This window comes from uncultured Winogradskyella sp. (genome assembly GCF_947498345.1).
Lineage (GTDB): Bacteria > Bacteroidota > Bacteroidia > Flavobacteriales > Flavobacteriaceae > Winogradskyella.
The window spans coordinates 1-57,671 of record NZ_CANMJY010000015.1; the positions used below are offsets into that span (position 1 = coordinate 1).

The 57,671-nt window shown below is 33.2% G+C and carries 51 protein-coding genes (1 of these 51 running past the window's edge); 27 read left to right on the top strand and 24 right to left on the bottom strand.

What is annotated here, in order from left to right; translation table 11 throughout:
- Positions 1-85 precede the first annotated feature (85 nt).
- The 12 genes from Q0912_RS16515 to Q0912_RS16570 all read right to left on the bottom strand — a co-directional run bounded on the left by Q0912_RS16515 (position 86) and on the right by Q0912_RS16570 (position 14,042).
- Complete coding sequence (locus Q0912_RS16515) at positions 86-322, bottom strand: DUF6095 family protein (RefSeq protein ID WP_299117175.1); 237 nt, start codon at positions 320-322, stop codon at positions 86-88.
- Positions 309-1,121, bottom strand: coding sequence for an N-acetylmuramic acid 6-phosphate etherase (gene murQ, locus Q0912_RS16520; protein ID WP_299117177.1), 813 nt, complete (start codon positions 1,119-1,121; stop codon positions 309-311). The genes Q0912_RS16515 and murQ overlap by 14 nt, the downstream gene beginning before the upstream one ends.
- A 126-nt stretch (positions 1,122-1,247) precedes the next feature.
- Complete coding sequence (locus tag Q0912_RS16525) at positions 1,248-2,063, bottom strand: DUF4249 domain-containing protein (RefSeq protein ID WP_299117179.1); 816 nt, start codon at positions 2,061-2,063, stop codon at positions 1,248-1,250.
- 5 nt (positions 2,064-2,068) lie between these two features.
- Complete coding sequence (locus Q0912_RS16530) at positions 2,069-4,447, bottom strand: TonB-dependent receptor (RefSeq protein ID WP_299117181.1); 2,379 nt, start codon at positions 4,445-4,447, stop codon at positions 2,069-2,071.
- Between the two features lie 122 nt (positions 4,448-4,569).
- Complete coding sequence (locus tag Q0912_RS16535; protein WP_299117183.1) at positions 4,570-6,789, bottom strand: NADP-dependent isocitrate dehydrogenase; 2,220 nt, start codon at positions 6,787-6,789, stop codon at positions 4,570-4,572.
- A gap of 152 nt (positions 6,790-6,941) precedes the next feature.
- Positions 6,942-7,514 (bottom strand): pentapeptide repeat-containing protein, encoded by a 573-nt coding sequence (locus Q0912_RS16540; protein WP_299117185.1) that lies wholly within the window; start codon positions 7,512-7,514, stop codon positions 6,942-6,944.
- A 794-nt stretch (positions 7,515-8,308) separates the two neighbouring features.
- Complete coding sequence (gene rplS, locus Q0912_RS16545) at positions 8,309-8,659, bottom strand: 50S ribosomal protein L19 (RefSeq protein WP_299117187.1); 351 nt, start codon at positions 8,657-8,659, stop codon at positions 8,309-8,311.
- A 201-nt stretch (positions 8,660-8,860) separates the two neighbouring features.
- Positions 8,861-9,304 carry a hypothetical protein gene (locus Q0912_RS16550; protein ID WP_299117189.1) on the bottom strand — a complete coding sequence of 148 codons (444 nt, stop codon included), beginning with the start codon at positions 9,302-9,304 and terminating at the stop codon, positions 8,861-8,863.
- Positions 9,305-9,306: 2 nt separating this feature from the next.
- Positions 9,307-9,984, bottom strand: coding sequence for a tRNA (guanosine(37)-N1)-methyltransferase TrmD (trmD, locus tag Q0912_RS16555; RefSeq protein WP_299117190.1), 678 nt, complete (start codon positions 9,982-9,984; stop codon positions 9,307-9,309).
- Positions 9,985-10,204: 220 nt separating this feature from the next.
- Positions 10,205-10,831 carry a tRNA (guanine-N1)-methyltransferase gene (locus Q0912_RS16560; RefSeq protein ID WP_299117192.1) on the bottom strand — a complete coding sequence of 209 codons (627 nt, stop codon included), beginning with the start codon at positions 10,829-10,831 and terminating at the stop codon, positions 10,205-10,207.
- Positions 10,832-11,032: 201 nt separating this feature from the next.
- Positions 11,033-12,481, bottom strand: a complete 1,449-nt coding sequence (locus Q0912_RS16565) for a glyceraldehyde-3-phosphate dehydrogenase (RefSeq protein ID WP_299117194.1) — start codon at positions 12,479-12,481, stop codon at positions 11,033-11,035.
- Positions 12,482-12,620: 139 nt separating this feature from the next.
- Positions 12,621-14,042, bottom strand: a complete 1,422-nt coding sequence (locus Q0912_RS16570; protein WP_299117196.1) for a trypsin-like peptidase domain-containing protein — start codon at positions 14,040-14,042, stop codon at positions 12,621-12,623.
- Between the two features lie 152 nt (positions 14,043-14,194).
- On the opposite strand from Q0912_RS16570, the gene dapF reads away from it, so the two are divergent.
- The 5 genes from dapF to Q0912_RS16595 all read left to right on the top strand — a co-directional run bounded on the left by dapF (position 14,195) and on the right by Q0912_RS16595 (position 18,220).
- The gene (gene dapF, locus Q0912_RS16575) at positions 14,195-14,974 is read left to right on the top strand and encodes a diaminopimelate epimerase (protein ID WP_299117198.1); all 780 of its coding nucleotides are present in this window, start codon (positions 14,195-14,197) and stop codon (positions 14,972-14,974) included.
- The gene (locus tag Q0912_RS16580) at positions 14,968-15,492 is read left to right on the top strand and encodes a GNAT family N-acetyltransferase (protein WP_299117200.1); all 525 of its coding nucleotides are present in this window, start codon (positions 14,968-14,970) and stop codon (positions 15,490-15,492) included. The genes dapF and Q0912_RS16580 overlap by 7 nt, the downstream gene beginning before the upstream one ends.
- Positions 15,493-15,496: 4 nt before the next feature.
- A complete protein-coding gene (gene mltG / locus Q0912_RS16585) occupies positions 15,497-16,540 on the top strand; it encodes an endolytic transglycosylase MltG (RefSeq protein WP_299117202.1) in 1,044 nt (347 codons plus the stop codon).
- A 3-nt stretch (positions 16,541-16,543) separates the two neighbouring features.
- Positions 16,544-17,446: a DUF2279 domain-containing protein gene (locus Q0912_RS16590; RefSeq protein WP_299117203.1), complete on the top strand. Its 903-nt coding sequence runs from the start codon at positions 16,544-16,546 to the stop codon at positions 17,444-17,446.
- A 117-nt stretch (positions 17,447-17,563) separates the two neighbouring features.
- Positions 17,564-18,220 (top strand): peptidoglycan-binding protein LysM, encoded by a 657-nt coding sequence (locus tag Q0912_RS16595; protein WP_299117205.1) that lies wholly within the window; start codon positions 17,564-17,566, stop codon positions 18,218-18,220.
- Here the strand turns inward: Q0912_RS16595 and Q0912_RS16600 are convergent.
- The 4 genes from Q0912_RS16600 to dnaA all read right to left on the bottom strand — a co-directional run bounded on the left by Q0912_RS16600 (position 18,217) and on the right by dnaA (position 22,274).
- Positions 18,217-18,927: an SAM-dependent methyltransferase gene (locus tag Q0912_RS16600; protein WP_299117207.1), complete on the bottom strand. Its 711-nt coding sequence runs from the start codon at positions 18,925-18,927 to the stop codon at positions 18,217-18,219. The two genes, Q0912_RS16595 and Q0912_RS16600, sit on opposite strands and share 4 nt — an antisense overlap.
- Before the next feature lie 4 nt (positions 18,928-18,931).
- The gene (locus tag Q0912_RS16605; protein WP_299117209.1) at positions 18,932-20,305 is read right to left on the bottom strand and encodes a PQQ-dependent sugar dehydrogenase; all 1,374 of its coding nucleotides are present in this window, start codon (positions 20,303-20,305) and stop codon (positions 18,932-18,934) included.
- Between the two features lie 65 nt (positions 20,306-20,370).
- On the bottom strand, positions 20,371-20,835 hold the full coding sequence (locus Q0912_RS16610) for a low molecular weight protein-tyrosine-phosphatase (RefSeq protein WP_299117211.1): 465 nt from the start codon (positions 20,833-20,835) through the stop codon (positions 20,371-20,373).
- 11 nt (positions 20,836-20,846) lie between these two features.
- On the bottom strand, positions 20,847-22,274 hold the full coding sequence (gene dnaA, locus Q0912_RS16615; protein ID WP_299117213.1) for a chromosomal replication initiator protein DnaA: 1,428 nt from the start codon (positions 22,272-22,274) through the stop codon (positions 20,847-20,849).
- 197 nt (positions 22,275-22,471) lie between these two features.
- On the opposite strand from dnaA, the gene Q0912_RS16620 reads away from it, so the two are divergent.
- Positions 22,472-22,879: a thioesterase family protein gene (locus tag Q0912_RS16620; protein WP_299117215.1), complete on the top strand. Its 408-nt coding sequence runs from the start codon at positions 22,472-22,474 to the stop codon at positions 22,877-22,879.
- On the opposite strand, the gene Q0912_RS16625 is transcribed toward Q0912_RS16620, so the two are convergent.
- From Q0912_RS16625 to Q0912_RS16645, 5 genes are read right to left on the bottom strand one after another with little or no spacing between them, the layout of a single operon-like run.
- Positions 22,874-23,488, bottom strand: coding sequence for a YigZ family protein (locus tag Q0912_RS16625; protein ID WP_299117322.1), 615 nt, complete (start codon positions 23,486-23,488; stop codon positions 22,874-22,876). The genes Q0912_RS16620 and Q0912_RS16625 overlap by 6 nt on opposite strands.
- Positions 23,478-24,302 carry an EamA/RhaT family transporter gene (locus Q0912_RS16630; RefSeq protein ID WP_299117217.1) on the bottom strand — a complete coding sequence of 275 codons (825 nt, stop codon included), beginning with the start codon at positions 24,300-24,302 and terminating at the stop codon, positions 23,478-23,480. Before Q0912_RS16630 ends, Q0912_RS16625 begins: the two co-directional genes overlap by 11 nt.
- A gap of 29 nt (positions 24,303-24,331) precedes the next feature.
- A complete protein-coding gene (locus Q0912_RS16635) occupies positions 24,332-24,943 on the bottom strand; it encodes an HAD family phosphatase (RefSeq protein WP_299117219.1) in 612 nt (203 codons plus the stop codon).
- A 30-nt stretch (positions 24,944-24,973) separates the two neighbouring features.
- A complete protein-coding gene (gene ribD, locus Q0912_RS16640) occupies positions 24,974-25,978 on the bottom strand; it encodes a bifunctional diaminohydroxyphosphoribosylaminopyrimidine deaminase/5-amino-6-(5-phosphoribosylamino)uracil reductase RibD (protein ID WP_299117221.1) in 1,005 nt (334 codons plus the stop codon).
- Positions 25,979-26,437 carry an LEA type 2 family protein gene (locus Q0912_RS16645; RefSeq protein WP_299117223.1) on the bottom strand — a complete coding sequence of 153 codons (459 nt, stop codon included), beginning with the start codon at positions 26,435-26,437 and terminating at the stop codon, positions 25,979-25,981.
- Between the two features lie 51 nt (positions 26,438-26,488).
- Here Q0912_RS16645 and Q0912_RS16650 point away from each other — a divergent pair, with 51 nt between their 5' ends.
- The 6 genes from Q0912_RS16650 to Q0912_RS16675 all read left to right on the top strand — a co-directional run bounded on the left by Q0912_RS16650 (position 26,489) and on the right by Q0912_RS16675 (position 32,760).
- Positions 26,489-26,980: a GNAT family N-acetyltransferase gene (locus Q0912_RS16650; protein ID WP_299117225.1), complete on the top strand. Its 492-nt coding sequence runs from the start codon at positions 26,489-26,491 to the stop codon at positions 26,978-26,980.
- A 1-nt stretch (position 26,981) separates the two neighbouring features.
- Positions 26,982-27,854 carry a peptide chain release factor N(5)-glutamine methyltransferase gene (prmC, locus tag Q0912_RS16655; protein WP_299117227.1) on the top strand — a complete coding sequence of 291 codons (873 nt, stop codon included), beginning with the start codon at positions 26,982-26,984 and terminating at the stop codon, positions 27,852-27,854.
- A complete protein-coding gene (locus tag Q0912_RS16660; protein WP_299117229.1) occupies positions 27,855-28,436 on the top strand; it encodes a TIGR00730 family Rossman fold protein in 582 nt (193 codons plus the stop codon).
- A gap of 28 nt (positions 28,437-28,464) precedes the next feature.
- Positions 28,465-29,916 carry a hypothetical protein gene (locus Q0912_RS16665; protein WP_299117231.1) on the top strand — a complete coding sequence of 484 codons (1,452 nt, stop codon included), beginning with the start codon at positions 28,465-28,467 and terminating at the stop codon, positions 29,914-29,916.
- 11 nt (positions 29,917-29,927) lie between these two features.
- Positions 29,928-31,922, top strand: a complete 1,995-nt coding sequence (ligA, locus tag Q0912_RS16670; RefSeq protein ID WP_299117233.1) for an NAD-dependent DNA ligase LigA — start codon at positions 29,928-29,930, stop codon at positions 31,920-31,922.
- A gap of 100 nt (positions 31,923-32,022) precedes the next feature.
- A complete protein-coding gene (locus Q0912_RS16675; RefSeq protein WP_299117235.1) occupies positions 32,023-32,760 on the top strand; it encodes a hypothetical protein in 738 nt (245 codons plus the stop codon).
- Here Q0912_RS16675 and Q0912_RS16680 read toward each other — a convergent pair.
- Genes Q0912_RS16680 through Q0912_RS16690 form a run of 3 tightly spaced genes read right to left on the bottom strand, consistent with a single transcriptional unit; the run spans position 32,757 to position 34,807 of the window.
- Positions 32,757-33,140 carry a DoxX family protein gene (locus Q0912_RS16680; RefSeq protein WP_299117237.1) on the bottom strand — a complete coding sequence of 128 codons (384 nt, stop codon included), beginning with the start codon at positions 33,138-33,140 and terminating at the stop codon, positions 32,757-32,759. The genes Q0912_RS16675 and Q0912_RS16680 overlap by 4 nt on opposite strands.
- A gap of 57 nt (positions 33,141-33,197) precedes the next feature.
- Positions 33,198-34,112, bottom strand: coding sequence for a metallophosphatase (locus Q0912_RS16685; RefSeq protein ID WP_299117239.1), 915 nt, complete (start codon positions 34,110-34,112; stop codon positions 33,198-33,200).
- Between the two features lie 2 nt (positions 34,113-34,114).
- Positions 34,115-34,807: a 5'-nucleotidase C-terminal domain-containing protein gene (locus Q0912_RS16690; protein ID WP_366125140.1), complete on the bottom strand. Its 693-nt coding sequence runs from the start codon at positions 34,805-34,807 to the stop codon at positions 34,115-34,117.
- A 140-nt stretch (positions 34,808-34,947) separates the two neighbouring features.
- On the opposite strand from Q0912_RS16690, the gene Q0912_RS16695 reads away from it, so the two are divergent.
- The 15 genes from Q0912_RS16695 to Q0912_RS16765 form a co-directional block, all read left to right on the top strand.
- Entirely contained in the window at positions 34,948-35,466 is a 519-nt protein-coding gene (locus Q0912_RS16695) for a hypothetical protein (RefSeq protein ID WP_299117243.1), read from the top strand.
- Positions 35,466-36,350, top strand: coding sequence for a 4-hydroxy-tetrahydrodipicolinate synthase (gene dapA, locus Q0912_RS16700; protein ID WP_299117245.1), 885 nt, complete (start codon positions 35,466-35,468; stop codon positions 36,348-36,350). Before Q0912_RS16695 ends, dapA begins: the two co-directional genes overlap by 1 nt.
- Before the next feature lie 108 nt (positions 36,351-36,458).
- Positions 36,459-37,268, top strand: a complete 810-nt coding sequence (bamD, locus tag Q0912_RS16705; RefSeq protein ID WP_299117247.1) for an outer membrane protein assembly factor BamD — start codon at positions 36,459-36,461, stop codon at positions 37,266-37,268.
- A gap of 3 nt (positions 37,269-37,271) precedes the next feature.
- A complete protein-coding gene (locus Q0912_RS16710; protein ID WP_299117325.1) occupies positions 37,272-37,598 on the top strand; it encodes a DNA-directed RNA polymerase subunit omega in 327 nt (108 codons plus the stop codon).
- Positions 37,599-37,622: 24 nt separating this feature from the next.
- Positions 37,623-38,834, top strand: coding sequence for a bifunctional phosphopantothenoylcysteine decarboxylase/phosphopantothenate--cysteine ligase CoaBC (gene coaBC / locus Q0912_RS16715; protein WP_299117249.1), 1,212 nt, complete (start codon positions 37,623-37,625; stop codon positions 38,832-38,834).
- Positions 38,827-39,714: a DUF4835 family protein gene (locus Q0912_RS16720; RefSeq protein ID WP_299117251.1), complete on the top strand. Its 888-nt coding sequence runs from the start codon at positions 38,827-38,829 to the stop codon at positions 39,712-39,714. The genes coaBC and Q0912_RS16720 overlap by 8 nt, the downstream gene beginning before the upstream one ends.
- Before the next feature lie 127 nt (positions 39,715-39,841).
- Positions 39,842-41,494, top strand: a complete 1,653-nt coding sequence (recN, locus tag Q0912_RS16725; RefSeq protein ID WP_299117253.1) for a DNA repair protein RecN — start codon at positions 39,842-39,844, stop codon at positions 41,492-41,494.
- Positions 41,495-41,589: 95 nt separating this feature from the next.
- Positions 41,590-42,408, top strand: a complete 819-nt coding sequence (locus Q0912_RS16730; RefSeq protein ID WP_299117255.1) for an SDR family oxidoreductase — start codon at positions 41,590-41,592, stop codon at positions 42,406-42,408.
- Between the two features lie 111 nt (positions 42,409-42,519).
- Positions 42,520-46,566 carry an FG-GAP-like repeat-containing protein gene (locus Q0912_RS16735; RefSeq protein ID WP_299117258.1) on the top strand — a complete coding sequence of 1,349 codons (4,047 nt, stop codon included), beginning with the start codon at positions 42,520-42,522 and terminating at the stop codon, positions 46,564-46,566.
- 220 nt (positions 46,567-46,786) lie between these two features.
- Positions 46,787-49,627, top strand: a complete 2,841-nt coding sequence (locus Q0912_RS16740; RefSeq protein WP_299117260.1) for a T9SS type A sorting domain-containing protein — start codon at positions 46,787-46,789, stop codon at positions 49,625-49,627.
- A 196-nt stretch (positions 49,628-49,823) separates the two neighbouring features.
- Positions 49,824-53,816, top strand: a complete 3,993-nt coding sequence (locus tag Q0912_RS16745) for a GEVED domain-containing protein (RefSeq protein ID WP_299117262.1) — start codon at positions 49,824-49,826, stop codon at positions 53,814-53,816.
- A gap of 173 nt (positions 53,817-53,989) precedes the next feature.
- The gene (locus tag Q0912_RS16750; RefSeq protein ID WP_299117264.1) at positions 53,990-54,991 is read left to right on the top strand and encodes a glycosyltransferase; all 1,002 of its coding nucleotides are present in this window, start codon (positions 53,990-53,992) and stop codon (positions 54,989-54,991) included.
- Between the two features lie 94 nt (positions 54,992-55,085).
- Positions 55,086-55,955 carry a CdaR family protein gene (locus tag Q0912_RS16755; protein ID WP_299117265.1) on the top strand — a complete coding sequence of 290 codons (870 nt, stop codon included), beginning with the start codon at positions 55,086-55,088 and terminating at the stop codon, positions 55,953-55,955.
- Position 55,956: 1 nt separating this feature from the next.
- Positions 55,957-56,544: a dephospho-CoA kinase gene (coaE, locus tag Q0912_RS16760; RefSeq protein ID WP_299117266.1), complete on the top strand. Its 588-nt coding sequence runs from the start codon at positions 55,957-55,959 to the stop codon at positions 56,542-56,544.
- Between the two features lie 70 nt (positions 56,545-56,614).
- Positions 56,615-57,671 carry the 5' portion of a HAMP domain-containing sensor histidine kinase gene (locus Q0912_RS16765; RefSeq protein ID WP_299117268.1) on the top strand. It continues 518 nt past the right edge of the window, so the window shows 1,057 of its 1,575 coding nt (coding positions 1-1,057); it begins with the start codon at positions 56,615-56,617; its stop codon lies off the right edge, out of view.

Genomic DNA, 57,671 nt, shown 5'->3' on the forward strand with positions numbered 1-57,671 from the left:
TTTTTTGAACACCCTTACTATTTTTTAGTAAGGGTGTTTTGCTTTTTATAAACCTTACTTTAGTAAATTGTAGATTTAATAATCTCTATTTCTTTTTAAATATGCTATTCAGTATAGTATTAAGGCCTATAAATAGCATGGCTATAGCTGTTATGCAGAGTATAATAGATGCAATAAGTAAAGGTATATAAAGCGGTTTATCATCATTATCTAAAGCGAGGTGTAATAATGTTGGTCCAGCAAACATTAGAAAGAGGCAAATACCCATTTGTTTTAATCCTTTACCTAGCAGTTGTTTATCAGTTCTGTTATTTTCGTCCATGGATTATACTTTGTCTAACACTTTTATATTCTTGAAGTAATTTTGAAGCTTCTTCTTTCGAGATGTTTAATTCGTTCATAACCATTTTTACACCTCTATCTACTAGCTTATCATTGCTGAGTTGCATGTCTACCATTTTATTACCTTTTACTCTTCCTAATTTAATCATAGTAGTTGTAGTAATTATGTTAAGGACTAATTTTTGAGCTGTTCCTGCTTTCATTCTTGAACTCCCTGTTAAGAATTCTGGTCCAACAATAACTTCTATAGGAAATTGCGCTGTTTGACTCAAAGGGCTATTTTTATTACAGGTAATACATCCGGTGGTAATATTATTTTCATTGCATTGTTTTAAAGTATGTACAACATATGGTGTGGTACCAGATGCTGCAATGCCAATTACTATATCTTTTTCTGATATGTTATATTTCTGAAGATCTTTCCAACCTTGAGTAGTTGAATCTTCTGCATTTTCGACAGCTTTTCTAATGGCCTCATCTCCTCCTGCTATTAACCCAATTACTAAATCATGAGAGACACCAAATGTAGGCGGACATTCTGAAGCATCTAAAATACCTAAACGACCACTTGTGCCAGCGCCTATATAGAATAGTCGACCACCATTTTTTAATTTCTCGACAACATTATAGACTAATGTTTCTATTTGAGAAATGGACTTTTCTACTGCTAGAGGCACCGTTTTATCTTCGGAATTAATGCTGGTAATTATCTCATTAATTGACATCTTTTCTAGATGATTATAATGAGAATCTTCTTCAGTGGTCTTGGTAAAATTCATAGTTTAAAGGTAAGAAATAATTTGGCTGATTGGTGCGTTAGTGGTAGTAACGGCATCCTCTGCTTTTTGAGGCAGAGATATAGTGGATGACGCGACCCTTTTGGGTGACGCCAACAAAGAAAATTACTACTCTACTGTGTAAATAAGTTCATCGACTTCTGAAAGCCTAAAATAACCAAATGGAAAATTATCTGGGTTAGTTATATTAATACAGTTTCCTCTAACGGTTGCTGGCTGTGTCTCAAACGGACCGCCACCTTCTTCGCTACCTTGTTGTAGTAATATAAACATAAACTCATAAAAACGTTCACTTACTCCATAGTTTCTTATGGTTACTATATCCCCAGATTCGAGGTCTTCTTCGGTATAAAAGCCAAAGATTTGATTGCCATCGGTAAATCTATCATCATAAACTTCTAGCGTAGGAATTACAGGTATGTTACTTATAAATTCGAAGAAGTAATAATTTTCTATATCTGCAGGGTCGGTATAGAATGCTTTAAGTTCTATATCTTCGCCAGAAAAACCTCCTTCATTTTCTTGTTCTACAAAGTCAATAGGTACAACAGATTTGAGCGTTTCAGTACCAGTATATGTTTCTCCTTGATATTGAATGGTCAAGATGTATATTTCATCTATTACGGGTACAAATGCGTTGTTTCTATATATACCGCTTTGTCCATCTTCAATAAAACTAAATGTGTTATTATTTGAATCTGTAATTTGAACATTTGCGCCATTTGCTGGCGGTACGTCATCATCAAAGAAAGGTGCTGTAAGGCTTAGTTTTATGCTTTGTTCATTTCCTGATGTGTTTTTAAACCAATTAATAGAAGCGTCTATAACTAATCTTGGCTCGGTTTCGTTAAGATCTACGTCTATAACATCTTCGCAATTTGTGCAAAAACTAAAAAGCAATATTAAGATTAATAATTTTTTCATTAGTTCTAAAATTTAAAATTATAAGACACTGATGGCACTATACCAAATATAGCAAGGCGTACAGCTTCATTTGTGCCAGACATTCTGTTTTCTCTAAATGTAATATTAGCTGCATTTCTGCGGTTATAAACGTTATATATACCAAATACCCACTCTCCTTTAAATCGTTTTTCACTATCGGGTTTAGGGTTATAATTTACAGCCAAATCTAATCTGTGATAACTTGTTAATCTGCTAGAATTTCTGGCTTCGTAGCTAGGTACGGTTATACCATTATATTGGTATTGGCCATTAGGAAATGTTGCTGGTTGACCAGTTTGAAATATAAAATTAGAACTAAACGACCATTTCTTATTTAAGTCGTAGCTTCCGGTTAGAGAGATATCGTGGGTTTTATCAAAAGGTGTATTATACCACTTTCCATTATTTATACCAGTTTCTATTGTAGTTCTACCTTGTGTACGCTGCTCGGATTTTGATAATGTGTAAGCTAACCAACCTTTAAGTTTGCCCTCGTTTTTTCTAAATAAAATTTCCATTCCATACGCTCTCGCTTCTCCATTAAGTATAACTTGTTCTATAGCGTTATTTGCTATTAAATCTGCACCGTCTGTATAATCGATACGGTTTTGTATGGTTTTATAAAACCCCTCAATTTCTAATGAATATTCATTATCCTTGAATGTTCTAAAATATCCTAAAGCCACTTGGTCTAGCAACTGAGGTTTAACATATTTACCACTTGGTGTCCAAACATCTAAGGGAGTAGGTGAGCTTGTATTTGATAGAAGATGCAAGTATTGACTCATTCGATTATAACTTGCTTTGATAGATGACTTATCATTTAATTGATATGCAATTGCTAAACGCGGCTCGATATTTGCAAAAGATTCAATAATATCGCTACGATCAAATGTTTCGGTACCTATTGGGTCTGCTTTTTCATAAATACCAAGTTCTTCATTGAAGATAACAGGATTATTATTATCATAAATATTTAGCTCGTCTTGACCCAAACGATGAAAAGTACTAAATCTGGCACCATAACTTACAGATAGTTTATTACTCAACTTATGCTCTGCATCAATATAAATGGCATTTTCAAAAGCATACTTATCAATTAGTTTAAAGGGGTTTATACCAGAACTTTCGGTTGTAGGTTCGATTTCGCCTGGATTGAATTTATAGTAGATGCTATTGAGGCCATATTCTAGCTTAAAATTATTGCTTATATAATGCTTAAAATCGTATTTAAGATTAAAATTCCTAATACCAGATTCCCAATCGAACTCAACAAAATTCAACTTTAATCCATAATAGTAGTCTGAATAAATTAATGAAAGATTTGAAAATAGCTTGTCTGAAAATAGGTGATTCCAACGAAAATTTACTACAGTATTACCATAAGTATTTTCGAAACTATCTTGAATTTCAAATACATCTCTTCCAAAATAACCAGAAAGGTAGATGCTATTGTTAGCATTAAGCCTATAACTCAGTTTAGTGTTTAAATCATAGAAATAAGCGACATTATCTAAATCGAAAAGCGGTAAAAACAAATGCGCATAACTGCTTCTTCCACCTAATAAAAAAGAACCTTTGTCTTTTTTGATCGGTCCCTCTGCTAATAATCTACTAGAAATTAGTCCGATCCCTCCATTCATATGGAACTCGCTACTATTCCCTTCTTTTTGATAGATATCTAGTACAGAAGATACACGACCTCCATATTTTGCTGGAATTCCACCCTTGTATAATTTGATGTCCTTTATGGCATCGGGATTAAAAACTGAAAAGAAACCAAATAAGTGTGATGAGTTGAAAATGGTCGCTTCATCTAATAAAATAAGATTCTGATCTGCAGCTCCACCTCTAACGTTAAAGCCAGAAGAACCTTCACCTGCATTAGTCACACCTGGAAGTAAAGTAATTGATTTTATAACATCAACTTCTCCAAGAACTACAGGCATATTTTTAATGGTCTTAATCGTAAGACTATTAACACTCATTTGAGGTTTTTTGATATTTAGCTTTTCTACATCTTCTGTTATAACAACAGCTTCTAGGCTTTCAGCTGATTCAGTAAGCTTAAAACTTTTAATCATGTCGTTATTAAGAATAATAGTTTCAGAAATGGTTTTAAAGCCTAAATAGCTTATTTGTATGTTGTAAGTTCCTTCTGGTAATGTAATAGAGTAGAAACCATATTCATTTGTCATCGTTCCGGATTGAATTTCTGGAATGATAATGTTAACACCAATTAATGTTTCGTTGCTTTGACTATCGGTAATTGTTCCACTTAGAGTAAATTTTTCTTGAGCAAGAATTGTAGTAAGAGGACTTAAAAATAGAAAGAGTAATAGTACTCTAAAGCATGTAGTCATAATTTATTATATGAGTTTTGAATGATGATGTTATGTTTAAACGATTAACCTAAAGGATTGTTACACTAAATTATTGAATATTAAAAGAGCTTCAATTTTATTGAAGCTCTTTTAACATAAGTTTAGTTTAATATAGAATTAAGTGTTTTGCTAGGTCGCATTTCATTGCTTGTTAAGCTTTCATTAGGTAAATAATAACCATCAATATTAACCGATTTACCTTGGCAATCTATCAGCTCTTTTACGATTATGTCTTGCTGAGAAGATAACTGATTATAAATCTCAGTAAATTCAGATTTTAGTGATTCGTCTTTATTTTGGTTAGCAAGAGCTTCAGCCCAATACATAGCTAAATAAAAATGACTACCTCTATTATCTAACTCATTTACTTTTCTAGAAGGCCCTTTTTTATTTTCTAGCAATTTTTCTGTAGCGTCATCTAGTGTTTCGCCTAAGATTTTTGCTTTTTCATTATCATTTACTTCACCAAAATGGTCTAAAGACACTGCTAAGGCCAAAAATTCTCCAAGAGAATCCCAACGTAGATGATTTTCCTTTACAAATTGTTGTACATGTTTTGGGGCAGATCCACCAGCACCTGTTTCAAATAAGCCACCACCATTCATTAATGGTACTATAGATAGCATTTTAGCACTTGTGCCTAATTCTAAAATTGGGAATAAATCTGTTAAATAATCTCTAAGGACATTACCCGTAACTGAAATAGTATCTTTTCCGACTTTTACACGATCTAATGTGAATTCAGTTGCTTCAATAGGTGAGAGTATTCTAATATCTAAACCATTAGTATCATGGTTTGGTAAATATTGATTTACTTTTTTAATTAGTTCTGCATCATGAGATCTATTTTTGTCTAACCAAAAAACTGCAGGTGTTTGAGAGGCTCTAGCTCTTGTAACTGCTAGTTTTACCCAATCTTGGACAGGAGCATCTTTGACCTGACACATTCTCCATATATCACCAGTTTCAACATTATGTGATGTTAAAATGTTATCTGATGCATCTATAACTTCTACTTTTCCGTTTGAAGCAATTTCAAAAGTTTTATCATGTGACCCATATTCTTCAGCTTTTTGAGCCATTAACCCTACATTAGGAACAGTTCCCATGGTGGTTGGATCAAACGCTCCGTGTTTTTTGCAAAAATCTATTGTAGCAATATATACACCAGCATAACTACTATCTGGAATAATGGCTTTAGTATCTTGTTGCTTGCCATCTGCATTCCACATTTGCCCAGAGGTTCTAATCATTGCTGGCATAGAAGCATCTATTATGACATCGCTAGGCACATGAAGGTTTGTAATACCTTTATCACTATTTACCATGGCTAATTCTGGGCCATTGTTAAGGGCAGTCTTTATATCTGCTTCAATTTCATTACGTTTTGCTTCCGATAGCTCTTCTAAATTTTCTAATAGATTTCCAAAGCCATTATTAACGTCAACACCTATACCTTCTAAAGTTTCAGAATGTTTGTCAAACACAGATTTAAAATAAGTTCGCACAGCATGACCAAATATGATAGGGTCAGAAACCTTCATCATTGTTGCTTTCATGTGCAAAGACATTAAGACATCTTGGTCTTTAGCATTTTTAATCTCTTTATCTAAGAAATTTAATAATGCTTTTTTATTCATGTATGTGGTATCAATAATTTCTCCTTGTAATAAAGCTAAATTATCCTTTAAAGTTGTTTTATTGCCGTTATCATCTGTATGGATAATCTTAACTGTTGTAGCTTCAGCTAGTGTAACAGAAGTCTCATTATGTGCAAAATCGCCTTGCGACATTGTAGCTACATGTGTTTTAGAGTCTGATGTCCAAGACCCCATGCTATGAGGGTTTTTCTTAGCATAATTTTTAACAGCTTTTGGGGCACGTCTATCTGAGTTTCCTTCTCTTAAAACAGGGTTTACAGCACTGCCTTTTACTTTATTGTAGCGTGTTTTTATATCTTTTTCAGTATCATTTTTGGGATTTTCGGGATAATCAGGAAGTTTATAACCTTTAGCCTGCAACTCTTCAATAGCATCAGTTAATTGTGGAATTGAAGCACTAATATTTGGTAGTTTTATGATATTAGCTTCTGGCTTTTTTGCCAATTTACCCAATTCTGCTAATGTGTCATCTACTTTTTGTTCTTCTGTTAGGTAATCTGGAAACACAGCTAAAATCCTTGCTGCAAGAGAAATATCTTTAGTCTCAATAGTAATACCTGAAGATTTTGTAAAGGATTGAACAATAGGTAAAAAAGAGCGTGTTGCTAAAGCGGGTGCTTCGTCAGTTTTTGTATAAACAATCTTTGCTGTTTTGGTCATAGGTCGTTAAAAATAAAGTGATTGTGCTAAAGCTTAATTTTAAGCTGTGCAAATATACAAAAATGCTACAGTTTTGTTAGTGTGAGATTGATAAGAGCACGCTAAAAATTTTGATGAATTCGCAATTTATAGCTATTAAAGTTATACTAAAATCACTTCACTTTTATTTTGAATGTTTTTAGTAGTCCTGAAAGGTTTTCTTTTGAGAAAATGGCATTCTTTAAATTGTTTCTTGAAGGATCTATACTGAAGTTGAAAGCTGTAGATAAATCTGATTTTTCCAGATTGGTGTTTTCGAATATCACATCTTGTAAATCGCATTGTTGAAATAGACAGGATTTAATTTCAGAAAATGTAAAATCCACTTGATGTAATTTGCAATCGTAAAACTTAGTATTATTAATAGTTAACTCTGAGAACGTACTTAGACTTAAGTTACATCTATTAAAATGAAAAGCCATTAAAAAGCTGTTACAGTCTTTAAAGTTTACACCAACTAATTTGCAAGTTGTAAATATTGTATCATTAAATGTAGTATGCTTTACGTTAACATTACTAAAATTACAGTCAAAAAATTCGCACTCCAAAAACACAATGTTAGAAATATCAGAGTTTTCAAAATTACAATTTGTAAAAGCACAATAGCTGTATTCTGCTTTAGAAAGCATACTGGTTCTATAATCTTGATTGGTAAAATTTTGATTATCTATGTGCGGTAAGTTCATACCGTAAATATAAGGCTATGAGATAAATTTTGTATAAGAAAAGTGAGTTGTAAGGCTTTTTAGGTAATACTTAAATGAGCTCTATGATTATGTATAGTATAATCATTTTGTTTAAAGGGCAAATCTTTAAATTTTTGCAAAACAAAAAGCCATATCACTCAGAATAATCTGTGCTGACATGGCTTCTTTAGAAACAGTACTAACGTGACTTATTTAGTTTTCACTAACTCAGCTGTATGGTTTACACCATCATCCTTTTCAGTTCAAGTGTTTCTGTTTCGGTGAAACGTTTCATACCTTTCAAAATGTATTGACCTGATACTACTAAGTTTCTTAAGACTTGTTTTTCTTGATGTTTTCTTTTTTATCATTCACTTGCGTGTTTGATACGGCTAAAAACATTGCTCATCCTTTTCGCGTTCACTTTCGCTTCCGTTACTTCTTCAAAGCTTTCCACTTAGACTTTACAACCTGCAAAGCATACTATAATAAAACCTTAGCTTCATGATCAGTTTCCCAACACTTGCCTACACAAGCGGTTTGCTAACCTCAAAAAACAATCTCAATATATAAAGAACGTTACTTTATTACAATTTAACATAAATTCAAAATTTCTTTTAAAACCAAACTAGGTTTGTTGTTAATTGTTTAGCTAAAGTATATTTCTATTGCGAAAAAACAAATTTTTTAACCAATTAGATATAAACATCTTATAAACTATACTTATTAACAAAAGTTAATAACCAAAAAAGCTCTCGATATCGAGAGCTTTTTTATAAGGTATGTAAGTTAAATTATCTTCTAACTTCTTTAATTCTTGCTTTTTTACCAGTAAGACCTCTAAAGTAGAATATACGTGCTCTACGTACTTTACCACGTTTGTTAACTTCAACTTTTTGTAATGCAGGTAAGTTAACTGGGAAGATACGTTCTACACCAATTGTACCTGACATTTTACGGATGGTAAATGTTTCAGAAGTTCCTGTTCCTTTGCGTTGTAATACTACACCTTTAAAGAACTGCGTACGTGTTTTGTTTCCTTCTTTAATTTCGTAGTATACTGTAATTGTATCACCAGCACTAAATTCTGGAAGGTCTTTTTTGGTTACAAATTCGTCTTGTACAAATTTTACTAAAGAATCCATTGTTTTTTCTTTTATTATGGTTGCTTTATACTAACATTCACGATTTTCGCCAGAGGTTAATATAAAGTGGGTGCAAAGATAATTATTAATTAGTAATTGGCAATTAATAATACAAAATTTTAATGGACTTAATTTTGTAGATTGTTCAGGCGTTTATTTGTTGAGTTACTAGCTATTACTAGTTATTCTGTAAATTAAATACTACCAACAATCATTAAAGAAAGTTGAGTATAGAATTAAACCTTCTTTTAATTGTCCGTCTTCATCAAAAAAATAAAGAAATTCACCATTCTTTTTTATTGTCCATTGATTTGTAACTAAAGATGCATATATAGTATCTGTGCTTTGATTTCTCTTTAATAAAAATGCGTAATCAAAACTTTCAGATAAACCATTTTCAATCTTTTTAAAACTGGAGACTTCTTCATAGAAATGATTTGGATTATGGTTTAATTTAATTTTTGCAAACTCTAAATCACCAAATTCCCAAAATGTTTCTTCATTTGGAGGTACAGAATAAGTTTGCATATCCATAAATTTTATTACTTCAATATTTTCAACTAAGTCTATTTCTTTTAATTTATTTGAATCTTGACAGGAATTGAATATAATTGAAACTAATATTAGTGTAATAATTTTACCCATTGTTAATCTTCTAATAAGTCTGGTCGTCGTTCTTGAGTACGTTTATACGCTTGTTCTTCGCGCCATTTCTCTATTTCGCCAAAATTACCACTAAATAATATCTCTGGTACTTTCATGCCTTTATATTCTCTTGGTCTGGTGTAAATAGGTGGTGCTAATAAATTATCCTGAAACGAATCGGTGAGGGCAGAAGTCTCATTGCCTAAGACACCTGGTATTAATCTTATAACAGCATCGCATAATACTGCTGCTCCCAGTTCTCCACCAGACAATACATAATCACCAATAGAGATCTCTCTGGTTATTAAGGTGTCGCGTACACGCTGATCGACTCCTTTATAATGACCACAAAGAATAATAATATTTTCTTTTAGGGATATTTGGTTAGCAATACCTTGATTTAAACGTTCACCATCTGGAGTCATATAGATTATCTCATTATAACTACGCTCGGCATGTAAGCTTGAGATGCACTTGTCTATAGGTTCTATAGACATTACCATACCTGCTCCACCTCCAAATTGGTAATCGTCTACAGATTTATAATTATCAGAGGTATAATCTCTAAGATTATGAAAATGTACTTCTACTAAATTAGCTTCTATGGCACGTTTTAGTATGGAAGCCTCGAAAGGACTTTTTATAAGTTCTGGTAAAACGGTAATAATATCTATACGCATGGTTTATATAAATAGAGTGTAAAGATAGGTTTAATTGAGAGATTTCAAATGGGAAGAAATTTGTTTAGATTGGTTATATCAATACTTAATTTAATCATAGTTTCCCATTTAGTAAATGTAGTAAACCTAATTAATTCGTTCATAAAGCAACAAAAAAATCCGCAACTAGTGTTGCGGATGTGATATTATTATATCTAGAGATTCTTTATTACAGTATGTATTAAGTCTTATTCTTATTAATCTCGTCTTGTAGTTGACGTCTCACTTTTTGCTCACGCTCTAATGCTGTGCGCCTGTGCTCTTCAAATTCTGTTTCTACTTCTTCTAGTTTAAATTTGGCATCTCTTGTCGCTGAGTTACTGCCTTTAAACTTATAAATAAAGAATAATAAAAATGCCAGTAATACACCAATAATAGACCACATAATGACATTGTAATTGGTTTTACTGGTTTGCATACCTAGTAATGTCATATTATTTTTTTCTTTATTGGTTTGGTCTAAAGTACTTTCCGTATTACCAAGTTTAGCTTTTAGATCCTCTATCTCTTTAGCTTGGGTTTTAACTGTGTTTTCAGAATCTTCTAATGTTTTGTATGTCGTTTTAAGCGAATCTAAAACATTGGCTTTAAGCTTTAAAAGTGAACTGTATTTTACAGCCTCGTACTTTTGACCTTTTAGACCTTTAAAGTTGCCAGATTTTCTAAAAATATATTCAAATTGACTATCGATAGTACCACGATCTAATGATAACTGATCTTCGGCTTCATCTTTTTTTGTCTGACTGTTTATGGATTGTAGGCTAAATGTAACTATAAGAATTACAGTAACTTTGGTTAAGAATTTCATCCTTAATATAATTTTTGGTTGCGTTAGATTAATTAGGTGCCAAGATAACAATTATAAATAAATTACTTGGCAAATCGACTTTGAAATAGAAAAGCCAATTTATATACGATCGAAGTTTAAAAATGGATGTTGTTGCGTCGCTTAAAAGCAAAAAAATCTTGCCGTTAAGCAAGATTTTTATATTTCCTTTTTCAAAGAATCCTAATAGTAAGCATAGCGTCTTACCTTAGAAATATATTTTGCTAATCTAATAACCTGGTGGCTGTAACCATATTCGTTATCATACCATATATATAATATCGCATTTTTACCATCTTCTCTAACAATTGTTGCTTTGCTATCGTATATAGAAGGTGCAGAACTACCAACAATATCACTAGACACCAATTCATCGCTCATTTCGTATTTAATTTGTTCAACTAAATCACCTTCGAGTGCGTATTTTTTCATTATGGTATTCATGCTTTCTGCAGAGGTTTCATTTTCTAATTCTAAATTTAGAATAGCTAACGAACCATTTGGTACAGGAACTCTAATAGCATTAGAGGTTAACTTACCTTCTAGTGATGGTAATGCTTTACTAACGGCTTTTCCAGCACCAGTTTCAGTAATAACCATGTTTAGACCTGCAGCTCTACCACGTCTGTATTTTTTGTGAAAATTATCTACTAGGTTTTGATCATTGGTATAGGCATGAATGGTTTCTAAATGACCAGATTTAACACCAAAAGAATCTTCAACAGCTTTTAAAACTGGTGTAATAGCATTTGTTGTACAAGATGCTGCAGAGAAAATATCTACTTTATCTGGGTTGTGTTCTAAATGGTTGACACCATGAACAATGTTAGGTACTCCTTTTCCTGGTGCTGTTAACAATACCTTGCTTACACCCTTAGATTTTAAGTGTCTGCCCAGTGCTTTATCGTCTCTAAACGCTCCTGTATTATCAATTACCAGAGCATTATTAATACCATATATAGTGTAATCAATATCTTCTGGTGCATTAGCCGAAATAATATTTACGGTAGTTCCATTAATAATCAATGCGCTGTTCTTTACATCAACACTTACCATGCCTGAAAAATCTCCATGTACAGAATCATTTCTTAGCAATGAAGCACGTTTTTCTAAAACAGTTTCATTAATGTCTCCACGAGTTACAATAGCACGTAAGCGTAATTGGTTACCTTTTCCTGTACGCGTCATTAATTCGCGTGCTACCAAACGTCCGATTCTACCAAAACCATAAAGCACAACGTCTTTTGGCTCTATATTTTTAGATTTTTTTGCTTCTCCTAATTTGGCAGAAACAAAAGCCGTAGCATTTTCGTACTTCTGATCTTCGAGGTGGTACTCATAGGTTAATTTTCCGATGTCTAATTTAGCAGGTGGTAAGTTTAAGTTTTTAATAGCCTGCGCAATTTCTACAGAATCAAAAATTGAAATTGGTTTTTGAACAAATTCACCAGCATACTCATGCAGGTTTAAAATTTCGCTCACTTTTCTATCAATTAATTGATTTCTAAATAAAACCAGCTCAATAGAATTGTCGTACCAAAGGTCGCTTATTGTTTTAATAAATTCTACCGTTGCTCTGCGACGATCTGCTTGAAACGCTAACTCTTTTTCGTAAGTGTCGTTAAAACCCATTTTGTTTTGGTTTAGTGTTTTTAAATTTTGCGCAAAAATACATATTTCAAACGTTTTCGTAACACTTTTTATCGAAAATAAAAACCCTTCAAAGTATAATACTCTGAAGGGTGATTTTTCAATCTGTTTTTAATGGGTTTTATCTAAAGTTATAGACTACCTTTTCACCTTGTATGTTAATAACTTCAATTTGAAGGGGTTCATTGTATTTTCTAGTTTTTAATGCATTCTCAGCATCATCTACACTATAAAGTTTTTTTCCATTTATTTTCGTGACTATACTACCTTCTTCAACACCATTTCTATTCCAGTAAGACTCATAGTTTTCATCAAGCTCAGTGATTTTTAAACCATAATCTGCACCAAAATTATTTAAATCCTTTTCCGAAGCATTTTTAACAAAACCAATGGTTTCGACAATTGTGGTAGAAGGCTTTAGTAGTGTGACAGGTAAAACTTCTTCGTTACCATTTCTTATTAAAGTCACATCAACCACATCATTAGGGCTTTTGGTTTTAAGATAACCTGTTAAATCCGAAAATTTACTGATCTCTACACCATCAATTTTTCTAATGATGTCACCAGATTTTATACCTGCTTTTTCAGCTCCAGTATCTTCAGTTACGTCACTAACATAAAACCCTTCTGCTATATCTAATCCTTTTTCTTCGGCAAATTTACTGTTTAATGCTCCACCAACAACACCTAGAATACCGTTTTGTACATTGCCGTATTCCATAATATCATTAACAATCTTTCTTGCAATATTACTGGGTACAGCAAAAGAATAACCTATATAGGACCCAGTACGAGATGATATAGCCGTGTTTATACCTATTAAATCTCCATTTGTATTAACTAAGGCACCACCCGAATTCCCTGGATTTACTGCAGCATCGGTTTGTATGAATGATTGTGTATTGCGACCACTTAGGTCTCTAGATTTTGCGCTGATAATACCAGCAGTGACTGTAGAATTTAAGTTAAACGGATTCCCCACAGCTAAAACCCATTCGCCAATCTTGGCACTATCAGAGTCGCCAAAAGCCATAAAAGGTAAATCCTCATCAGTTTCAACTTTTAGTAAGGCTATGTCTGTAGCCTCATCTGTACCAATCAACTCAGCCATATAAGACTTGTTGTTGTTTAATGTTATGCTAATCTCATTAGCATTTTGAATCACGTGGTTATTGGTAACAATATATCCAGTTGGTGAGATAATAACTCCACTACCTGTGCCAACTTGTGCACGTTGCTGGCTACGACCAAAAAATAAATCTTGCATTGTCATTGGAGCAGAAACGATGGCAGTATTTTTAACATGTACTACAGCATCAAGTGATTTTTCTGCAGCCTCAACAAAATTCGACGTCATATTATCTACACGGTTATCAGATGTATCTACATTTGTATGCGATGTAGCTACATAGATAGGTAAGTCATTAGCCTGTTCTATAACTAATTGCTCTTGTTGACTTTCTTCAAAAAAAAGTTTGTATCCTCCTAAAGTCAATAGACCACCTAATACCGAAACACAAACTAAGGTTAATATCTTCTTCATAATTTTTCAGAATTTAAGTTTAAACTATTTAACGATTAAATTTAAATATTTATTGAATCTCATTTTTGATTTTAACGACTATTTAACGTCAACTTTAACGCCACATTAACATCACATTTCTCAGTCTAATATTCTTATATTTGCCAATACTTATGAAGATGACATTTTACAAATATCAGGGTACAGGAAATGACTTTATTATTGTTGACAATCGTTTACAGAAAATCAACAAAAATAATACCAAGCGTATTGCAGAGTTATGTGATAGACGTTTTGGCATAGGAGCAGATGGATTTATCCTTTTAGAAAATGACAAATCTTCAGATTTTAAAATGGTGTATTATAACGCAGATGGTAATGAAAGCAGTATGTGTGGTAATGGAGGGCGTTGTATTACTGCATTTGCTAAGTTTTTAGGAATTATAGTAGATGAAGCCAAATTCAATGCGGTAGATGGATTGCATAAAGCAAAAATTGAAAATGATGTAGTGCATTTACAAATGCAAAATGTTGATACCATAGAGGTTTTTGATAAATACCTTTTTTTAGATACAGGTTCACCTCATCATATTGAAATGGTTGCCGATATTGAAAATTTTAATGTAAAACAACAAGGATCTGCAATAAGATATGGAGAGCCTTATGGCAAAATTGGAAGTAATGTTAATTTTGTTGAACAAATTGCCGAAAATCGATTTGCTGTAAGAACATATGAGCGTGGAGTGGAGGACGAGACTTTGTCTTGCGGTACTGGCGTGACTGCTGTAGCTTTGGCTATGCATTTTAAAGCTCAAACCTCCAAAAACATTATACATCTAAAAACACGAGGTGGAGAGCTTAAAGTGAGCTTTAATAAAAACGAGAAAGGCTATAACAATATTTGGCTTATAGGTTCTGCTGAACAAGTTTTTAAAGGAGATATAGAATGGTAAGTTTAAAAGGCGAACATATTTATTTAAGAGCCTTGGAGCCAGAGGATTTAAATTTTGTACATAAGGTTGAAAATGATACATCGCTCTGGCATTTGAGTGACACCCAAACACCATACTCTAGATTTTTAATAAAAAAATACCTCGAAAATGCACAGCAAGATATTTTTGAAGCAAAACAATTACGTTTAGCTATTTGTACAAACGACGACAATACTATTGGACTTATAGACGTTTTTGATTTTAATGTTAAGAATAAACGTGCTGGTATTGGAATTTTAATTCAGGATGAATCGGATAGATACAAAGGTTATGGTAGAGAAGCTTTGAAGCTGTTGAGTGACTATTGTTTTAAAACGCTTCATTTACATCAGGTATATGCAAATATTTCAGAGCATAATAAAGCTAGCTTAAAATTATTTGAGGGCAATGGGTTTAAAATTATAGGATTGAAAAAAGACTGGAGTTTTGATGGTAATGGGTTTTTAAACGAATACATTTTACAACGTATTAACGACTAACACAATGTACATTAAAAAAATTTTATGGGCAATTGCCTTAATCGGACTTGTAATTTTTGCAGTTATAGCTTATTATATCTATGGTGCAATGTTTAAGCCCAATACAGCTTTCAACAATGAAACAGCTTATATCTATATACCTACAAATGCCAGTTATCCTCAGGTTAGAGAACAACTAGAGCCGCTTTTGGATAATATTGATACTTTTGATGCTCTTGCGAATCAAAAAAAATATACGACTAATATTAAGGCTGGTCGTTTTGCCATATCTAAAGACATGAGCAATAATGATATTGTCAACTCTATTAGGAGTAAAAATTTACCAATAAAGATTGCATTTAATAATCAACATAATATAGCGGATTTAGCAGGAAGAATAAGCACACAAATAGAAGCTGATAGCGTATCGTTGTATGCAGCAATGAATGATACCACTTTTTTGAGTAAGAACGGATTTACTAAAGCTACTGCTCTAGGTATGTACTTACCTAATAGTTATGAATTCTTTTGGAATACATCTGCCGAGGGGTTTAGAGATAAAATGCTCAAAGAATACAATCGCTTTTGGAATGAAGACAGACTTAATAAAGCCAAAAGGATAAACCTTACACCTGATGAAGTGATGACACTAGCTTCAATTGTGCACGAAGAGTCTAAACAAGCAGATGAACAACCAAGAGTAGCAGGTGTTTACCTTAATAGATTGCGTATAGGTATGGCTTTACAAGCTGATCCTACGTTAAAATTTGCTGCTTATCAATTACCAAAATACCAAAACACAGTTATAAGGAGAGTGTTGAATATTCATAAAGAAATCGATTCACCTTATAATACCTACAAGAACTCAGGATTACCACCTGGATTAATTGCCATGCCAGATTTATCAGCAGTAAAAGCTGTTTTAAATGCCGAAAAACATAATTATCTTTATTTTGCTGCAGATGCAAAGCGCATTGGTTATCATAAGTTTGCTAAAACTCTAGCACAGCACAATAATAATGCTAGGGAATATCAGCGTTATTTATCTTCACAGGGTATTAATAGATAGGGTTTGAAAGAGAGGCTTTACATCATCTTATGGCTTTGCATTTCTGGTTCGCTTTTTTCACAATCTAAACTCGATCAATTTTTAGAACCAAGTGATACTTTAAATGTATCTAGACGAAATTCAGTGGTTGTAACAGAAGTCTCATTAGCTTCAATTGCACTTATTGGGCTCGATCAATTGTGGTATTCAGATTATCCAAGATCAAAATTCAAAACTATTAACGATGGTGGCGAGTGGTTGCAAATGGATAAGCTGGGTCACGTATTTTCTTCCTATCAATTGGGGCGTTTAGGGGCAAATACTTTAAATTGGGTTGGTGTTAGTAAAAAGGATCAATTGATATATGGGTCTACTTTAGGCTTAGGTTTTTTAACTGCTATTGAGGTTATGGATGGCTTTTCTGAAGAATGGGGATTCTCCTGGACAGATATGTTTGCCAATGTAGCTGGTACAGGATTGTATGTTGGACAAGAATTATTATGGCAAGAACAACGCATTACATTAAAATATTCATTTCATCGTACACATTTTGCTAAAAAACGCCCAGATAAACTCGGTGATGGTTGGACTGAGGAATTTTTAAAAGATTATAATGGTCAAACGTATTGGTTAAGTGCTAATATCAATTCGTTTTTAAAGATTGAAGGTGTACCAAATTGGTTGAATTTGGCTTTTGGCTATGGGGCAGATGGAATGCTAACGGGTGAGCCTAAAGATCCTTTGTTTTTAAATCAAAATAGAATACGTCAATATTACTTGAGCTTAGATGTTGATTTAACTCGAATTAAAACAAATTCACGCTTCCTAAAAACCATATTTGATGTTTTTAATGTTATTAAAGTGCCTTTTCCTACATTAGAGCTTAATAATAAAGGGCGTGTAAAACTACATTATATCTACTTTTAGCGAGTTTTAACAAAGCTTAACAGGTTGATTTTCAATATTTATAAAAAAGTCGTATATTTGCACGCGAATTTGATAAGACAAGTTGGGGACTGTTTTATTAGTTTAAAATTAGCTGTTATGATAAAAAGTAAGGTTAAGAATTTTTTATTACCGTTTACTATCTGTTTACTAATTGCCCTAGCATTGTATCCAGATTCCTCACTAGATTCTAATCAGTATTCTACTGAAGGCTTAGATCTTAATTATAATCTTTCTGAGCAATTAGCAATGGCATCAGATTCTGACGCTACAAATCCTAGTATTTTTACACCGCATCTAGGTAAATCTTTTGAAGGTTTTAAAGAAGCTTTAGCGTTTAAAGAATCTCGAGGTAATTATTTTACTGTAAACACATTAGGGTATTTAGGAAAATACCAGTTTGGTGCAGAAACATTAAAGCTTATAGGTATCTATAATCCTAATCAGTTTTTATATAATCCAGAATTACAAGAAAAGGCATTTATTGCCAATGCTGAGCGTAACAAGTGGATTTTAAGAAAAGATATAAAGCGTTTTGAAGGTAAGGTTATAGGTGGTGTGGAAATTACAGAATCTGGTATTTTAGCAGCTGCACATTTAGCTGGTCCTGGTAGTGTTAAAAAGTATTTGCGTAGTTATGGAAGTCATAATTTTTCAGATGCTTATGGTTCTACAGTAAAGCATTACATGAGAAAATTTTCGGGCTATGATACTTCTGTATTAGAACCTAATAAAAAAGCTAAAGCCAGAATTTAATCTTTTTGTATAATGAAGATAGCTGGTCTTTTATGAAGATCTTCTTTATTATTTTTCCAATCCTTTGCAGGCAATGTTTTGATAAACTCTGAGGGCAGTGTGAGGTCGCATGCAACACAAACTCTAGTTTGTGGATGAAGAACCTTAGTTAAATCCTCTAACATCTTCATGTTCCTGTATGGGGTTTCTATGAAGATCTGTGATTGATTTTGCTCAAAAGAGAGGCGTTCTAATGCTTTAAGTTTAGTTTTTCGTTCATTTTTATCAATGGGCAAATAACCATTAAATGCAAAGCTCTGACCATTCATGCCAGAAGCCATTAACGCTAGTAGTATTGAAGAAGGACCTACTAGCGGTACAACCTTTATGTTCATTTGATGCGCCAAGTTTACAATATCCGAACCAGGGTCTGCAATAGCTGGGCAACCAGCTTCTGATAATAATCCGATAGACTTGCCTTCAAGACATGGGTTTAAAAAGGTATTGCGCTCACCTTCAGTAGTATATTTGTTTAAAACATTTAATTTTAATTTTGACTGAGACTTACCAGGTGAAATTCGTTTTATAAAACGACGAGCTGTTTTTTCATTCTCAACTATATAATAGTCAATATCTTCAATTACTTTTTTAATTGAGATTGGTAACACCTCAAGAGGTGGATTATCACCTAATCGTGTTGGTATAAGATATAATTTTTCTTTTTTCAATACATTATTTGATTACTAATTTTTTAGTAATAGCACCTCCACTTTCTACTGTAATGGTAATAAAATATAAACCTGTAGGTGAAGTATTTAAGTCTATATTTTTCTTTAAGGCATTAATATTAGTTTCCGAAAAAATTAAGCTTCCTTTTATATCTACAATAGAAATATTCTGTATTTTTTGATTCTTAATAGCGATTTCAAAATTACCAGAAGTGGGATTTGGTGTTATTGTCAAAGAGTTTTCTAACGTGTATTCGTCAATAGATAGTACAGAGCCTTTTACTCTATATATAGTGCCTCCAATATCAGCAATGTAAAGTTCTTTGTTAATGTCTTCTCCAAAGCTAACCCAGGAGCCTCCAAAATCACCATGATTGGTAATATTATAAGAAGCATCCAAAGTACTTATTTGACCATTACCAAAGGTGGCGAAAATATATACGCCAGCAATATCACTGTAAACAGAACCTCTATATACATAACCACCTATAACATTACAAAAACAAGGAGGAATTGGATATTCAGCTACAGGAAAGGTTAATGTGCTGGCTGATGGACAGCCAGAGGTATTGAAGGTATTACTACCTTCGTAGCATCTCCAGCCATAATTTAAGCCAGAAGCAGATATATCAACTTGATTAATTTCTTCAGTTGAGTTTTGCCCTACATCACCAATCCAAAGTTTGCTATCAGTTAAATCAAAAGAAAAACGCCAAGGGTTACGTAATCCATATGCCCATATCTCATCCCTAGCTGTTGTAACTCCTACAAAAGGGTTATCTGCAGGAATAGCGTAATTTAGAGGAGGACTAGTTGTTGTATTATCTACATCTATACGGAGCATTTTACCTAATAATGTACTTAAAGTTTGTGAGCGATTACCAGGGTCACCACCAGAGCCACCATCTCCAGTGCCAATGTATAAATACCCGTCAGGGCCAAATTCAATACAGCCTCCATTGTGATTACCGAATGGTTGATCTATGGTTAACAATATTAACTCAGAGCTTGCGTCTGCTGTATTTTCGGTATTTCTTGTAAACCTTGATACTACTGTATCACCTGAGTTATTGGTGTAATTAACATAAAAATAACCGTTTGCGGTATAATCTGGGTGAAAAGCAACACTCAATAACCCACGTTCTCCACCACTTGAAACCTTGCTAGTAATATCAAGAAAATTGGTAGTATTAACAGTGCCGTTAGAGTTTAGTATTTTAATTCTTCCGGCTTGCTCTACTATAAATAAGCGGTCGTCTCCAGCATTTTGTATATCAAGAGGGCTTGAAAAACCGCTTGCGAATGATTCAATTTCGATATTCTGTGTAATACCCATATAAAAACATAGGCAAAGAATTGGTAGTAGTAATTTTCTCATAGCGTTAATTTTTAGGGGTGTTTTGCCACTAAATTACAAAAAAACATATAATACTAGGAAATGTATTACAGGTGATTGCGTATTAATTTTTCAGAGAGTAATTGAGAAGTCGATTTAAGAATATTAAAAACATGTTCAAAATCACTCATATCTCCGTAGTAAGGATCTGGTACATTTTTATTTGAAATCGAAGCATTTTCTTCTAAGAATAACTTTACATTACCAATGTCTTTGTTGTTTCTTGCCAGACTAATTATGTTATTATAATTTGAAGCATCCATAGCATAGATATAGTTAAAAGTGTCAAAATCTGATACTTTAAACTGTCTGGCACTCTGATCGCTAATATCTATTCCATGAGTTTTAGCGACCTTAATAGATCGGGAGTCTGGCAAGTTTCCAATATGATAAGCCGCTGTCCCTGCTGAATCTATATAAAAACGATCTATAGGAAGTTTTGACTTTAAAATGCCATGAGCAAGTGGTGAACGGCAAATATTGCCTAAACACACCATGAGAATACGAGTCATGCCATTGAATTTTATAGAGATAGTTTTTTAGCTAAATCTTCAACATATTTTCTAAATTGTTTGTCTGTTGAAGATAAATTATCTACTGTTTTACATGCGTGTAGTACTGTAGCGTGGTCACGTTGACCTATTTGAGATCCAATACTGGCCAATGATGCTTTTGTGTATTTTTTAGCAAAAAACATGGCTAATTGTCGTGCTTGAACTATATGACGCTTTCGTGTTTTAGATTGAAGCGTGCTTACATCCATTTGGAAATAATCAGAAACTACTTTTTGTATATAATCGATAGATACTTCACGTTTAGTATTTTTAACGAATTTCTCTACGATATCTTTTGCGAGGTTAATGGTAATTTCCTTTTTGTTGAAAGATGATTGTGCAATTAACGATATAATGGCTCCTTCTAGCTCTCTTACGTTAGTTTTAATATGCTTGGCAACATATTCAATAATCTCTTCAGGCATTTCTACACCATCTCTATACAACTTGTTCTTAAGTATAGAAACTCGGGTTTCAAAATCTGGGGTTTGTAATTCTGCAGAAAGTCCCCATTTAAATCGCGATAAGAGACGTTGTTCTATATCTTGCATATCTACAGGTGCTTTATCACTTGTTAACACTACTTGCTTGCCATTTTGGTGTAAGTGGTTAAAAATATGGAAAAACACATCTTGAGTGCCTGTTTTACCTGATAAGAATTGTACATCGTCAATAATAAGTACATCAATGATTTGATAGAAGTGAATAAAGTCATTTCTATTATTCTTTTTTACTGAATCTATATACTGTTGGGTAAATTTCTCTGCTGAGATATATAAAACTGTTTTTTCTGGGTATTTATCTTTAATATCAACACCAATGGCATGAGCCAAGTGCGTTTTTCCTAAACCAACACCACCAAAAATTAAAAGGGGGTTAAATGATGTACCGCCAGGTTTATTTGCTACAGCAATACCTGCATTTCTGGCCAGGCGGTTAGAATCTCCTTCTAAGAAATTTTCAAATGTATAACTTGGGTTTAATTGCGATTCAATCTTTACATTTCTAATACCCGGAATTACAAAAGGATTTTTTAGCTCTGGGCTTTTATTATTAAAAGGAACATCTACATCTTGAGATTTTACAGGAGTTCTATTAGAACTTGGTATCTTCTCAGTAAATGGTTGTTTATTGCCATAGGTGTTTTCCATTTTAATAACATAAACCAACTTAGCATCTTCTCCGAGCTCTTTAGTTAGCGAAACTTTCAAGATTTTCACATAATGCTCTTCTAGCCACTCATAGAAAAATTTACTAGGTACCTGAATACTCAATGCATTACCAGAAAGTTTTACAGCTTGTATAGGTTCAAACCAAGTTTTGTAGGCTTGTGGTTGTATATTATCTTTTATAAAGGCGAGACAATTACTCCATACAGATTCCGCTGTGATATCCATTCGTTAAGTTAAATTTTCGTTGTTAGTTAGATTAGCAAAAAAAAAGAGAATTAGGATTCTCTTGTAGTTTTGTGCATGACAAATATGTGAACAAAATTCTTAAAAAAAAAATCAAATATTATTGAATATTTAGAATTTTTTTATCATGTTTAAAACTTGTTGAAATTACAAATTTTTTCTTAAACCGTCCAACAAAAATGAATTTTAATGAAACAAAAATAAGGGTTCGCTATGGTGAGACAGACCAGATGGGCGTTGTATACCATGCTAATTATGCTGTTTATTTTGAGGTTGGCAGAACTGAGTGGCTGCGTGAGTTTGGACTGAGCTATAGTGGTATGGAAGCGGAAGGCATTATGCTTCCTGTGATTTCTTTATCTATAAATTACAAAAATTCAGCACGTTATGACGATGTTCTTAAAGTAAAAACTACATTAAAAAAGATGCCTACTGCATCTATTGAGTTTGAGTATGAACTACGAAATCAAGCCAATGATTTACTGGCAATTGGGCATACAGTTTTAGCTTTTATTGATAAAGAACGCAATAGACCTACGCGTTGTCCAAAATACCTTTTAGATAAACTGCAAAATTATTCGTTATAATTCACGTATTTCAATACCAAAAAACGCATTAAAAAGTTTAAATACTTTATTACTGTTGCCTTTTCTGACAGAGATTTCCAACAAGCAATTGTGCTCTAATGTTTGATTGATGATTTCAGCTCGATTTTCTTTCAACATTCGCATTACCTTACTCATGTTTTTGTATTCAAATTTGAGTTCAAAATTTTTGTCAATAGTCTTTTCTATGATTTTTGAAGCTTCTAAAGCTAATTGCGCTCCGGTTCTGTACGCATTAATCAAACCGCCTACACCAAGTTTTACACCACCATAATAACGGATGACCACTATGAGGATATTGGTCACTCCGAAAGATTGTATTTGTCCATATATGGGCATTCCGGCAGAATTGTTTGGCTCTCCATCATCATTTGCTCTATGCTTCATAGTTTCTGTTTCTATACCTATTTGATAAGCATAACACCAGTGACGTGCTGAGTAATGTTGTTTTTTTAAAGTTTCGATATGAATTTTTACTTGAGCTTCAGTAGTTACTGGAAAAGCAAACCCATAAAACTTACTGTTTTTATCTTTAAAAATTTCTCCTTGAGAAGGTGTTAATATTGTTTTGTATGTATCCTTAATTTCCATCATTAAGTGTTACTAAAATAATTGAAAGTATAGCAGTAGTTATACCTAACCAGTTTTTTGCGGATATTTTTTCTCTAAAAAGTATTAAGCCTATTAATGTTGTAAAGGCAACAATAATAACATTGTTAATAGTGAATATAGAAGAACTCTCAAAACCTTCAACACGTAATGCTTTTAAAAGAAAAAACACAGAGCTGTAATTTGCTATGCCTAGTGCAATACCAAAAGGTATGCTTTTTAATTTAAAATGCTGATTTTCCTTAATTGACTTGTAGCCCAAAATAAAAACCCCAATACTACCAGCAATTCCAAATATTATAGCTAGGAATAACTGCATTTGATTTTTTGGGGCAAAATGATTGACAGAAGTATCTATGATACCAGATCCAAAAAATAAAATAGTTGGCAGGTATAGGGATTGCTTTAGAACTGTATCGCCTTTCTGTTTTATTGAAGTTAAATAAACTGCGACTAAGGCCAAAATGACTCCAACAACTTTTAAAGTTCCTGTACTTTCGTTGTATATAAAAATACCAAATAAAATGGGGATGATAACGCTCATTTTACTAGCGACAGAAACCACAGAAAGGCCATTTCTTTGTGCAGTTAGCGCCATAACATAGAATATACTTATAAAAAGAAAGCCTAATGTTATTGCAGCAAAAAACCAGTTGGTATACAAAATTTCTATACTAATATTGCCTTGATAAAGTAAAGAACCGCTGGTAAAAGCAGTAAAGTAATTAACAACTATAGCTTGTAAAGTATTTATTTTAAACTTGTCAAAGAGTTTAAATAACACAAAAATTGCCATCGATGATAATGTACTGAAAAGTAAATAGATCAAAAGAGCGCTTTTTTGATTTCAAAAAGATTAACAATATCTTCTTGGGTTTCGTTAATATTCCAAACATTAATTCCCAAAGATAGAGCTGCATCAGTGTTTTCTTTAGTGTCATCTACAAAAAGGCATTCTTTTGGATCTAGGTGATTTTCTTGCAAAACAAATTCAAAAACATCATTATTGGGTTTTCTAAGATGTATTTCTTGTGAAAGATAGAATTTATCAAAACATTGCTTAAAATCATTATAAAAGTCAACATTAGCTTTAATAAAATCAATATGCATATCGTTAGTATTGCTTAAAAGTATAAGCTTATAATTACCACTTTGCGCCAAATTTTTAATAAAATTTAAACGCTGTTTTGGAAAGTCTTTGATAATATAATTCCAGGCACTAACAATATCTGACCTACTCAAATTTGAAAATTTTGAAGTGTAAAAATCAATAAACTCTGAAGTAGAAATTTTGCCAATTTCATATCGAATGTTAACATTAATCATATCGTTATCAAATGCATCTAGTTTAAAAAGGTTGAGCGCGTTTTGCATTGCACCTTCTTTGTCTAAGTTGATAAATACATCTCCAAAATCGAATATTAGTGTTTTAATCATATTGTTGTTTTAGTAAAAGCGATAATCGTATTAGTTGTTTGTGTAAGTTTTTAATACATCATTTTCTATTTCATGCTCAGAAATTAACTGCCCTTTTAGTATAGGAGCTTTTACACCAGATTTAAATTCCATACGCCCAATAAAAACCCGTGCTTCATCCCATAAGTTTTCATCTATAAATGCCTGAAGTGTTTTTGATCCGCCTTCAACAATAACGGAATTTATATCCTCTTTATATAAGATAGTGGTAATTTGGCGTGTTATTGATTGATTAAAATCAAGAACTTTTTTCAAAACCCTTATGGTTTTGGCTTCATCATTAAAAACCCTAAAATCAGCAGCTAATTTTTGGTCTTTATCTATAACTATTCTAATAGGGTTGTTCCCCTTCCAGGCTCTAACTGTTAAACTCGGGTTGTCTTTTAAAACAGTATTATTACCAATCAAAATGGCTTGCTCTTCTGCACGCCATTTATGCACTAACTGTCTTGAATATTGATTAGTGATCCAAACTGGTTTCTGTTCGTTTTTAAATTTTGGTGCTATATAGCCATCTGTAGTCTCAGCCCATTTTAAAATAATATAAGGACGTTTTTTATTGTGAAATGTAAAAAAGCGTTTATGATGATTTTTACACGCGTTTTCTAAAACACCTACGATAACTTTACAACCAGCAGCTTTAAGTTTAGCAATACCTTTGCCAGCAACTTCTGGGTTATTATCTACGCATCCTATAACAACCTTAGGGATACGATACTCTATGATTAGATCACTACAGGGGGGAGTCTTACCAAAGTGACTACAAGGCTCTAAGGTTACGTAGAGCGTGCTTTTTTTTAATAAAGATTTATTGTCTACAGATTTAATGGCGTTAACCTCTGCATGATTACGTCCATAAGAACTAGTAAAACCTTCTCCAATGATAGTGTCATTGTAGACCACAACTGCACCAACCATTGGATTTGGTTGTGTTGTACCCAAGCCATTTTTTGCAATTTGCAAACAGCGTTTAATGTAAGTTTCGTGGTGGCTCAATTATAATTTTATTTTTATGTCTTGAGTTTTATCTACAGTGTAGGTTGAGGAATATCCTAAAACTTTATACTTAATCTCACCTTTATATTGCACTTTTAGTTTCTGAGAAATTAAACTACCCAATAAACTACCAAGATTTTTTTTGTCAATAATACTATCACTAGCTACAGCTACAATTAAGGGAATGGTAAAATTTTCTTTAGAAGGCACTTTAAATTCGTCTGAAACTACTGTGGCAACTTCAGTATTGTTAACATATACCTTAAGGTCTTCTGCCTTTAAAACACCTCCAACATCATTTGGGTTGGTAAATAAGGCCTCAGCTTTAAAAGTTATAGACTCTATGTTAGAATTAACAACCTTAATGTTCTCTATCCCTAAAAATTTAGGTTGTTCAGTTACAGTACAGTTGAAAAGTAGTGTAAAAAATAACGAAATGAATACAATTCTTTTAGTCATAAAATGTGAATTATCTATATCTTCGATGCAGTCTGAAAAATTATTTTTTTAATGTGTAAAGATACTATTGTTATTCGAGAAATAGAACTCAGGGACAATCCAAAGATTGCCAAAGCTATTCGTTCAGTTTTAATAGAATTTGGTGTACCAAAAGTCGGTACTGCATACGAAGACAAAGCTTTAGATTGTATGACTGAAACCTACGATATGCCTCGCAAAGTCTATTTTGTTGTCGAAAAAGGAAACGAAATTATTGGAGGTGCAGGCATATCACCTTTAAATAATTACGAAGGTAATGTTTGTGAATTGCAAAAAATGTACTTTATGCCTGAAGCCAGAGGGAAGGGTTTAGGTACTAAAATGATGGAGAAATGTCTCGATTTTGCGAAACAAGCAGGTTTTGATAAATGCTATTTAGAAACTATGCCATATATGGATGATGCCAGAAAACTGTATAAAAAAGTAGGCTTTGAGTTTATTGATAAACCCATGGGAGATACAGGACATTATTCTTGTACTGTTTGGATGATAAAAGATTTATAGAGTGTTATTAAGAGAGCTTCAAAATATATTCCATAAAGTGTTGGATGTAATATATAGTAAGGAGGAAGTAAATAGCTTCTTTTTTTTGTGCTTAGAGCATTATCTGGATTTTCCAAGATTTCAATTGGCACTTCAGCCAGAATATACTATTACTAAGTCTGAAACAGATATTTTTTTCAAAATTCTCGAAGATTTAAAACAACAAAAACCAATTCAATATATATTTGGTAAAACAGCGTTTTATGGATTAGAATTCATAGTGAATGCACATGTGCTAATCCCAAGACCAGAAACGGAAGAATTGGTAGATTGGATAATTAAAGATTATAAAGAGCGAAACGAAACAGCTAAAATAAAAATACTGGATATTGGTACGGGTTCAGGTTGTATAGCGGTTAGTTTAGCCAAACATTTGCAAAATGCTAAGGTATATAGCTTAGATGTATCAAAAGAGGCATTAAATGTAGCTAAGCAAAATGCTGAATTAAACGAAGTTGATATTCAATTCATTGAAGCTAATATATTAAATAAGAACTTTCATTCCACACTTTATACGAAATCTAAATTCGATATCATAGTATCTAATCCACCATATGTAAGGCATCTCGAAAAACCTGAGATAAAGTCCAATGTATTAGATAATGAGCCACATTTAGCATTATTTGTGGAAGACAAAAGACCATTAGTCTTTTATGAAACTATTTCACAATTTGCTACTAATAATTTGAAACGAAATGGGTGTCTTTATTTTGAAATTAACCAGTATCTTGGGAAAGAAACAAAGCAAATACTGATTGATGCAAATTATGAAAACATTGAATTACGAAAAGACCTAAACGGAAATTATAGAATGTTAAAAGGAATAAAGAATTAGATGAAAAGCATATCAGTATTTTGTGGCAGTAGCGAAGGGAATGACCAAGATATAATTTCTACAGCATATAAATTAGGAGGAGTATTTGCAACTAAAGAGATTACTTTGGTCTATGGTGCAGCTAAGATTGGTATAATGGGTAAAGTAGCACAAGGTGTTATAGATAAAGATGGTAAAACTATAGGTATTATTCCTCATTTTTTAAAAACCAAAGAGATTGTAAATACAGAGCTTACGGAACTTATTGTAACTGATAATATGCACGACCGTAAAATAATAATGTATGATAAAAGTGATGGGTTTATGATTATTCCTGGTGGATTTGGTACCATGGATGAGTTTTTTGAAATCACTACTTGGGGACAATTAGGCTTGCATACTAAACCTATAGGTATTTTAAATATTAATGGCTATTACGACGCATTGATAGCACAATGCATAATAATGGTAGAAAGAGGATTTTTAAAACAAGAAAATCTTGATGCTGTGGTAGTTGATACAACTATAGATGGCTTGTTAGATAAAATGAATAACTATGTGCCGTTACCTGCACCAAAATGGTTGAATAAAAAAGGGCTTTAAATTACTACGAAAGTAAGTATCTCAATATATGAAACAATTAGTAGTTATGTTAATTTTAGTTTGTTGTTTTTCATGTAAAAATGAAAAAAACAGTACCACTTCTAATACTACTTTGTCAAAAGATAAAATAATAGAAAAAACAACTCTAGATTATGATTTTAGTACTATTCCTAAGGACACGATAATAGTGTCAGGTAAAGAGATTGTCTTTTTTCTACCCTCAAAAGATGAGCTTCAAATTATTAAAAAAGAGGACAGTATATTGGAAAAAGATTCACTTTACAGATATAACATTGCACGTGTAAAACAGTACTTGAAATTTCCTGAAGGTATTAAAATATCTAATTCAACAAAGCGGGTTATCGGTGTAGATCAAGGCAATAGAATACGTTATTATGATAGGTTAGATTATTTTAAAAGTAACTACGGCATGTTAATGATGTATAATAGAACATTCCAATACGTTACAGGTTTTAATACCGAAGAAGAGCTTTATTCTATAATAGATGCGTATTACAGAAATAACCTGCGTTTCGAAATCCCTATTGAACAAAAATTTGTAGTTGCCGAAAATGGCCTAAATATTAGAAGATTAGATGGTACGATAGACGGTAAGTTTAATAATGGAGATGTAGTAGATATTTTAGGCTACAGTGATTCTATTGCAGAGATTAATGATGACGGAAAGATTTTAAAAGGACGATGGGCAGCGATTAAGTGGAATAATGTTACGGGTAATACATCCAGAGTAAAAAAACGCTATGTTTTTGAAGGGTTTTTAGGTAGTATAGATGAGGTGAAAGTATATAAAAGTCAAATTTGTTATGGTATTGAATATGAAACCCAAAGACTTTACGATATTACAGATAATATATACCCTAAGTGCTTAGATTCTTATTTTGATTTTGACCTAATTTCAGAAAAGAGTTTTAACGCAATAAAAGAAATGGATATCAACTTTTATAAAGAAAATAAACATGTTAAAATTGAAGCTAATGAAGATAATACACAAGACATCAACTTACCCCTTAAAGATACAACGCTAGTATTTAAAAGCATATCGGATTATAAGGGCTCTTCACATAGTTTTTATGGAGATATAGAGTTTTTAAACCAGTATTTAATGTACCATATTTACTATGAAGCTGAAGACGCATTCTTTTCGTTTATAGATAAAACATCTGGTAAACAAACTATAATGTTTCAAGGTTTTCCAAATATCTCACCAGATAAAAAGAGGATTATAAGTTTTTATTATGATATTTATGATGATGAGTTTTATTTAGAAATTTTTAAAATAAAAAAGGATAGGACTATTAATTTTGAAAAAGGGTTTCGATTTGTACATTGGATTCAAGACCACGGTAGTAAAATAAAATGGTTATCCAGCACAGAATTTGCTATAATTATTGTTAATAAAAATAGAATGCACCAATCTGATTATAAGCCTCAATATTTAAAAGTAAAGTTAAAGTTTTAGCTAAAATTTAAATGAATACACAACAAAAAATACAATCCCTCAGAGACGAACTACGTCAACACAATTATAACTATTACATTCTTGATAACCCAACGATTAGCGACTATGAGTTTGATATTAAGCTTAAAGAACTTCAAGCTTTAGAAGAGCAACACCCAGAATTATTTGATGCCAATTCGCCGACACAACGTGTAGGAGGAACAATTACCAAAAATTTTAATACCATTGCTCATGATTTTAGAATGTATTCCTTAGATAACTCATATTCTAAAGAAGATTTGTTGGATTGGGAAACCCGTATCAAAAAAATTGTAGATGGAGAAGTGAAATATACATGTGAGCTCAAGTATGATGGTGCTTCTATGAACCTTACTTATGAAGATGGTAAATTAGTTAGAGCAGTAACAAGAGGAGATGGAGTGCAAGGTGATGAAGTCACAGCAAATGTTAAAACTATAAAGACTGTTCCATTACAATTAAAAGGTGATTTTCCAAAAAGGTTTGATATAAGAGGTGAGATCATTCTGCCAATAAAAGGTTTTTTAAAGATGAATGAAGACCGTATGGCCAATGATGAAGAACCATATAGAAATCCTAGAAATACAGCTTCTGGAAGTTTAAAACTACAAGATAGTACAGAAGTTGCAAAACGACCATTAGAATGTTTGCTTTACAGTATAAAAGGAAATAACCTTAATATTTCTTCGCAAATTGAAGGCTTAGAAAAGGCAAGAGCCTGGGGTTTTAAAGTCCCGAATGAAGCAAAATTGGTGAATTCAATTGATGAGGTGTTAGAGTATGTGGAGTATTGGGACGAACATCGGCATAATTTACCTTATGAGATAGATGGTGTAGTGGTGAAGGTTAATAGTTTCTATCAACAAGATGAATTAGGGTTTACAGCGAAAGCACCACGTTGGGCAATGGCCTACAAGTTTAAAGCAGAGCAAGTGTCAACAAAGCTCAATGAAATCAAGTATCAAGTCGGTAGAACAGGAGCAATTACACCAGTAGCCAACTTAGAACCGGTACAATTGGCAGGAACTATTGTGAAACGTGCTTCATTACATAATGCAGACCAGATAGAAAAGCTCGATATTAGAGAAAGAGATGAGGTTTTTGTAGAAAAAGGAGGTGAGATTATACCTAAGATCATTGCTGTAGATTTAACAAAACGCCCAGAAAATTCTCAACCAACAACATATATTACCACTTGCCCAGAATGTGAAACAGAGCTTATTCGACCAGAAGGTGAAGCTAAGCACTATTGCCCTAACTATAATACTTGCCCACCACAGGTTATTGGTCGTATTCAGCATTATATATCTAGAAAAGCAATGGATATTGAGGGTTTGGGAGGAGAAACAGTTGCATTGTTAGTTAAGGAAGGATTGATTGCAAATTATGCTGATTTGTATGAGCTAACAGTTGAACAGGTTATTCCTTTAGAGAGAATGGCAGAAAAAAGTGCCAAAAACTTAGTTAATGGAATAGAAACGTCTAAGCAGATTCCTTTTGAACGTGTTCTTTTTGCTTTAGGTATTCGTTATGTTGGTGAAACCGTTGCAAAAAAATTGGCAAAGTATTATAAATCTATTGATGCCTTAATGTTTGCTTCAGCTATAGATTTAGTTACAGTTGATGAAATAGGTGAACGTATTGCAGAGAGTGTTGTTGAATTCTTTTCTTCTGAAGAAAATAAAACAATAGTTGAGCGTTTAAAATCATCTGGTGTACAACTCGAAATCTCTGCAGATAAACTAGCTAACCAAACTGAAAAATTAAAAGGACAAACATTTGTAGTCTCAGGAGTTTTTGAATCCGTATCCCGAAACGAACTTAAAAAACTGATAGAAGATAATGGTGGAAAAGTATCTTCATCAATCTCATCTAAAACAAGTTATGTTATAGCAGGTGATAAAATGGGACCTAGTAAACGAGCTAAAGCAGAAAACTTAAACATTGTAATCCTTTCTGAACAAGCATTTTTAGGCTTATTGAAATAATTTCTTACACGAAATTATGTATTTTATCGATAAAATGTATTTTTTTATCGTTTAATTGTAAAAAAATTTTATATTCGCTTCATTAATAAGGGATTGATTAATGATAGTAAATAAAATTTTAAAAGTAGTTTTATTGCTTTTGGGAGGAGTCTTTATAGTGCTTCAAGGCTTTGCTTTTGAAAAGGAAGGTTCTGCCATAAGTGCATTAATGCTTGTAATACTTACATTTTTATATTGCCGTTGGACAGAACATAAAACCAAATACTTCTTTTGGTTTTTAATCTTTTTTACAATTGCCCAATTGGTAAGTTTTTATGCTTTTTTTGCGCCAGAATTTAAAGATAGCGAAACAGATTATTTTTATTATACAGCAAACACTCTTTATATCATTTCATATTCTTTTTTAACGATTAAAATGCTTGTGGATCTTAATCTGAAAAAGGTTTTTTCTGAGTTATCTATACCTATAATCATATTGATAGTCTTGGATATCTTCTGTGTTATTCTGGTTACTGATACTACACAGAATGTACTTTCATATGAGGAGTATATTTTAGAGTTTGTTTATAATGCCATTATAATGCTATTATTATCTGTGGCTTTAATTAATTATATGTATAGAAACGATAATAAATCTATGCTGTTTTTAATTGGTTCTATATGTATTGTATTTTCTGAGATAATTCAATTAGCTTATTACTATATACTAAATGATAATAACTTAGGATTCATCTATTCGTTCTTTTTGGTAATAGCTTTTTTGTTTTTCTATTTACAATCACAATTAGATTTTACAGGCCCAGAACCTGCTTATACTGACGAGCAGTTAGAGGCTTAGTTTTTGCCTAAAAAAGGGATGTTGTTACGTTGTGAAACTAATATAACAGCACTCAATGCAAAAGTTAAGATTGCAGTGTAAAATAATACGCCTCCATCACCCTTTACTTCAATTCCTAATTGTGTTAAATGCATCATTATAGCACCGCCAATTAGAACTAATGTTAATGCTGCACCAGCCCAAACAGTTTTGGGTATTAGAAGTAATATACCAGCAATAAGTTCTAGTATACCTATGCCAATTCTTCCGTAAGGCTCCAAGCCCACAGTTTCAAAAATATAAACACTATCTGGATGAGCGGTGAATTTAAAACGGAGTGTTTGTATTAAGATGATAGCAACTATAATTCTTAATACTAAAATGATTTTCTTAGACTTCATAATTTATAAGGTTTACAAAAATCTTAGACGTTCAAATCTAAGTTACTTACATTTCTTCTATACAATTATAGAAGCTCCATCCGCTTTAGTGGCTTTTCCTAGTTCAAAATAGAAGTCAATTTTTCCAAGATAAAGGCCATATGCTCCTACCTGATTGATGAGTACATTTTTACCAACACTATTTTTTTCAATCGTTGGTTTTGGTAAAAATGTATGGGTATGTCCTCCAATAATAAGATCAATATCTTTAGTTGCTTTTGCTAGGGCTAAATCACAAACTCTATCGGGTTTATTTCGATAATAATAACCTATGTGAGACAAACAGATCACTAAATCACAAGCTTGCTCTTCTTTTAGAAGACGAGACATATCTTGAGCTATTTCAATAGGGTGATTGTATACGGTTTCTTTATACATGTTTTTATCCACAAGACCTTCGAGTTGTACTCCTAATCCAAATACACCTATTTTAATTCCATCTTTTATAAAGGTCTTGTAAGGCTTTACATGCGTGTCCATTACAGTATTCTTAAAGTCGTAATTTGCAGATACAAACTCAAATTTAGCATGAGGTAATTGCGCATTAAGTCCATCAATTCCGTTGTCGAAATCATGGTTGCCAATAGTCGCTAAATCGTAGTTGAGCATACTCATTAGTTTAAATTCTAGTTCGCCACCGTAATAGTTGAAATAAGGTGTGCCCTGAAAAATATCACCAGCATCAAACAACAGCGTATTGGGATTTTCTTTTCGAATTGATTCTACTAAAGTAGCACGCCTCGCTACACCACCTTTATTAGGGTTTCTTTTATGGTTTGGTCCAAAGGGGTCTATATGACTATGCACATCGTTGGTATGCAGAATAGTGATTTTTTTAGCATTTGAACTGTTGAAAGATTGCAATCCAATACCGCCAATACCTAACAAAGCAGTCGCAGCTGTAGATTGTTGTATAAATTGTCTTCTATTCATATCTAATCTTCTAGTTTTATAAAGCGATTATCGCGTTTTGGGTTGAGGGTGTCCTTCTTTTTAAAATTATCAATGAGTACATTTCTAATTTTATAATCAAGAATATATAAACTATCATTAGGGTGAAAAAAATTCATGCTATCACCACCATTATATAAATAATCATTTGTAGCCACATAGTACGTTGCGGCTTTATCAATGGGCTTTCCGTTTACTGCAACAAAGCTAATTTCAAAATTTTTGGTTAAGGTTAGTTGTAGGTGCTCAGAAACTGGATGCGCACGTTTGGCTCTTGCTAAATAATCTATCATCATATATATTTGCTCACCTTTTAGAGCAACAACAACAACCGAATTCTCAAAAGGCATTACCTCAAAAGCGGTTCTTATTGATATATTTCCTTGTGAGATTATAGATCGAATTCCCCCATGATTTAAAAGTACAAAATCAATGGTGTTTCCAGTACGTTTGCTAAAAATAGGATTGCTTTCTTCAAATACAGCATCTGCTATTAAGTTTCCAATAGTTGTATTAAACTCTCCATCAGATTTAGAATATGTCTCAGGAGCATATGAAATAATGCTGTCAAGGTTTTTATTTACGTTTTCTCTAAAAGGTGCAATAAAGTTTTCTACATCAGAATCTGTAGTAATAGTTTCATCAATTTCTATACGATTACCCTCAATTTTCGACAAATGAAAATCGTTATTACACGAAAAAATAAAAACTAAAAATAGAAGTTTAAAAATATGTTTAATAGTCATTGAATAACTTATAGGTTGTTAACTAATATATGTGCACGCTTTTACTAAATTTGCACAAAGCCTAAAGATAAATGTTTTTAAAAGCTTTTAAGGAAAAATCAAACCGAAAATACGTTAACAAATTGTTAGATGCCAGAAAAGTGGCTGTTAACAATCATAAGGTAAAGACGATTTCGGTACTGTTAAATGCAGACGAATTTAATGATTTCGAAGCTTTTAGGGCGTATTTTAAAGAATTGAATTTAACATCTCCAAAGCACAAGATTATTGCTTATACTGGTGATGATAAGTTCGAATCTAGCCAATGGGAAACGTATTTTAGCCCTAAGGATTTTGGTTGGAAAGGAAAAATTAACAATATAGATTTACAGGCTTTTATTGATGAGGATTACGATGTGCTAATAAGTTACTATGAAAATGAAAATTTACATTTGAATCTTATTACTGCAGCATCTAAAGCAAACTTAAAGGTTGGCTTATGTAGAAATGATGAGCGCTTGTATGATTTAATCATAGAAACCAAACCAAAAGACATAAAAACTTTTAAAGTAGAATTTAAAAAATATCTAAGCATTCTAAATAAATTATGATGAGCAATTTTATAGGTACAGGAGTTGCATTAATAACACCATTCAAACCTGATTTAAGTATCGATTATGACGCATTAGAACGTCTGGTAAAATACAATATCGAAAACGAAATAGAATATTTGGTGATAAGTGGAACAACAGGTGAAAGTGTTACAGTTACTGCAGAAGAAAAGAAGGCATTAGTAAAATTTATCGCTAAGATAAATAATGGAAGATTACCACTGGTTTTAGGCATTGGTGGTAATAATACGACTTCTATAATAAATGAAATTAAAACAACAGATTTTTCTGATATAGATGCCATTTTATCAGTTTCCCCATATTACAGTAAGCCAACTCAAGAAGGTATATATCAGCACTTTAAAGCTATATCAGAGATTTCTCCATTGCCAATTATAATGTACAATGTACCAGGAAGAACATCTTCTAATATGTTGCCTGAAACAACAGTAAGGTTAGCAAATGATTTTGAAAACATTATAGGAGTAAAAGAAGCAGGTAATAATGTGCAGCAATATTTAGAATTGTTAAGGACAAAGCCTAGTGATTTTTTAATTATTTCTGGCGATGACGATTTGGCTTTGGGTGTTGTTTTGGCAGGAGGATCTGGCGTTATTTCTGTTATTGGACAGGCTTTGCCAAAAGAATTCTCTGAGATGATTCGTTTAGGTATTGCAGGTAAAGCTAAGGAGGCTTATAATACGCATTTTAAATTAATGCCTATTACAGGTTTAATTTTTTCAGAAAACAACCCTGCAGGTATTAAAGCTGTTTTAGATGCTCTGAATATATCGAGATCGTATGTAAGATTGCCTTTGGTTGAGGCCACAGATATGCTCAAAAAAAATATCGAAACAGCTATACGAGACTTGGGCAAAAGTTAAATTTTATCTAAACTATATTTAGCACCCAAATTTGAGCTTATTTTAGCACATAATTTTTACTTTCAAATTCCGTTAATAATGCGTACTTTTGCAACTTGTTTAAAATTTATGAAGCGAGGACTTTACATATTATTTATTACCACAGTGTTAGTTTCGTGCAGTGACTTTCAGAAAGCCTTAAGGTCTGAAGATGTGGGTGAGAAATTCAAACTGGGTACTGAATTGTTCGAAGCTGGTAAATATAACAAAGCATTTCGATTGTTTGAGCAAGTGCTTCCTAAGTACAGAGGGAAACCCCAAGCAGAAAAATTGACATTTATGCATGCTATGTGCTCGTACCAATTGAAGGATTATTACATATCTAGCTATCATTTTGATAAGTTTACAGATGTATATCCTAAAAGTGAGAAAGCAGAACAAGCCGCATTCTTATCCGCAAAAGGCTATTATTACAATTCCCCTGTATATTCTAAAGAACAAAAAGAAACCGTAGAGGCTATTGAGAAATTTCAATTGTTCATTAATCAATATCCTAATTCACAATATGGAGAAGAAGCTAATAAGCTTGTTAAAGAATTAGACTATAAGTTAGAAAAAAAGGCTTTCGAAATTGCTAAGCAATATGATTTAATAAGGGATTACAAAGCTTCTGTAAAATCATTCAACAACTTTTTGTTTGATTTTCCAGGTTCAAGATTGAAAGAAGAAGCGTTGTATTATAGGTTACATGCAGAATATAACTTAGCACTTTTAAGTATAGAAAGCCTTAAAGCAGAACGATTACAGCTCGCTATAAATTATTATAAAGCGTTTAAAAAAGCATATCCAAACTCACAGTTTCAAGAAGAAACTTTAGAATGGCAGCAGAAATTAAACGAAGAATTACAAAAAATTAATACAAAAGATAATACTAAATAAATGATGGACTTAAAAAAGACAGACGCTCCAGTTTCAACGGTAACGTATAACAGAAATGAGGTTGATGCTCCGACTGATAATATCTATGAAGCCATTTCTGTAATCGCGAAGCGTGCAGAACAAATCAATACAGATATCAGACGTGAGTTAATTGATAAGTTAGAAGAGTTTGCTACTTATAACGATAGTCTTGAAGAAATTTTTGAAAACAAGGAACAAATTGAAGTTTCTAAGTTTTACGAGAAATTACCAAAACCACATGCTTTAGCTGTAAAAGAGTGGTTAGATGATAAGATTTATCACAGAAACACTGAGGATACTCAAGAATAAATCTCGATTATCGAGTAAATTTCCATGTCTATTCTAAAAGACAAAAACATTTTATTAGGCATTACTGCTGGTATTGCCGCATACAAATCTGCTAGTTTAGTAAGATTATTCATTAAAGCAGGCGCTAACGTTAAGGTTGTTATGACGCCTGCTTCTAAGGATTTTATAACTCCACTCACACTTTCTACATTATCCAAAAACCCAGTCTATTCTGCTTTTGTAGATGAAGAAGACGATGGGCAGGTATGGAATAACCATGTTGATTTAGGATTATGGGCAGATTATTTTGTTATAGCTCCTGCTACTGCAAATACTATGGCAAAAATGGCAAATGGTGTTTGTGATAATATACTATTGGCAACTTACCTTTCGGCTAAATGTCCTGTATATTTTGCACCAGCTATGGATCTGGATATGTACAAGCACAAATCCACCAAAACCTCGTTTGAAAAATTAGCATCTTACGGAAATAAAATGATTCCTGCAGGTATTGGTGAATTAGCGAGCGGATTAGTTGGTGAAGGACGGATGGCAGAACCTGAAGATATTATTAACTTTATAGAAAAGGATATTCTAGACCAATTACCTTTAGTTGGTAAACGAATTCTCATTACAGCTGGCCCAACTTACGAAGCTTTAGACCCAGTACGTTTTATTGGGAATCATTCTAGTGGGAAAATGGGGTTCGAAATAGCTGCTGCTGCTGCGAATCTTGGAGCTGAGGTTGTCTTGGTAACTGGTCCAACTCACCAAAGCATTAGCCATAGTTTGGTACTGGTAAGATCTGTAGTTAGCGCAGAAGATATGTATAATGAAGTTCATAAACATTTTAGTAATTCTGATATAGCAATACTTTCTGCAGCAGTTGCAGATTACAGACCCAAAATTGTAGCCGATAAGAAAATAAAAAAGAGCGATACAACGTTTAGTATTGAATTAGAAAAAACTAAGGATATTTTAAAATCGCTTGGAGAGATTAAGAAACACCAATTTTTGGTAGGTTTTGCACTCGAAACCAATGATGAGCTAGAGCATGCTAAAGGTAAATTAAAATCCAAAAACCTAGACTTGATAGTACTCAATTCCTTACAGGATAAAGGCGCAGGTTTTGGAGTATCAACAAATAAAGTTACATTTATAACATCGTCTAACGATATTATTGAAAACCCACTTAAGTCTAAAGCAGAAGTAGCTAAAGATTTAATGCAACAGATATTAAAACAATTACATGCGTAAGATATTAGTATTATCGGCTTTTTTATTTACAACAGTTATGTTTGCTCAAGAACTAAACTGTACGGTTAATGTTATAGCACAACAAACAGGAAATGACAATAATGTTGTTTTTAATACTCTTGAAAAACAGTTGACAGAGTTTATTAATAAAACAAAATGGACTGAGAAATCTTTTGGATCAGAAGAACGCATTAATTGTAGCATGGTCATTAACGTAAGTAGTTATGAAAATGACAGATTTAAAGCCACATTACAAGTGTCCTCATCTCGACCAGTTTATAATTCTACATACAGTTCTCCAGTATATAATTATAACGATAAGGAGTTTAACTTTCAGTATCTAGAGTTTCAGAATTTGGTGTTCAACCCTATTCAGTTCGAATCTAACCTCATATCGGTACTATCTTTTCATATCTATATGATTTTAGGAACAGATGCAGATTCGTTTGCACTCAATGGAGGTGACGAATACTTTAAGCAAGCACAGACTATTGCCAATTATTCACAGCAAATTAATGGGCAAGGCTGGAAATTAGAAGACGGTCTGCAATCGCGTTTTGCTTTAATCGATAATTTAATGTCACCAACGTTTAAGGAAATCCGCTCTACAATGTATAGCTATCATATTGAGGGCTTAGATGTTATGGCACAAAGTGCAAAAGAGGGTAAATCGAAAGTTATATCTACATTATCAGAACTACAAAAAATACATAGAAGACGACCAAATTCTTATTTGCTACGTGTATTTTTCGATGCTAAGTCCGATGAACTAATGGATATACTCTCAGGCGGTCCTAGTGTTAATATTACTGAAGCTGTTGATATTCTTAACAGAATTGCACCCATGCACTCTCAAAAGTGGAGGAAAATTAAGTTTTAAGGTTATATAGTATATTACTAAAGTTTTAACTAAATATAGTTGAGGTCTATTAAGATTTAATATTTGAGATTCAATTGATATTTAGAAGTTGTAAATCTTTACTTTTGTAAAAACAAATTACAGATTTTTGCTCACCTCTCTTTACATAAAAAACTATGCACTCATTGATGAACTAAACGTACAGTTCAATAATGGACTAACTATTATTACTGGCGAAACTGGCGCAGGTAAGTCTATACTATTAGGTGGTTTATCTTTGGTTTTGGGTAAACGGGCAGATTTAAGTCAGGTGAAAAATGCAGATGAAAAATGTGTTATCGAAGCGATTTTCGATATTGCAAACTACAATCTAAAAACACTTTTTAAATCCTTAGATTTAGATTATGATGTGCAGACTATTATTAGACGAGAAATATTACCATCAGGAAAATCCAGAGCATTTATTAACGACACACCAGCAACTTTAGATCAACTTTTGGTATTGAGCAATTATCTAATAGATATTCATTCCCAGCATCAAACATTGCAATTAACGCAAGATGATTATCAATTTATGGTTATTGATGCATTAGCAGACAATGCTTCAAACTTAGATGTTTATAAAAATCTATTAAGAGATTATAAATTGCATCAAAGGGAATTAGAAGTATTGAAGTTGTCTAAAGCTGAAATGATTAAGGAATACGATTACAATCTTTTTTTAACTAAAGAATTAAATGAAATTGATTTAGAATCTGTAAATATTGAAGATTTAGAAACACAATACGAACAACTTAATAATGTAGAAGTAATAGCAGAGAGGTTGGGTAATACAAAAGTGGTTTTAAATACCGAAGATCTGGGTATCATTGATCAACTCAATAATGTTAAACAAGAATTATTTAAAATTTCAGAATTTGGAAAAACCTACGAATCTTTATCTGAGCGAATTGTAAGTGTAGGTATAGAGTTGGACGATGTATTGGCAGAGTTAGATCACCTAGAAGAAAATTTGTCTACAGACCCTGAAGAATTAGACCGTGTTAACGCTAAGCTTCAAATTATAAATAATCTGTTTCAAAAGCATTCGGTTTCTAATATCAAAGAACTCATTGCAATAAAAAATCAATTAAAATCCAAAATTTCTAATACCGAAAGTCTGGATAGTAACATTGCCAAAAAAGAAAAAGCAATTGAGCAATTCAATGAAGATTTAAATAAAGTTTGTATTAAGATCCATAATAAAAGGAAAGCGATTACACCTGTTTTAACAGCAAAACTTGAAACTATGCTTAGTGATTTAGGAATGTCAAATGCCAAGTTTAAAATAGAACTAGAATTGATGGAGCAGTTTATGGTAAATGGAAAGGATCGTCTGCAGTTTTTGTTTACTGCAAATAAAGGGGCAAACTTCAATGCGCTAAAAAAAGCAGCTTCAGGAGGTGAATTATCTCGAATTATGCTAGCAATTAAATCCATTTTAGCAGAATATATTCAATTGCCATCTATAATGTTTGATGAAATAGACACAGGTGTTTCGGGTGAGATTTCTAATAAAATGGGCGATATTATGAAACAGATGAGTGGTAAGATGCAAGTCTTTTCGATTACACATTTACCTCAGATAGCGGCAAAAGGCGACTCACATTACAAAGTGTACAAAACAGATGTTAAAGGTGTAACACAAACGCAGCTGAAAAAATTAGATGAAGAAGAACGTGTCGTTGAAATAGCTCAAATGTTAGGAGGGATAGATATCACGGAATCTGCAATGGCGCACGCAAAACAGCTACTAAATTAAAATATATAGAATTGAAAGTCATAAATTCAAAGATTTGTTAACTTTGAAGGCAATAGACAAAGCAACTAACAACTAAACTAATTAAAGAGATACACATGTCATACAACTTACTAAAAGGGAAAAAAGGAATTATTTTTGGTGCATTAGATGAAAACTCAATAGCATGGAAAACTGCAGAACGTGTTCATGAAGAAGGTGGAGAATTTGTGTTAACCAATGCGCCTGTGGCTATGCGAATGGGTCAGATTAATGCACTTGCAGAAAAGACAGGTTCTCAAATTATTCCTGCAGATGCAACTTCAGAGGAAGATTTGCAAAATCTGGTAGAACAGTCTATGGAAATCTTAGGAGGTAAATTAGATTTTGTTTTGCACTCAATAGGAATGTCTATAAACGTAAGAAAAGGAAGAGCTTATACCGATCAAAAATACGATTGGACACAAAAAGGTACTGATGTCTCTGCAATGTCTTTTCATAAAGTTATGCAGACTCTTTATAAAGCTGATGCTATGAACGAATGGGGCAGTATAGTAGCTTTAACTTATATGGCTGCACAGCGTGTATTCCCAGATTATAATGACATGGCTGATAACAAAGCATATTTAGAGAGTATAGCGCGTAGTTTTGGATATTTCTTTGGTAGAGATAAAAATGTAAGAGTTAATACCATTTCTCAATCACCAACTCCAACAACAGCAGGTAGTGGTGTAAAAGGATTTGATGGCTTTATTGCATATGCCGAGAAAATGTCACCACTTGGTAATGCTACAGCAATGGATTGTGCTAACTATACAGTATCGTTATTTAGTGATTTAACCAAGCGTGTAACTTTACAGAACTTATATAATGATGGTGGCTTTAGTAACATGGGAGTGAGTGATGCAGTTATGGATGCTTTCGTTGATAACAATTAAACGATATAATAACTAATTTTAAAGCTGTTATACAAATTTGTATAACAGCTTTTTTTATATTGCAATGTTAAGAATAGTTAAAACAGCTCTATTAATATTTTACATTTATAAATGAAGAGAACATTACAAAACAACCTTAAGCTATTATTCATTGTATTTTTGGTAACTGTAAATATATCTATATATGCTCAAACTTTTGATAGAGTAGAGGACATTGTAGGTCTTGGAGTATTAGAGGATAATAATGGTGCGGCAGTTGCAGATTATGATAACGATGACGATCTCGATATTTTTGTTGTAGCTAAAGCTAAAGACAATCCAAATAACCCAAAAACACTGAGCCGGTTGTTTAGAAATAATAATGATGGTTCATTTACCGATGTTACCGAATTAGCTGGCTTTTCAAATTTATTCCCTCAAGATGTAAATCCTGAAGATTTCACAGGTTTAGCTGGCTACAAGTATAGTGCAAACTGGGGTGATTATAATAATGATGGTTTCCCTGATTTGTTTATGACTTTTCTAGACAGTGTACAATTATGGAGAAATATGGGTAATGGGACTTTTACTAATGTTACAGAAACATCAGGCATTACTAGTGATAATGGATGTGGAAATACTGGAGCTACATGGTTTGATTATAATAATGACGGTCTATTAGACCTTTTCATTGCAGACTGGCAACGATGTGCTTCTAACTCTTTATATGTTAATAATGGTGATGAGACATTCTCTAATGTTAGTCAATCAGTGGGTTTATTTACTAATATCGAAAGTTATGCCAGTTTTGTTGGCTTACCCTATGATTTTAATACAGATGGATTTATAGATTTATATGTAACTAACGATGTGCATGATCCCAACGAATTATTTATTAGCCAAAATGGGACTAGCTTTATAGATGAGGCTGCTAATTATAATATAAATACTGTAGGTGAAGATATGGCTATCACTATAGGTGATTACAACTTAGATGGTCATTTCGATTTTTTTATAACAGCTATAGATTTAAATTTTTTATTAACGAATAATGGAGATGGCACATTTACAGAAAGAGCACAAGAAAATGGTGTCGATAATACATTATGGTCTTGGGGTACTAAATTTTCCGATTTTGATTTAGATGGAGATGAAGATCTTTTCGTTGCTAATGGCTATGTATTAAATGGTAGGTCAGAAGAACCAAACTTTTACTTTGAAAATGAAGGTGCTCAAAACGGTACTTTTTTTACAGACATTTCTAATAATCTTGGTTTGAATGAACTTGGTGTTAGTGTTGAAGCACTAGACTTTGATTATGATAATGATGGTGATATAGATTTATTGGTGACAAACAGTAACAAAGAATGTTTTTTTTATGAAAATAAACTCTTAAATTTTGATGATGCTGAAACATCTTTAAACTGGTTAAAGGTTAAATTAGAGGGAACAGTGTCTAATCGAGATGCGATTGGAACTACCCTAACGCTTACTACAAATACCGGAAGTGTATTAAAACGCTATTATTCTGGAGTAGGGTTTTTAGGTCAAAGTTTGCAAGGAGTACATTTTGGTTTAAATGATGTAACCCAGATTAGTTCATTAGAAATTAAATGGCCATCAGGAATATCAGAAATTTATAATGACTTAAATACAAACATAACTATAAAAGCTACAGAGCAGCAAAGTATACAAGTTTTAAACATACTCCCAAGTCAAAAAATTTATGGATGTACGGATCCTGTGTCATGTAACTATAATCCAGATGCGACATTAGATGATGGGTCTTGTGCATATTTGCCCTCTCAGACTATTGTTGGTAATACCACTTCTTCCTTCTTAAGAACAGAAACTTACACGTATAATATAGCGTCTGGTTCTACTGCAAATTGGCAAGTTTCTGGAGGTGAAATTTTAAGTGGACAAGACACAAACAGCATTACAGTAATATGGCATTTGGAAGGATCAGGTAGTGTTTCTGTTATAGAGACAGGTGATCAATGTTCAAGCCAGGAAGTGTCTATTAATGTAGAACTGGGAGTTAATAATTTGCCAGAAGGTATTTCAATTGCTAGATTATGGAACGAAGTTTTGTTAGAAGCTATACGAGATGATTTTGCAAGACCAACAGTACACGCCAGAAACTTATTTCACACCAGTGTAGCAATGTATGATGTTTGGGCGATATATGATGAAATAGCTTCACCTTATTTAATTGGTAACACAGTTAACGGATTTTCAAGTACACTTGAAGAATTTACACCAAATGAAGACTTAGAAGTAGCTTTAAGTAAATCTATAAGTTACGCTATGTACCGTATAATGTCTCACCGTTTTCAGAATTCACCTGGTGTAGATGAAACTCAAGCACGATTAAATATGTTGATGGAAAAACTCGGTTATGACACTAACATAGAGACTTTGCTATATGAAGATGGTGATGCAGCAGCATTTGGCAATTATGTAGCACAAACTATTATTGATTATGGTTTACAAGATGGTTCAAGAGAAGCTACAGCTTATGATAATGCTTATTATGAACCAGTTAATGATCCTTATGCTTTAGATGCTAATAGTGGTGTTAACCCTCCTATAGATGACCCTAATCGATGGCAACCTCTAACTTTAGATATATTTATTGATCAAGGAGGAGAAATTGTTGATGATAATACACCTCCCTTTTTAAGCCCAGAATGGGGCAATGTTTTTGGTTTTGCACTATCAGAAGAAGATAAGGTAACTTACCAGAGAAATGGTAATAACTTCCATGTTTTTCACGATCCATCAGATCCACCATACATTAGTTTAACGGAAGATAATGCTGATAGTAATGCCTATAAATGGGGTTTTACTATGGTTTCGGTTTGGCAAGCGCACTTAGATCAAGATGATGGGGTCTTATGGGATATATCACCAAATTCTATTGGTAATGTAGATATAAGTACATTTCCGACGGATTATGCAGACTACCCTAATTTTTATGATTTTTTTAATGGCGGCGCAAATAGTAATGGCCATGCCTTAAATCCAATAACTGGCAGTTCTTATGAGGTTAACATGGTGCCTAGAGGAGATTATGCTAGAGTACTTGCTGAGTTTTGGGCAGATGGACCAGATTCTGAAACTCCCCCAGGTCATTGGTTTACCATCTTAAATTATGTTAATGATCATCCACAATTTGAAAAACGTTTTGAAGGGGTTGGGGATATTTTAGAACCTTTAGAATGGGATGTTAAGGCTTACTTTATTTTAGGTGGCGGTATGCATGATGCAGCTATTTCTGCATGGAGTGTAAAAGGTTGGTACGATTATATACGGCCAATTTCAGCCATTCGTTCAATGGCCGAACGCGGACAAAGTACAGATAATACATTAGACAATTACCATGTAGGGGGTATTCCATTAATACAAGATTATATAGAAGTTGTAGAAGTTGGTGATCCATTAGCGGGTTTCTCTAATCAACATGTTGGTAAAATAAAATTATATACATGGCGAGGTCATGATTTTATTGGTGATACAGAAACAGACCAAGCAGGTGTCGGTTGGATATTAGCAGAAGACTGGTACCCTTACCAAAGACCAACCTTTGTAACACCTCCATTTGCAGGCTATGTGTCTGGCCATTCCACTTATTCTAGAGCTGCAGCTGAGTTAATGACAATGATGACTGGTAGCGAATTTTTCCCAGGAGGATTAGGGGAATTTGTGGCTAAAAGGAATGAGTTTTTAGTATTTGAAGAAGGTCCTTCTGTAGATGTTGTATTGCAATGGGCAACCTATAGAGATGCTTCAGATCAAACGAGTTTAAGTAGAATTTGGGGAGGTATTCATCCACCTGCAGATGATATTCCAGGACGTTTTATAGGGCAAGATGTAGCCGAAGATACGTTTGATTTTGCAGTACCTTACTTTAATGGTTCATTAAGTATTGATGAGGATGAATATAAAAAAGCCGTTAATGTTTATCCTAACCCAACAAATGGATCAATTTTTATTTCAAATGCTAATAATCAAGATGTGATTAAAGTTTATGACATTAGGGGAAGAGAAATAAAAATTGAAGATAAGGAATACAATTCGCAAAACAATACTCTTTCAATTCAAATTAATGCTTCAGAAGGAATTTATTTCATAAAAATAAATAAGTTTGTAAAAAGCATAGTAGTAAAAAACTAAATCAGAATTCATTAATGTCTTATTAATCTTATGTTTTTTGGTTCTATATATAGTCTGACGAAGTAATCTATTAATATTTAGACTTTTATAGCACTTTTTTTGTAATATACAGATACGGCTTTAATCGCATTTTTCTTGTGTTTTATCGATTTAAATTTATGATTTTCATTGATTCTAAAAGAATTAACATATTTTTAAATACTAACTTAAAACATTTTTTATGAAAAAAATTACATTATTGCTTGCGATTATTGCTTTTTGTTTGCAGTCTAATGCGCAATTAAATGAAGGTTTTGATGCAACTACAATCCCTATAGATTGGACAGAGACCATATTAACAGGTACGGGTAATGACTGGGTTTTTGGTGCAACTCAGAACCAAAACAATTCAGTTACTCCTAGAACAGGTGCTGGTATGGCATATTATTTTGAAGGGAGTTATGATAACGAAACAAATAGACTTGAAACTCCATCTCAAGATTTAACAAGTTTTACTACGCCTGTATTGACGTTTTATTACACCCAGAATGATTGGGGTGGTGACCAAGATGAATTAAGTATTTGGTATAAAGATTCTGCAGGTGGTACTTGGACTTTAATAGAGGAGTATACTTCTTCTATATCATCATGGACAGAAGTTAATATTATCTTACCTAATCCTAGTGCTGATTACTACATAGGTTTTCAAGGAAAAGCCTTTTGGGGTAGGGGAATTACAATTGATGATGCTTCCATAGGCGAGGCACCAAGTTGTCTTCCTCCAGGAAACTTAAGTATTGAAATAACATCTACATCTACTGCTACACTGAATTGGACGGCTACTGGATCAGAAACAGATTTTACTTATGAATATGGTGCTACTGGTTATGTTCAGGGAACTGGGCAAATAGGAGGTGCACAAGTTTTGGGTATGAGTTCAGCCGATATCACTGGTTTAACACCAGGTACTGATTATGATTTTTACGTTCAAAGTAATTGCGGTGGTGATGGGGATAGTACATATGCAGGACCATTTACATGGACACAGCCAGATACAGGGCAATCTTGTGGTACTGCTTATGTAGCAAACTTAGAAGCTGATTGTGGTACCGCAACACCAATATCATTAGATTTTACAGGCGCACCTAGTAATATTGCAACAAGTTGCGATACTTTTAACAATTATGGCTTATGGGCAACTGTAACGACAGATGCAGCTGGAGGTTTAACTGTAAATGCTTCTGCAGCTGTAGATATGGCTGTTTTTGATATGTGTGGTGGAACTGATATCGGATGTTACGATGCTGGTATAGATCCCTCTGTTGATATTGTTTTATCACCAAATACTCAGTATTATTTATATTTTTGGCAAGAAGGTACAGGCTCAACAGCGATGGTAGATGTTTGTATTTCTTCATATACTCCATCTCCAGCACCTAACTGTGCTGAAGCACCAATAGTACCAGCAGATGCAGCAACAGATATTGCTCTCACAGCGGGTGATCTTAATATAAGTTGGACCGCCCCATCTTCTGGCCCTGCACCAACGGATTATGAAGTGTTCTTTGGAGAAACTTCAGGAGCACTAGTATCTTTAGGCTTACTTGGTTCTACAGATACAAATGTCGATATTACTGGTTTAGACTTCAGTACAACATATTACTGGAGTGTGGTGCCTTATAATGATGTTACACCAGCAGCAGGACCTTGTGCTGAGTGGAGTTTTACAACAGAAGGAGCACCTCTTGGTTTTGATTGTAGTAACCCTATAGTAGTTGGTGCTTTACCATATAATACTACAGATAATACAGTTAATTATGGAGATGTTTATGATGGGGTTCCAGGGACTAATTGTTCTGCTAATAATTATCTTAGCGGCGATGATGTTGTTTATTCCTATACTGCAGGAATAGATGGATCAATTAGTATAGATTTAACGGCTATAGGTGATACATATGCAGGTATTTTTGTATACGCTGATTGTGCGGATATTGGTACAACGTGTTTAGCAGGAGATGTTAATGCAAATGCAACTGATGATTTATCAATTGGTGATTTTGTTGTTACAAATGGCACTACATATTATATTGTAATTTCTACTTGGACTGCACCTCAAAGTACAGCATATACATTAGATATTACTGAGAATACTTGTACTAATGCTACAGTAGCTTATACTGTTGTAGACGACTGTGCAGTTTCTGGAGGATTTAATATAGAAGTTGATATTACTGATATGGGTTCTGCAACTGATATTACAGTTACTGATGACCAAGGTAGTGCTGCACAAACAACCATGAGTGCTACTACACTTACATTTGGTCCCTACGTTAATGCAACAGATGTAGTAATTACTGTATCGGACGATAATGATGTTAATTGTGTTCAAAGTAGTGGTGTATTAACTCAGGTTGCTTGCCCTCCAGATAATGTAGATTGTGGTACCGCTGAAGCTGTAACATTAGGTATTAATGAAGCCGGTCCTCAGGTAACAGGTACTAATGTAGGAGCAGGTGATTCTGGTGTGCCAGACCCAAGTTGTAATAATTTTTATGAAGGATCAGATCTTTGGTATAGTTTCACAACACCTGATAATATGGATGAACTTACCATTGATATTGCGTCTTCAGGTTTTTCTTCTACAATTGCGGTGCTATACGATAATTGTACTGACTTAAATGAGGTCGATTGTGACGTTCAGTTTACAAGTGCGCCAACTATAGTTTTCTCAGGTCTATCTTCTAGTACTACTTATTACTTAAGGCTTTATGATTTTAGCGGTGATGATTTTGGACCTATAAGTTTCAATATAAGCGCTACTACCTCATTGAGTATTGACGATGTAGAAGATGCATCGGCTTTTACATACTATCCAAATCCAGTAAAAAACAAGTTAACATTAAATGCTCAAAATACTATTGAGAATGTAACGATGTATAATATGCTAGGTCAAGAAGTATTAATAGTAACACCTAATAATGTAGATAGCGAGTTAGATATGTCTAGCTTACAAGGAGGTACTTATTTTGTTAAAGTAACTATTGCTAATACAACTAAAACCATAAGGGTGATTAAGCAATAAATTTTAACTTATTTATTTTAAAAAAGCCGCTAATACTAGCGGCTTTTTTAATTGTATACAATCACCTTTAAACTTAAATGCTAATAAATCACCTTTAATCGTTATTTTTCGTTTTTGGTCGATTTAGATTTGTGATGGGATTATTTTAGAGATAATTAACATATTTTTATAGAATTACTAACTTAATATATTTTTTATGAAAAAAATTACATTATTATGCTTTGTCATGTTGGCTTTTTGCTGGCAAGGCTATGCGCAACTTGTTTCTGATGATACTTGTACTACAAGTTTTACAGATATCAGTGGCACTGGTACAGATTTAGCTTTGGCTGATGACGGTGAGGCTAACATTACTTTATCTTTTGCTTTTGAATTAGACGGTGTATCATCATCAGACCTACGTGTTGGTAATAATGGTGGTGTATTATTTAATGCAACTACAGGTGATGTAGGTACAGGGTCATCTCCAACAGCTCAAGGGTTTTATCCTTTAGCTACAGATATAGGTGGAGGTCCTGGTGCCGTATATTGGGAAGAAACTGGAGTAGCTCCGAACCGTATTTTAGTAGTACAATGGAATGATAGACCGCATTATGACTCTGCTGCATTTGATGTAACCCCAGGTGGCGGTACGTTTCAATTACTCTTATACGAAACAACTAACGAAATTAGATTTATTTATGAAGATTTAATTTTTGATGACCCCACTTATGATAATGGTGTAACAGCAGGTGTTCATGTAATTGGTGCTAATGGTACCTATACATACTCACTGGAATCTTCTCTTGCAGGTGTATCTTGCGTTGAATGGAATGCACCTTCTTGTCCTTTTCCTTCAAATTTAACAGCAACAAGCATTACTTCAGATAGTGCTGTTTTAGGTTGGACAGAAACAGGTTCTGCAACTTCATGGAATATAGAAGTTGTAGATGTGGATGCAAATCCTCCAGGAAGTTCTACAGGAGTACCTACACAATCAGGTGTAACAAATCCTTATATGCAAATGAGTTTAACATCAAATACTGCTTATGAATTTTACGTACAAGCAGTTTGTGGTGGTGATACTAGCCAATGGGTAGGACCATTCGCATTTGCAACAGAATGTCTATCATTTACACCAGATTATAGTGCAGATATGAGTGTAAATGTACCTGACTGTTGGGAACAGGCTGGTAGTGGAACTCCAGCTACAGGACCTTCAGATCTTGGTGAGAGTCTTTGGGTTGCGAGTAACCATGATGGAACACCAAGTAATAGAATAAATTTATTTTTTGATAATAGAGAAGATTGGATTATCTCCCCTGTATTTGATTTATCAGCAGCAGCGGCAAGTGAGCTTGTAGTTTACGTTGCTTTAACAGAAGCAGCGACAAGTGGTTCAGGTGCTGATTTAGGTTCAGATGATTTAGTAGCTTTATTAATGACTACTGACGGTGGAGCAAATTGGACGACTATGCAATCTTGGGTTCAAGGTAATGTACCTACAGATGTAGGAGAGCAAATAATATATGATTTATCAGCAGTAACAGGAGATGTACAATTTGCTTTTTATGGAAGTGATGGACCAGTAAATGATGCTGAAGATATTTATTTCCATGTAAGTCAATTTACCGTGAGAGAATCTCCTACGAATGCTCCAGATTGTCCTGCAAATGTAGTAGGTACTCCAGATGCTGGTTGTGGTAATTTTGCAAACGATATATCTTGGATGGCTAGTACAGGTGCAGATGGTTATAACATTACCATCGGAACAACATCGGGAGGTAACGATATTGAAGATAATACAGATTTGGGTGATGTTACTAGCTATTCTTTTGAAGGCTCAGCTAACACAACTTACTATTATACTGTAACAGCATACAATGGTTTTGGAAGCTCGACTGGTTGTACAGAACAAGATTTTACTACAGCAGTTGACCCTTGTTATTGTATACCTCCAAGTACAAGTACTAATACAACAACATTAATAGATGATGTTACAACTACTGGCGCAATATCAAATTTATCTAATACAGGTACAGGTTTATCAACTGACAGGTATGGGGATTTTACTGCTACTAATTCTGTAACAAGTTTTGCAGATGGTACGTTTGATTTTTCTGTAGAAATAGAAGGTGGAACTGTAGGTTGCGCAATTTGGGTAGATTGGAATAATGATTTTACTTTTGATCCTGCTACTGAAGTTGTATTTACTACTACCGCATATGGTAATGGTCCTTTTACAGGTACAATTGCTGTTCCTAACGCTACACCAAATGGTGATTATACTATGCGTATAATGATAGATTGGAACGATCCAGGACCAGATGATGATGCTTGTGCATATGAGGCAGAAAGAGGCGAAACAGAAGATTATACATTAACTGTTACTGATGCCCCTGCGGATGCATTAGATTTTTATAACTTACAATTCCCTGGAACAGCAACAATAACAACAGGAGATTCTCAACTTGTTTATGCGCAAGCTTATGAAGCGGGCTTAACTGATCAAGGTAGTGCTACTGCCTCACCTGGTATAGAGGTTTGGATAGGCTATAGTGATATGGATACAGATCCTTCAGGAGCAGGCTGGACATGGGTAACTGCTGTACCAAATCCAGGTTATGATTTTACAAATAATAATAACGATGAGTATCAATTAGACCTTGGTGCTGAAATTGTGCTACCTGGAACATATTATTATGCTTCTAGATTTAGACTTAATGGAGCCACTTTTACTTATGGTGGTTTTGATTCTGGCGGTGGTGACGGAGATTGGGATGGTACAAATGATGTTAATGGTGTTTTAACTATAGACCCAATTGCTAATGATGATTGTGCAGGAGCTATTACTGTAACTCTTGGAGTTGGTACATGCGGTCCTGATGTTACGGGTAATAATACTACGGCTACTGATTCTGGGGTAGCACAAGCAGCTTGCGCTACAGCAACATATTCTGGTGGTGATTTATGGTATACATTTACACTTGGTGCAATGGATACTCAAGTTGATTATACTAGAAGTGCTTCAGCATTTTCTACAACACAGGTTGAGTTATACAGTGGAACTTGTGGAGCTTTAGTTGAAGTGGATTGTACAACATCTGCTAGTGCTTCTTTTACTGGTTTAACAGGTGGTACTACTTACTACATGAGAGTTTACGATTGGGGTAATGATAATTTTGGTGATGTAACCTTCTGTTTAGGTACACCTCCTGCTTGTTTTGAACCAACAGGTTTAGATGCGTCATTTGCTCCACCAACTTCTGCAACACTTTCTTGGGTTGCACCAACTAGTGGTCCAGCACCTACAGGTTATAACTGGGAAGTAGTTCCAGCTGGAAATGGACAAGGAGTTGGAGTAGTTTCTAGTGGAAGTACTGCAAACTTAACTGATACAGCTACAGGTTTGACGGCAGATACATTATATGATTTATATGTACAGTCAGATTGTGGTGGTGGAGATTTAAGTGCATGGGCAGGACCATTTACTTTCAATGCAGGGCATTGTATTCCTTCAGGTACAAGTACTTCGACATTTATAGACAACTTTAGTACTTCTAACGCTGATGGTATGAATATTTCTAACTTAGCTTCAGGTCTTTCTGCTACTAATTACGGGAATAACTATGATACAATGACGGTTAGCGGAGCAGCTGATGGTTCATTTGATTTTAACGTAGAAATAGTTTCTGGTACAGTTGGATGTGCAGTATGGGTAGATTGGAACAATGATTTTGTTTTTGATGTGTCTGAAGTATCTTTTAGTACTACAGCTTATGGTAATGGGCCTTTTACAGGTACAGTGACTATACCAAACGGAACTCCAAATGGGGATTATAGAATGCGAGTAATGATTGACTGGAATGATCCAGAGCCAGGTGATGATGATGCTTGTGGTTTTGGCTCAGGTAGAGGAGAAGTTGAGGATTATAAGGTTACTGTAGATTCTACTTTATCTAATCCTGATTTAGAGGATGCATCTGCATTTACTTATTTCCCTAACCCAGTTAAAAATACATTAACGTTAAATGCTCAAAATACTATTGAGAATGTAACTATGTATAATATGCTAGGCCAAGAAGTATTAAGAGCTACACCTAATAATGTAGACAGCGAGTTAGATATGTCTAGCTTACAAGGAGGTACTTACTTTGTTAAAGTAACTATTGCTAATATTACTAAAACAATAAGGGTAATCAAGCAGTAAGTTATAAGTTATAAACTTTTAAAAGCCGCTAGTAATAGCGGCTTTTTTTTGCTTATTTATTTTATTATTATATATAAAAATATTTCTTATAGACCATCTAAAATGATACTATAAGTACAATCAAGTAGTGATGTTATAATATTTTGTGTTTGGTTTACTTACCTTTGTAAGGTATGAAGACTATTTCTTTTTCATTTATTATTCCTGTATATAATAGGCCTCACGAGATTAAGGAACTTTTAGAAAGTTTTTGCCAATTAAAAGGAGGTCATACCTATGAAATTGTAATTGTGGAAGACGGTTCTACCGAAACGTCAGAAGCGATAGTTAATACCTATAAACAGCAACTTAACCTATCATATTACTATAAGCCTAATTCTGGTCCAGGCGACTCTAGGAATTTTGGAATGCAGAAAGCAAAAGGAAACTACTTTATTATATTAGATTCTGATGTTATTTTGCCATCACAGTATTTAAACAAAGTCAAAACGTTTTTAGATGATACATATTATGACTGCTTTGGTGGCCCTGATGCAGCACATTCGTCGTTTAATAATCTTCAAAAAGCTATTAATTTTGCAATGACTTCTTTTATTACTACTGGAGGGATAAGAGGTGGTGATAAACAGCTTGAAGACTTTCAACCAAGAAGCTTCAACATGGGGTTATCACAAAATGCATTTTTAGACTCTGGAGGATTTGGGAAAATTCACCCAGGTGAAGACCCAGATCTATCATTAAGATTACAAAAACTAGGCTATAAAACTACATTGATGAGAGAAGCTTATGTTTTTCACAAGCGCCGTATTTCTTGGTCTAAGTTTTACAAGCAAGTATATAAGTTTGGGAAAGTAAGGCCTATAATAAATCAATGGCATCCTGATTCTAAAAGTTTGGTTTATTGGTTTCCTTCATTGTTTAGCTTAGGACTATTAACCTCTATTGTATTATTTATATTCAATATCATATGGCCGTTATATTTATATGGCTTATATTTTTTTATAGCCTTTATTTTAGCGTTGTTTTCCACTGTTAATTTAGTAGTTGCTATAAAAGCTGTGTTTGCTATTATCGTACAATTTTTTGGTTATGGTTATGGATTTTTAAAATCTACTTTTAATTTAGCTGTGTTACGCAAGCAACCAAAGGAAGCGTTTCCGGATTTATTCTTTTAAATTATAGATGAACCCAAAGAAAAAGTTAAACATATCAAGCTATTTAAAGAAAAAAAACGTTAAGCGTTTTAGTTTGTTCGTTGTTATAGCCTTCATGTTCTTAATTTTTTCAAAGCTCTCAAATGATTATAAGCAAACCATTCTACTTAAGGTAAATTTAACGAATGTAGAAGATGAAATTATACTACAAGATGACTCTTCATTTGTTATGGAAGCTTATATAAAAGCCAAGGGTTTTGCATTAGTTCCCTTCATTTTTAAGAATTATAAGACTATTGTTTTAGATGCTAAGACAGATGTTGTTACAAAGCCAGAACATTATATTTTTGATGTAGATAAGCATAAATATCTTATAGAATTACAGTTGGGATCATCATACAAGGTAGTTTCTTTAAAACCCGATTCATTGGTGATATCATATTCAAAAAGGGCTTCAAAATATATTCCGATAGATTTGATGACGGATATAGATTTTGCTTCAGGGTTTGATATTCTAGATGGATATTCGTTGAGTACAGATAGTGTTAAGATTGTGGGGTCATTAGACCAGATAAGTAAAATTAAATCAATTGTTACCCAAAAGCTGACCTTACGACAAGTTAATAAGGATATTAATAAAAGTGTAAAGCTTAAGCTATATGAAGGTTTAGATGTTTTTCCTAAAGCTGTAAATGTAGAAGCAAAAGTAAGGCGGTTTACCGAAGGTAAAATCGAAATTCCAATTACAATAAAGAACAAACCTTCTAACACAGTGATCAATTATTTTCCCAAAACTGTTACTGTATTGTATTATGTAGATTTAGACCATTACAATTCCATAAACATCTCAGATTTTAGTATTGAATGTGATTATACAGCTATTGAAGAAAATCAATCATATATTATCCCCAAAATCACAAAAAAACCCGAATTCGTTAAACGAATAAGTGTGAAACAAAAAAGGATAGATTTTATAAAATTATAAGATGCTGGTAGTAGGATTAACAGGAGGTATAGGTAGTGGTAAAACTACTGTAGGTGAGTATTTTAAATCTTATAGCATACCTGTATATATAGCTGATAAAGAAGCAAAAGCGTTGATGAACCGTTCTAAAGTCATAAAACGTAAGCTCATTAAATTGTTTGGTCAATCTGCTTATGAAGATGGAAACTTGAATAGACCTTACTTAGCTTCAAAAATTTTTTCTGACAAATCTCTACTCTCAAAAATGAATGCTATTGTACATCCCAAGGTGGCATCACATTTTAAGCGTTGGCTAAAAAAGCAAGATGCGCCATATGTACTTAAGGAAGCTGCAATTATTTTTGAAAATAATTTAGAACATCAATACGATTATATTATTACTGTTGTCGCTGATAAAGAATTAAGGGTTACTCGTGTTATGAAACGCGATGATACATCAATAGAGAAGGTAAAATCCATCATGAGTAATCAATTGTCTGATGAAGAAAAAATTAAAAAATCAGACTTTACGATTATTAACAACGATTTACAAGCGACAAAACAACAAGTTGAAGAGATTCACTATGCGTTACTTCAAAAAATAAAATAACATACAAGCCTTTTGTTAATGTAAGGTTAAACATAATTTGTGCTAAATGTTAAAATGTTAAATTTGACTGATGGGCAAAAAGCTATTCATCTTATTGGTGGTATTAATGAGTCTATCGCTCATTGGTATAATATTTGTGCAATCATTTTTTATAAATAATAGTTTAGAAAATGAGGAAAAGAATTTTACGTTAAGTGTTACGAGAGCACTCAGTTTTGTCTCTAGGGATATTGAGGAGTTTGAAATTAAGAGGTATCACGGTTTAATTCAGCCTTTTATTGCTAATAATAGAGAACCCGATTCTACTATAATTAGTCAATTATATATTACCACTGAAGATGATGTAAATGACGAAACCATAATTCATAGGAATACGGTTTTAGAGGAACGCTTTAAGGTGCCCTCATTGTTCTTTGAAATTGATGCAGACAGCATAGATATTAGTAGTTTTACTAACGAGCGTGTTACTGAATACTATAGTAAGTCTAGATTGGATGGGAGTGAATTTGGTATTAAACCACAACGACAAATGGTAGAATTTTCCAAATTACCAGTCATAGAAAAACAAATTTACGAATCCTCTTTTAAAACATTATTAAAAAGTGTACCAATACATAAGAGGGTTTCTGCTTTACATGTAAAAGTTTTATTAGAACGTGAATTGCGTAGTGAAGGAGTAGATTTAAATTTCGAATATGCCATATATGATGATGATTTAGCTACAAAAATACAAACGCTTAATTTTAGTAAAAATCCTGAAACTACCGTTGGTATTCCAGTGTTTTTAGATAATAATAATGAAAGTAATTACACATTATATGTAGATTTTCCAGGTAGGAAAAAGTATTTAATATCCTCAATATTACCGATGGTAGCATTGTCAATTGTTTTTACAAGCATAATTATTTTAGCATTTTCTAGTGCGATACACCAATTGATAAAACAACGTAAAATATCTCAGATAAAAACCGATTTTATCAACAATATGACCCATGAGTTTAAAACACCTATTGCAACTATAAATTTGGCACTAGATGCAATTAAAAACCCTAAAATCATCAATGACCAGGATAAGGTGAAGCGTTATTTAGGTATGATTAAGGATGAAAACAAACGCATGCATGCCC

Bases quoted from the DNA above. Each gene is read 5' to 3' on its own strand.
- Q0912_RS16515 (WP_299117175.1), bottom strand. From the start codon at position 322: ATGGACGAAAATAACAGAACTGATAAACAACTGCTAGGTAAAGGATTA.
- murQ (WP_299117177.1), bottom strand. From the start codon at position 1,121: ATGAATTTTACCAAGACCACTGAAGAAGATTCTCATTATAATCATCTA.
- Q0912_RS16525 (WP_299117179.1), bottom strand. From the start codon at position 2,063: ATGAAAAAATTATTAATCTTAATATTGCTTTTTAGTTTTTGCACAAAT.
- Q0912_RS16530 (WP_299117181.1), bottom strand. From the start codon at position 4,447: ATGACTACATGCTTTAGAGTACTATTACTCTTTCTATTTTTAAGTCCT.
- Q0912_RS16535 (WP_299117183.1), bottom strand. From the start codon at position 6,789: ATGACCAAAACAGCAAAGATTGTTTATACAAAAACTGACGAAGCACCC.
- Q0912_RS16540 (WP_299117185.1), bottom strand. From the start codon at position 7,514: ATGAACTTACCGCACATAGATAATCAAAATTTTACCAATCAAGATTAT.
- rplS (WP_299117187.1), bottom strand. From the start codon at position 8,659: ATGGATTCTTTAGTAAAATTTGTACAAGACGAATTTGTAACCAAAAAA.
- Q0912_RS16550 (WP_299117189.1), bottom strand. From the start codon at position 9,304: ATGGGTAAAATTATTACACTAATATTAGTTTCAATTATATTCAATTCC.
- trmD (WP_299117190.1), bottom strand. From the start codon at position 9,984: ATGCGTATAGATATTATTACCGTTTTACCAGAACTTATAAAAAGTCCT.
- Q0912_RS16560 (WP_299117192.1), bottom strand. From the start codon at position 10,831: ATGAAATTCTTAACCAAAGTTACTGTAATTCTTATAGTTACATTTAGC.
- Q0912_RS16565 (WP_299117194.1), bottom strand. From the start codon at position 12,481: ATGGGTTTTAACGACACTTACGAAAAAGAGTTAGCGTTTCAAGCAGAT.
- Q0912_RS16570 (WP_299117196.1), bottom strand. From the start codon at position 14,042: ATGAAGAAGATATTAACCTTAGTTTGTGTTTCGGTATTAGGTGGTCTA.
- dapF (WP_299117198.1), top strand. From the start codon at position 14,195: ATGAAGATGACATTTTACAAATATCAGGGTACAGGAAATGACTTTATT.
- Q0912_RS16580 (WP_299117200.1), top strand. From the start codon at position 14,968: ATGGTAAGTTTAAAAGGCGAACATATTTATTTAAGAGCCTTGGAGCCA.
- mltG (WP_299117202.1), top strand. From the start codon at position 15,497: ATGTACATTAAAAAAATTTTATGGGCAATTGCCTTAATCGGACTTGTA.
- Q0912_RS16595 (WP_299117205.1), top strand. From the start codon at position 17,564: ATGATAAAAAGTAAGGTTAAGAATTTTTTATTACCGTTTACTATCTGT.
- Q0912_RS16605 (WP_299117209.1), bottom strand. From the start codon at position 20,305: ATGAGAAAATTACTACTACCAATTCTTTGCCTATGTTTTTATATGGGT.
- Q0912_RS16610 (WP_299117211.1), bottom strand. From the start codon at position 20,835: ATGACTCGTATTCTCATGGTGTGTTTAGGCAATATTTGCCGTTCACCA.
- dnaA (WP_299117213.1), bottom strand. From the start codon at position 22,274: ATGGATATCACAGCGGAATCTGTATGGAGTAATTGTCTCGCCTTTATA.
- Q0912_RS16620 (WP_299117215.1), top strand. From the start codon at position 22,472: ATGAATTTTAATGAAACAAAAATAAGGGTTCGCTATGGTGAGACAGAC.
- Q0912_RS16625 (WP_299117322.1), bottom strand. From the start codon at position 23,488: ATGGAAATTAAGGATACATACAAAACAATATTAACACCTTCTCAAGGA.
- Q0912_RS16630 (WP_299117217.1), bottom strand. From the start codon at position 24,302: ATGGCAATTTTTGTGTTATTTAAACTCTTTGACAAGTTTAAAATAAAT.
- Q0912_RS16635 (WP_299117219.1), bottom strand. From the start codon at position 24,943: ATGATTAAAACACTAATATTCGATTTTGGAGATGTATTTATCAACTTA.
- Q0912_RS16645 (WP_299117223.1), bottom strand. From the start codon at position 26,437: ATGACTAAAAGAATTGTATTCATTTCGTTATTTTTTACACTACTTTTC.
- Q0912_RS16650 (WP_299117225.1), top strand. From the start codon at position 26,489: ATGTGTAAAGATACTATTGTTATTCGAGAAATAGAACTCAGGGACAAT.
- Q0912_RS16660 (WP_299117229.1), top strand. From the start codon at position 27,855: ATGAAAAGCATATCAGTATTTTGTGGCAGTAGCGAAGGGAATGACCAA.
- Q0912_RS16665 (WP_299117231.1), top strand. From the start codon at position 28,465: ATGAAACAATTAGTAGTTATGTTAATTTTAGTTTGTTGTTTTTCATGT.
- ligA (WP_299117233.1), top strand. From the start codon at position 29,928: ATGAATACACAACAAAAAATACAATCCCTCAGAGACGAACTACGTCAA.
- Q0912_RS16675 (WP_299117235.1), top strand. From the start codon at position 32,023: ATGATAGTAAATAAAATTTTAAAAGTAGTTTTATTGCTTTTGGGAGGA.
- Q0912_RS16680 (WP_299117237.1), bottom strand. From the start codon at position 33,140: ATGAAGTCTAAGAAAATCATTTTAGTATTAAGAATTATAGTTGCTATC.
- Q0912_RS16685 (WP_299117239.1), bottom strand. From the start codon at position 34,112: ATGAATAGAAGACAATTTATACAACAATCTACAGCTGCGACTGCTTTG.
- Q0912_RS16695 (WP_299117243.1), top strand. From the start codon at position 34,948: ATGTTTTTAAAAGCTTTTAAGGAAAAATCAAACCGAAAATACGTTAAC.
- dapA (WP_299117245.1), top strand. From the start codon at position 35,466: ATGAGCAATTTTATAGGTACAGGAGTTGCATTAATAACACCATTCAAA.
- bamD (WP_299117247.1), top strand. From the start codon at position 36,459: ATGAAGCGAGGACTTTACATATTATTTATTACCACAGTGTTAGTTTCG.
- Q0912_RS16710 (WP_299117325.1), top strand. From the start codon at position 37,272: ATGGACTTAAAAAAGACAGACGCTCCAGTTTCAACGGTAACGTATAAC.
- coaBC (WP_299117249.1), top strand. From the start codon at position 37,623: ATGTCTATTCTAAAAGACAAAAACATTTTATTAGGCATTACTGCTGGT.
- Q0912_RS16720 (WP_299117251.1), top strand. From the start codon at position 38,827: ATGCGTAAGATATTAGTATTATCGGCTTTTTTATTTACAACAGTTATG.
- Q0912_RS16730 (WP_299117255.1), top strand. From the start codon at position 41,590: ATGTCATACAACTTACTAAAAGGGAAAAAAGGAATTATTTTTGGTGCA.
- Q0912_RS16735 (WP_299117258.1), top strand. From the start codon at position 42,520: ATGAAGAGAACATTACAAAACAACCTTAAGCTATTATTCATTGTATTT.
- Q0912_RS16740 (WP_299117260.1), top strand. From the start codon at position 46,787: ATGAAAAAAATTACATTATTGCTTGCGATTATTGCTTTTTGTTTGCAG.
- Q0912_RS16745 (WP_299117262.1), top strand. From the start codon at position 49,824: ATGAAAAAAATTACATTATTATGCTTTGTCATGTTGGCTTTTTGCTGG.
- Q0912_RS16750 (WP_299117264.1), top strand. From the start codon at position 53,990: ATGAAGACTATTTCTTTTTCATTTATTATTCCTGTATATAATAGGCCT.
- Q0912_RS16755 (WP_299117265.1), top strand. From the start codon at position 55,086: ATGTTCTTAATTTTTTCAAAGCTCTCAAATGATTATAAGCAAACCATT.
- coaE (WP_299117266.1), top strand. From the start codon at position 55,957: ATGCTGGTAGTAGGATTAACAGGAGGTATAGGTAGTGGTAAAACTACT.